This is a genomic window from Bradyrhizobium sp. Leo78, assembly GCF_059512425.1.
Genome location: NZ_JCAMOT010000022.1, coordinates 56,859 through 114,529, shown reverse-complemented (window position 1 = coordinate 114,529; position 57,671 = coordinate 56,859). Strand labels below are relative to the sequence as shown.

The following is a 57,671-nucleotide window of genomic DNA, read 5'->3' as shown; positions in this document are numbered from 1 at the left end:
CGCGGACACGCTGAAGGCATCGTGTCAGATCCGGCCGGAGGACGCGCTGACGCCGCCGGCACGCCTCATAGCCGTCGGCCAGCGGCTCGACACGATGCTGCAAGCGGTAAAGACCGTGCACAAGGCGATGGATGACTTCTATGGATCGCTGACCGACGAGCAGAAAGCGGCCTTCGACGCGATTGGTCCGCAGCAGGCTGGCGGGCGCCGACACGTCCGCGGGCGGGCGTCGGCAGACGACGCGCGGTGGGGTCGCATAGGATAAGTCTCCGCGCCTCGCGGACGTAGCCTTCGTCCGCGTCACGCCGAGGGTTTATGGGTACGCGGCTCAGCGAGACGGATGCGATAGCTCAGCGATCGGCTCGCACCGGGCGCGATCTGCATCAGGCCGGGCTTGCCTGTGAACTCACCATCAAAATCCACCGGGCTGGCATAGCCGTGCCACGGCTCGATGCACAGGAATGGCACGCCGCCGGGCTTTGACCAGATGCCGAGTTCGCGGAAGCCGTCCCACGCAACTTCGATCGACGGCCCACGATCGGCGGCATAGCGCACCGAGGTGCTGGCGAGCTGGTCGAGGATCACAGCGTCATCGTCGAACAGCCGCTCGGAGAGTGCGAGCGTTCCGCCTTTGACCGGGGATGGCTGCGCGTCCGGCCGCATCAGACCGCCCTCGAGCCGGCGGATCGGCGCGGGCTCGTCATCCGGGAAGGTCAGCGTGTAGGCTTGCTTCGCAAGGCCCGGAAGCAGCGGCCAGCCGAACGCGGGGTGTCCGCCGAGCGACGCCGGCAGCGTCTCGTTGCCGGGGTTGGCGATCTCGAACGTCACCTCCAGATCGGCGCCCCGTGCCGCGTACGTCACCTCCAGGCGGAAGGCGAAGGGATAGCTGGCGCGGGTCGCATCATTGTCCACGAGCACCAGCTTGCAGGACGCGTCCTCGCGCGAGACCCATTCAAACCGCTGATCGCGCGCAAAACCGTGCTGCGTCATGGGGTAGGTCTTTCCCTTGTGGCGCAGCTCGTCGTTCTTCAGCCGCCCGACAATGGGAAACAACAGCGGCGCATGTCGCGGCCATTCCGGCCCAGCCTGCCACAACAGCTCGAGCCCGTCCGCACTCTTCAGCGAACACAGCTCGGCGCCAGCGGCCTTGATCGTCGCGGTAATCGCGTCGCTAGCGATGATGTGGGTGTCCGTGCTCATGTCTGACCTCGCGGGAAAGCGCGCCAATCCCTGTATATTTTTTGGGCTGACGATGTCGAGACTTTCATCTTGCCGCGACAATCGCGGTTATGTGAGCCTCCCCGGAAAGCCGCTGTTCGGAAGCGAATTTGCGGCTGTTCCGATGCGAGCAGAGCTCGTTCCAAGAAAGTCAGGTCATGTTCAAACGGCTGTTGTTTGCCTTCCTCCTTACCACCGCTAGCGTCGGTACCGCGATGGCGCAGGAATCGCCAAGGATGGGAGGCGTGATCAACACCGTGATCCAGCCTGAACCGCCCGGCCTGATGCTGGCGATGATCCAGAACGGCCCGACCCAGATGGTGTCAGGCAATATCTTCGAGGGGTTATTGCGCTACAGCCCGAAGCTGGAGCCGCTGCCCGGCCTCGCGGAAAGCTGGACGGTCAGCCCGGACGCCAAGGTCTACACCTTCAAGCTCAAGCCTGATGTGACCTGGCATGACGGCAAGCCGTTCACCTCGGCCGACGTGCTGTTCTCGATCGACATGTTGAAACAGACCCATGCGCGCGCCCGCAACAATTTGTTGCAGGTGGAGAAGGTCGAGGCGCCCGATGACCTCACCGTGGTGTTCACGCTCAAGGAACCGTTCGGACCGTTCCTCGGCATTTTCGAGGTCGGCTCGATGCCGATGATCCCGAAGCATCTCTATGCGGGCACCGACTTCAAGACCAACGCTTACAACAATGCGCCTGTTGGCACCGGTCCCTTCATGTTCAAGGAATGGAAGAAGGGCTCGTTCATTCACCTCGTGAAGAACCCAAACTACCACGAGAAGGGCAAGCCGTATCTCGATGAGATCTATTGGCAAATCATTCCCGACGCCGCGGCGCGTTCGGTGGCGTATGAGACCGGAAAGGTCGACGTGTTGCCCGGCGGCTCCGTGGAGAATTTCGACGTGCCACGCCTGTCGAAGCTGAAGAACACATGCGTGACCGGCGCCGGCTGGGAGTTCTTCAGCCCGCTCGCCTGGCTGTGGCTCAACAACCGCCAGGGTCCGACCGCGAACAAGAAGGTGCGTCAGGCGATCCTGTATGCGATCGACCGCAACTTCGCCAAGGACGTGATCTGGAATGGGCTCGGCAAGGTCGCAACCGGCCCGTCATCCTCGGCCGTCAAGTTCTACACCGACGACGTGCCGAAATATGACTTCAACCCCGCCAAGGCCAAGGCGCTGCTCAAGGAAGCCGGCTACAATGGCGAGAAGGTCCGCCTGCTGCCGCTTGCCTATGGCGAGACCTGGCAGCGCTGGGGCGAAGCCGTGAAGCAGAACCTGCAGGACGTCGGCATGAACATCGAGATGATCGCAACCGACGTGCCCGGCGGCAACCAGAAGATCAGCGATTGGGATTACGATATCGCCTTCACCTACCTCTATCAGTACGGCGATCCAGCGCTGGGCGTCGGCCGCAACTACGTCTCCAGTGCCATCGCCAAGGGCCAGATGTTCAACAATGTCGAGGGATATTCGAACCCCGAGATCGACAGGCTGTTCGCTGAAGGTGCGGTCGCAACACCCGACTCCAAGCGCAAGGAAATCTACGAGAAAGCGCAGAAGATCCTGGTTGAGGATGTGCCGGTTGCCTGGATGCTGGAATTGCAGTTTCCGACCATCACGCGCTGCAAGGTGAAGAACCTCATCACGACAGCGATCGGCGTCAATGACGGCTTTCGCGACGCCTGGATCGAGAAATAACGATCTCGAATGAGATCATGTCAAATTGCGTCCGCGATGGACACTGTGCTCCCTGTCCCGCTTACGGAGGAAGGCTAGCTGGGTCGGGGTATCTTCGCAATCCACACTGTCCGATCGTGGGGAAAGAGCCAACCCGAAATAGCCTATGGTGACGCCGCTAATGGCCTGAATTTACTTCCGCTTTCGGCGGCATAGCGGACATGGCCGGGCTGGCCGCCATTTCGCGCGAATGTGAAGGCTTTCGGATGCCGGCCGCCGAATACGCGGCGCCGTCTATCAAGCGGCCGGCGTCCGAAAGCCTTCACAAAGGAGGAAACCGCGCTGGGGGGACGTAGGACGATGCCGCGTGATCGAGCTAAGTCGTGTCAAACAACCTTCAGACGATCAATAGGGTCGTCTATGGGGATTTAATGTTTGGCGGCACTCGTACTTTCAAGGACTTGGCCGTAGTAAAAATACCACACCACACAATCTAAACGTGAGTTCTTCGATATTCGAATCTCATGAGGCAAACTGATCTCTATCAATCTGGAAAGCCTCCGGAGCCACTGAGCCGAAACTGTTTTGAGTTGCTCGTCAAGAGCATCACGCCATTTGTAACTCTGCTTGCGTCGAGATTCCTGGACTGGGTCCAACGAGCGCGATGGTGCACACAATCACGGTCGAGAATGCCGGGTTCGAGTTGGCTCTTGTGCAATGGGGGTGCTTCGCCACGAACTTCCAGATCAGCAGACCCTCGATCATCCGATCATTGCCAACGGGCTAATTGCACCGCTCGTCACGATGACCTGTCGCCTATTGTTTCGCCGTGTCGCCAGCCGCGGCGTTCTACCGCGCGAGCGGTTTAGTCCTTTGACCCGGACCGGACAGCGGGCGCAAGTGAATGGCGTATGTTCATGCCCCTCGGCCTCTTCCCGAAGCTCCAATCGAGGGGCTAAAGTGCCTTTACTTGGAAGCGGGTATGCGACGGTGTGAGTTTTTGACGCCTGCGGTCGTCAAAGGGTCTGGCGCGTGACCGACGGGCGCGCACCAAGGGCGATGCGAATGGAGGAAACGATTGCTGCGAATGCTCCACCTCGCGAAATGCGCCCCTGCGTTTTTGACGTGTGGTGCCTTGTTGGTGATTCTGCCTCTGGGGATGACTACCGCTTGCGCGCAGTTGCGAGGCCATGGCGGGCCGGTGCGGGCATTGGCGATTTCGTCTGACGGACAAACCGCGATCTCAGGAAGCTTTGATTCAACCGCAATCCGCTGGTCGCTGACTCGCAACGCGGCCGAACAGGTGCTGCGGTTCCATGCCGGCGCCGTCAATGCAGTCGTGCTGCTGGGGGACGGGCGCACCGCGACCGCAGGCGCCGACGGGCGCATTGCAATCTGGAGTCCCGGCAAGGCGGAGCCCGATTCCGTCTTGGAAGGCCATACGGCGCCGATCGCCGCCCTCGCGCTGTCGCCCGACGGCACAACACTGGCTTCCGCGTCGTGGGATCATACGGTTCGGTTGTGGCCGCTCGCGGGCGGTGCGGCGCGTGTGCTCGAAGGGCAAACTCAGAACGTCAATGGCGTTGCATTCGCTCCGGACGGTCGCACGGTGGTCAGCGTGAGCTACGATCAGAGCGTGCGCATCTGGCCGTCAGCCGGCGACACGCCGACCGTTGTTGCAATGCCGAGCCCGCTCAACGCTGTGGCAATCGACAGCAATGGCGAAATCGCGACCGGCGGCGCCGATGGTAAGCTATATTTTCTGACAGGAGCCGGTGCAGCTGCGGGTGAGATCGCAGCCGGCCCGAGACCAGTGACCTCGATTGCGATCTCGCCGGACGGCGCGCTGGTAGCTGCCGCGAGCGTTGGCGGATCGGTCGCAGTGATCGATCGCAAGACGCGCACTCTGGCGCGCAAACTGGCCGGTCCCGAGCTGCCGGTCTGGTCGGTCGCGTTTATGCCGGACAGCCGCACCCTGCTCACCGGTGGCGCCGACAACATCATCCGCCGCTGGAACGTGGTGACGGGAGATCCTATCGATCCACTTCTCCTGGAGACGACGGGAGATCCGCTGGCCGCCTATGCCGGCGACCATGGTGCGGAGGTGTTTCGTGCCTGTGTGGCCTGCCATACCCTTGGCGCCGAGCAAGCCAACAGGGCGGGCCCAACCCTGTCCGGCATTTTCGGCCGACGGATCGCAACCGTGCCGGGCTATAATTTTTCCGAAGCACTCAAGCGCCTCGATATTGTCTGGACGCCGGAGACGGTTTCCAGATTGTTCGAGGTCGGACCTTCGGCCTACACCCCGGGCACCAAGATGCCCGAGCAGCGCATTGGCTCGGCACAGGACCGCGCCGCACTGGTGCAATTTCTCGAGCGCGCGACAAAGAGATAGATGCTTGATAGGATACGTGGAGATTACAGTACGATGAACGCCTGCAAATCATCGCTCTGCCGGATTTTCCGCTGTTCAGCCCCATCGCGGTCGGCGACGCCATATTCCAATGGTGAGTTGGCAGCCTTCGAGAATCATAACCGACACGAGCAGCGCAAACGCGGCGATGACTAAACACCACCCTGCCATCGCACACACCTGCGAACCGCGTCCTTGCCACGCATACGCCGTTGACTCGGGTCCTGCCCGGTAGGTGTGAAAGAGCTGTTCGAGTGTTGTCTCAGCTTCGGGAGCGCTGGTCGATTCTCGGATGAAAGATCAATGGCGGTTGGTCCGTAGAGAGGCGGCTCCAAATAACCGCCTCTCTCCCTACGTCTATAAACAGCGCTCAACGCGCACGGCGACCGCCGCACCTCAACAACCCTTACCTCACCCCAAGATGCTGTCATCCCAGCTTGAGGTGAGGGCAAGACGAAGATGGACGACGAGAGCCCAGACGCTATTGATTCACGATGGTCCCGGTCGCGTTGAAGTCCTTCTTCTTATCGTACCCGGAGTCGCGTAGATTTCGGAAATACAGGTCGCGGTCTCCGCTGCTCATACCGCCCTGCCAGCCGGCCGGAGCCGGACCCGCAAATGCGTTCGAGTACATCGGACGGGCATAGGCACCGTAAGCGCCGCCTCCATAGTAGCCTGTCCCTGCGTAGTAAGGGCCGCCTCCCCATCCCCAGGCGGGTGAGGTGGCACCGACCGCCGCAGCCGTTCCGATTGCCGCGGCGGTTCCGACCGCCGCGGCGCCGGCCATACCGGCACCGTATGCGGCCCGCCGCGTTTGCCGACGCGCAACACCCGCAGCGCTCACAGGCGTCAACGGGCGACCGACCCGCGCCTGGGCGCTCTCAACCGACAGCGTCACGCCGCGCTGTTCAGACCAGTTGAATGAAAGCAGCGCCGCACAGGCGAAGGCCGGGATCGCAATGGCAACTTTTGTCACAGTGGTCTGCGTCATATTGCTTCCTCCATTTTTTCTGCCCCATTTTTTCGACGTCTTGTGGTTGGCACGCATTGGGCGGGTCAGAGAGATTGCCCGCACAGAGTTGAAGCAATGAAGGTTCAACTGGAAAAGGTTGTACTCGACGGGATGAGCCGGCATCGGCGTAAATCTCTGCATGTTGGTACGGCAACAGCAGACTACTTGCAGGACCGCCATCATATACTTCTGCGCTTCAGAATCCGGCGAAAAAACTGACAGTGAGACTGTCATACTTCGAGCCTTGTTGAAGTTTCGAGGTACTTCTTCGGACCGCAAGCCATCTCAGAACTTTGCCGAAAGACATCCTGAAGTTTGAAGATACCCAAAGACACGTCGTCGTTCCGGATGTTTGTGTCGTCTCGCGCCAATGTGATGCAGGCGGCTAACGCACCGCGCGACACTGTTCGCGGGTGCGACGCATTGCTGCTTGAGCTGGCGCAATGTCTATTTGACAGCCTGCCGTCAAAACCATTTGATCGAGGCAGGAACCGCCGGACGAGGATTCGCGGGTCCTCATCCGGGACGTGAGCCACTTATGAAGCGATCGAAAAGGTCCGCGAAGGAGCGTATTTTCCGCCCCAAGCGGACCCGTGCACGGCTGAGCGGAGAGATGCCCTGCGCCACTGTGTTTCGTCTCGTGGGCTCCGCCTGCCTCGAAGACGTCAAGGCTCATCATCGCGGCGCCCGTAACGGCGACACCGTCGCCGTGCATCAGACGCGTGTGGCGCTGACCCGTTTTCGCGCGGCGATCGCTTTCTTTGAGCCCATGGTGCAGGATTCCGAATGGCCGCGCCTGAAGTCCGAATTGAAATGGCTTAACGGATATCTTGGCGCCACGCGCGACCTTGATGTCGCGATCGGGAACGCTCCCCGCGAACGGCTGTTCAGGACAGCCCGGGCCGAGAGCCAGCGGCAGTTGAGACGGGCGCTGACATCAGATCGCTATCGCCGCTGGTTCAAGGATATGGTCGATTGGGTCAACCATGGCCCATGGTCTCATATGAGCGAGCACCGCCTGGTGCGGCTCCGCGCATTGCGGGCCTCCGAGTACCACGCGCGCCGGCTCGCCGGCTGGCATGAAAAGCTCGTCAAGAAGAGCCGCGGCCTGCAGGGAATGAGCGGGCGCAAGCAGCACCGCGTTCGCCTGGCCAGCAAACGGCTGCGCTATGCGATCGAGTTCTCCGAAGACGTGCTGGCAAAGAAGGACTTCGCCCCATGGCGCGCGATCGTGAAGCAGCTACGCAAGGCTCAGCAGATTCTCGGCGAACTGCACGACGCCGAGGCTGCGCGGGCGCTTGTGGCAGGCCTGCAACAGCGCGTCGGGACGCGCCCTGCGGGCCGCCAGCGGAAACCGCTCGAGTTGCTGGACAAGAAGGAAAAACAGCGGCTGTTGCGGCGCGCTGCGGTCGCATACCGGAGGATTGCAGCCTAAAGTTTCGGCTCCGATTGAATCAAAACCGAAGCTCTAGATTCTAGTTTTGACGCGTTTTCTTCACGCGAACCGGTATCCACGTCGCTCGAAAACGCTCTGGACGGGATTCTGCGGTCAACCCCGTATTTGTCCGGGCAGGATTGTTGATCGAGCGCATTTTCTTGCCCTGCTCGATTCGGCTAGTTTGCATTCAAGAAACTCGCATTTCTCCTGGTTGACACCATGCCCGACGGTTCTTCGACGGCCCATCTCTATCGCCCCAAGCTCATGACCGCCCTGGGCGAGGGCTACAGCCTCGACAAACTCCGCCAGGATGCCGTTGCGGGCCTCACCGTGGCCGTGGTCGCGCTGCCGCTCTCGATGGCGATCGCGGTGGCCTCCGGCGTGACCCCGGAACGGGGGCTTTTCACCGCCATCGTCGGCGGTTTTCTGGTCTCGGCGCTCGGCGGAAGCCGATTTCAGATCGGCGGACCGGCAGGCGCCTTCATCGTGCTGGTGGCGGCGACCGTCGCTCAGCTCGGCGTCAACGGCCTGTTGCTGACCGTGCTGGTGTCCGGCGTGATGCTGACCCTGGTCGGCGCGACCGGTCTCGGCTCGCTGATCCGTTACATGCCGCATCCCGTGACCGTCGGCTTCACCTGCGGAATCGCGGTGACCATTTTTGCGAGCCAGATCACGGACCTGTTCGGCCTGACGCTTGCCGGTCCCGAGCCGGGGTCCCTGCTCGCAAAGCTGATTGTGCTTGGCCGTGCGCTTCCGACCCTGAATTGGGCCGCACTCGGCATTGGTGCCGGGACGGCGGCGATCATCTTCGCGGTGCGGCAGTGGCGGCCGACCTGGCCGGGAATGCTGATCGCCATTGCGATCGCCTCGGTCGTGGCGCTGGTGCTGCAACTGCCGGTCGAGACCATCGGCACCCGTTTCGGTGAAATCCCGCATAGCCTGCCGGCGCCGCAGGTGCCTGATATCTCCTACGACCTTCTGCTGAAGGTTTTGCCGGCGGCGTTCTCGTTCACGCTGCTCGGCGGCGTCGAGAGCCTGCTGTCGGCAAAAGTCGCCGACAGCATGACCGGCCGCAGGCACCGTTCCAACATGGAGCTGGTCGCACAAGGCATTGCCAACATCGCCTCCGCCTTGTTCGGCGGCATCAGCGTCACCGGCACCATCGCGCGCACGGCAACCAATATCCGCGCCGGCGGCCGCAGCCCGCTCTCAGGCATGCTGCATTCCGTCTATCTGCTGCTGTTCATGCTCGTGGCGGCCCCCCTGGCGCGCTACATCCCGCTCGCGGCCCTTGCCGGCGTGCTGGTCGTGGTGTGCTGGTACATGGCGGAGAAGGAGGAGTTCGTCCGCCTGGTGAAGGACTGGCGCAGCGGCGTGGTGCTGGTGCCGACCTTCGCACTGACGATATTCAAGGATCTCACCTTCGGCATCGTCGCTGGATGTATCCTCGCCGTGCTGTTCGCACGGCTCGGAAATCCGCAGAAGCCTGAGGACGCGTAGAGCGCGGCTCCGAGCTCCCCGTCATTGCGAGCGAACGAAGCAATCCACCTCTCCGCTTGTTGCGGCATGGATTGCTTCGTCGCATCGCTCCTCGCAATGACGGGCAATCAGCCCAAGCGCATGCCAAAAAGATGATCGGCGGTGGGACTTCGCATCGACCGGACGTCCGCCTATATCAAACCCTCTTGTATTATGCCCGTCATTCAAAGCCAGGGGAACATATCATGGCCAGCCCATCCATTCTCGAACCGACGGCGCCGCAGGGCAGCGTGCTGATCGCGGGCGTCGGCGCGTCCCAGGGGGTGGGCGCGGCGATCGCTCGCCGGTTCGCGGCGGGCGGGTACCCGGTCGCAATTGCAGGCCGCAATGCCGAAAAGCTCGCGGCAACCGCCGCGGAGCTTGCTGCCGCCGGCGCCAAGATCGCCCATGTCGTCGGCGATGTCTCCAAGCCCGCCGATGTCGCCCGCTTCGTGGCGGCGGCGCAAAAGCTCGCGCCACTTGCGATGGCGGTGCACAATGCCGGCTCGAACCGGTGGGCGCCCTTCCTGAAGATAAGCGAAGAGCAGTTCGAGTCACATTGGCGCGAGCATGCGCTCGGCGGTTTTCACCTGGCGCAGGCGGCAATCCCCGCGCTGCTATCGCGTGGCGGCGGCACGCTGGTGTTTACGGGAGCGAGCGGCTCGCTTCGCGGCAAGGCCCATTTCGCCCCCTTTGCCGCCGCCAAGGCCGCGCTGCGCGCGATGGCGCAGAGCATCGCGCGGGAATTCGGATCCCAGGGCATCCATGTCGGCCATGTCGTGATCGACGGCGGCATCGCGGGCGATCGGCTCATGAGCCTGCGACCGCAATTGAAGGAGGAGCGCGGGCCGGACGGCCTGCTCAACATCGCCGCGATCGCCGAGGCCTATTGGGTGCTGCACCATCAGCACCGCAGCGCCTGGACCCTTGAGCTCGACCTGCGGCCCTGGGCGGAGTCGTTTTAGCGGCGTTTGCGCGCGTAGCCCCGGGTGGAGCGCAAGCGTAACCCGGGGCCGCTCTACGATGCCGATGCAGGCGTCCCGAGTTACGCGTTCGCTCCACCCGGGCTACGCGCACAAGACCTCTACGTCATGCTTCCCGGCATGAAGCAGCGGATCGTGATTCCCGTGGTGCCCTTCATCGGCCAGACCATGGTCCGGCCAGCGCGGTTCGGCTCGGTGATCACGGCCTCATCCGGCACCATGATCCATTGTCCCTCCAGACGGACCCGGTAATGCCCATCCTTGGACTCCCAATCCGGATCGGCCACCGCGACGCCGTCGGCGTCCGAGCAGCAAGGCCCGAGTTTGCTCTTCAGGCTATCGAACCAGGGTTTGAGTGGCGAGTTGGAATAGCGCCCGTCATCGCGGGCCATCGAGGCTCCCGCTGGAACGACGAGGAGAATTGTCAGGATTGACGTCCGAACCAAATTTTTGCGAGCCATGTCCGTGCCGTGACAAGATGCCCGTCCCCAGCTTTGACAAACTGGGAACTCGGCACAAAGTTCCATTTATGGACCCGATTGGGACAGCTCTCCACAGGACAGGCGTGTCAGCGCTGGACGGCACAGCCTTCGAGGAACAAAGTCGCGCAGGCCTCAGCGCGGCGCTCGAGTTCGGCACGGTCGGGCGGTGCTTCACGGCCGAACAATACAGCACGCTGCGGCGCGAAGACGACCATGCCAAGCAGCATGCCGGCCGCCGCCTCCGGATCGATCTCCCGAAGCGCGATCAGGCCGCGCTCCTGTTGCGTCCGCAACCAGTTTGCCAGCGTGGTCACCGTTCGCCGCATCGCACTCTTGTAGAAGCTCTCCGCGATATCAGGGAATTTATCGCTGTCGGCGAGGATCAGGCGCTGCAGCGCGATCACCTCGCCATCCAGGATCAGTTCGGCGCAGGCAAGACAAGCCTCGCGTAACGCACCTTTGATGTTGCTGCCGTCGCAGGCGCGCAGCCGCACGCCCGAAATGAACCGGTCCATCCGGTCCGCGACCATCCCCTCGAACAGGGCCTGCTTGCCGGAAATGAGCCGGTAGAGCGTCTTCGTCGAAACGCCGGCGCGGCGCGCCACGTCATCCATGCTGGTCGCCGCGAAGCCGCTGGCGGCGAATTCCCGCCGCGCGGCATCAAAGATCACCATCCGCGTCTCGTCATCGGAACGCAGCGGCGGCCTGCCCCGGCTGCGACGCTCGGGTGCCGCAGCGCCTTTGTCCGCTCTGCCCTGTCTTGTCGTGACCGTCATGCCATTGAGCCATGCTTTAAGATGACGCCTGTCATTCCATTGACAGACCCAATATGGCGCCTATTTTGGAAAATATCAAGTTTCCTAATTGCCTCATGCCCGTGACCTGGAAATTATCCAGTCTTGGCAAGGGGATAGAAAGTCAGGAGGGCCGTCATGAACCAGCATTCCCCGACGCTAGAGGTCGAACGCCCGCTCTCGGCCGCCGAAGTGCAGCGGCTCGCGCCGACGCCGGAGCCGGTCGTACCCGCCCCGGTTGCCTCGGCATCGATCAAGGGCAGGCTGCGGCGGATCGCTTTCGCGGGCATCGCCGTCGCCGCGCTGTCGGGCGCCGCCTGGTACGGCTGGGACTACTGGACCGTCGGCCGCTTCCTCGTCTCCACCGATGACGCCTATGTCAAAGCCGACAACACCACGATCGCGCCGAAGGTGTCGGGCTATCTCAGCGCGGTGCTGGTCGGCGACAATGAGCGCGTGAAGGCCGGCCAGGTGCTGGCGCGGATCGACGAGCGTGATTTCAAGGTGGCGCTGAACCAGGCCAAAGCCGATGTCGAAGCCGCCCGGGCCGCCGTTGCCAGCAAGCATGCGCAGCTCGACGTCCAGCAGGCGGTGATCGAGGCCGCGAAGGCGACGCTCGACGTCGACACCGCGACGCAGACCTTCGCCGCGCAGGAGAACAAGCGCTACACCGACCTCGCCACCACCGGCTATGGCAGCGTGCAGAACGCGCAACAGGCGCAATCGCGCCACGCCAGCGCGCAAGCCGCCGTCCAGCGCGACATCGCCAACCTCGCTTCGGCGCGAAAGCAGGTCGAACTGCTGAAGGCGGAGATCACGCAGGCGGTGGCGGCGACCGCGCGCGCCGAGGCCATCGAAGAACAGGCCGAGCTGAACCTCGGCTACACCACGATCACAGCGCCGATCGACGGCGTGGTCGGCAACCGCACGCTGCGCGTCGGTCAGTTCGTGCAGGCCGGCACGCAATTGATGTCGCTGGTGCCGGCGACCGGCGCCTATGTGGTGGCGAACTTCAAGGAGACCCAGCTCACCGACGTCCGCAAGGGACAGAAGGCGGACATTTCCGTCGACATGTTCCCGGGCCAGGTCGTGCACGGCCACGTCGATTCACTCGCGCCGGCCAGCGGCCAGGAGTTCGCATTACTGCCGCCGGACAACGCCACCGGCAATTTCACCAAGGTGGTGCAGCGCATCCCCGTGAAAATCCTGCTCGACTCCACGCCCGTCGAATTGCGCCCCGGCATGTCGGTGATCCCGACGATCGATACACAGTCGCACAGCGACGCCTTGCAGCAGCCAGTCGCAACGCCGAAGCCAACGACTTCGATTGCCCAGAGGTGACGTCATGTCGGACCTCACATTATCGACCACAGCCCCCCTGCCGCGTGCGGCTGTCGACCCGAACCGGGCCAGCGCCACGGTGTGGATCTCCATACTCGCGGCGATGATCGGCGCCTTCATGGCGATCCTCAACATCCAGATCACCAACGCCTCGCTGCTCAACATCGAGGGCGGCATCGGCACCGGCGTCGACAACGGTTCCTGGATCTCGACGTCATACCTGATCGGCGAGATCGTGGTGATTCCGCTCACCGACTATCTCAGCCGCGTGTTCTCGTTCCGCAACATCATGATCGGCCACGCCACGCTGTTTGCCATCTTCTCCGTCGCCTGCGCCTTCACCCATGACCTGCCATCGATGATCGCGATGCGCGCGCTGCAAGGCTTTTTCGGCGGCGTCCTGATCCCGATGGCGTTCACGCTGGTGTTCACCAAGCTGCCCAAGGCGCAGCAGCCGATCGGCCTTGCGATGTTCTCGATCGCCGTGACCTTTGCGCCGGCAATCGGCCCGACCATCGGCGGCTATCTCACCGAGAACTACGGCTGGCAGACCATCTTCTTCGTCAACGTGGTACCGACGGCGGTCATGGTGACCATGCTCTATTTGACGCTGGAGCGGCAGCCGATGCAGCTCGGCCTCTTGCGCGAGGGCGACTGGCTCGGGATCGCGACCATGGCGATCGGCCTCTCGGCGCTGCAGACCGTGCTGGAGGAAGGCAACAAGGACGATTGGTTCGGCTCGCCCTTCATCGTGAAGCTTGCCATTGTCGCCGCGGTCAGCCTGTCGCTGTTCGTGATCATCGAACTCGTCGTGGAGAAGCCGCTGATCCGGCTGCGGCTGCTCGCCCAGCGCAGTTTCGGCTTCGGCACGATTTCGGCCGTGTTCGTCGGCTTTGCGCTGTTCGGCTCGGTCTATCTCTTGCCGGCCTATCTCGGCCAGGTGCAACTCTACAACGCCGAGCAGATCGGCCAGGTGCTGGCGTGGACCGGCCTGCCGCAGCTCATCCTGATCCCGCTGGTGCCAAAACTGATGCAGCGCTTCGATGCCCGCTATATCGCGGCCGTAGGAATGGCGCTGTTCGCGGCAAGCTGCTTTATGAACACGCAGATGTCGCTCAACTATGCCGGCGACCAGCTCTTCGTCCCCAACATCATCCGCGCTATCGGCCAGGCCTTGATGCTGGCCCCGCTCAGCGCCGTGAGCCTCGGCAGCGTCGCGCCGCAGGATGCAGCGGCCGCTTCCGGCATCTCCAACATGATGCGCAACCTCGGCGGCGCGATCGGCACCGCACTGCTTGCGACCATCGCCACCAAGCGCGAGCAGTTCCATTCCAACATCATCGGTCAGTCGGTCGACCTCGCCCGCGAGGAGGTGCGTCAGCGCCTCGCCGAGATGACGAACTACTTCATGGCCCACGGCATGGCCGATCCGGCAGCCGCAAGGCACCAGGCGATCATCGCGCTCGGCAACGCCGTGAAACGCCAGGCGCTGGTGATGGGATACAGCGATACATTCGCCGTGCTGGGCTTCGTGCTCGTGCTCGCCGCCATCGCGATTCTCTTGACCGGCAAGCCGAAGGGCGGCGGCGCCGCCGGCGGCGCGCATTGAAGATTGCCGTACTCCTCTCTCCCGCGAGCGGGAGAGGTGACCTCGCGGCCTACACCGCGATCGGCACGAAGTGGTTGATCGCGACCAGGATCATCAGCGCCACCACGCCGATGCAAAGGCTCCGGCCGATCAGTTGGTTCTCGACCGGGAGCAGTGGCTCGCCACACATGCTACGAACCCGGCAGCCTTGTCTTGCGGTCATGATCCGTCCTTTCATGTGCGGTCAGAATGCCGTTCGATTGTCGGGGCGTCGCCGCCGCTCGATCAGCGCCCGTGCTGCGCGTTCCGCGGCGCGGGCCGAGCCGAAATGGCCGCCCTCGAGACTGTCGAACGCGCGTTCGGAAGAGAAGAAGCGGAAGCCGCGCTCGTCACCCACGACGATGCCGGCGGTCTGGTTGGAAACTTCGATGACATAGGCTTTGGACATGCGTGCTCGTTCGCCGCTGCTGCGGCGCTCCCGTCTGATTCATGGTTGAGGTCGGTAACTAGGCGGGAATCAGCAACAGGCTCCGGTCGCCGCCGAGACACAGCGACGGGTCATGCGCTTGCGCATATCGCCCACCACTTTCCGGTCTCTTGCTCTCATGCGGTAACCCCGAAGCAGCACAATCTGCTGCATCGAATATCCCGGGAAAGCCCGTTTTGGTCAATGAAATGGCTATCCAAATTTTTGAAGCACGGCGCGGGGCGCCTTCTACGCCGATCATCAAAAATGGACGGAATGATCCCGCGCCGCTCGCGCGCCTATCCAGCGAACACGATATCCGCCACGACGGGGAGATGATCCGAGTAGCGCCTCGCTTCGCGATCGGTCCAGGCTTTGAGGATGTCGCCGTCACGATCGACATAGATGCGGTCGAGACGAAGAAGCGGCAAGCGGGAGGGAAAGGTCCGCAGCCGTGTCCGCACCGGACAAGATCGGACCAGCACGCGCCGCACCGATTTCACCCAGAACCAATCGTTGAAATCGCCGAGCACGATGGTCCGCGGCGCCTTGGCGAGATCGGCCAGCGCCAGCGCCTGGGCATGCCTCTCATGGATGCTCAATCCAAGATGCGTCGCAACGACCGACACGTGACCGAGGGGTGTATCGACCGTTGCGGAGATCGCGCGGCGCGGCTCGCGTTCCTGATAGGATACGTCGGTGATGATGGGAGAGCCAATGAAAGGATAGCGGCTCAGGAGGACCTGACCATAATCGCCATCCTCGGTGACGATCGAGCGCGCTTCCACGCGATGCACGCCGATGACGCCGACGAGCCGCAGGAACGGATCCTCCGTCGCACCACGCGAATCGATCTCCTGCAGCGCCACGATATCGGGCGACCATTTTCGTAAGATAGAACAGACGCCATCGAGGTCGAACCTGCTGTTCAGGTTGAACGTGCCGTGCACGTTCCACGTCATCACCCGGATCACGTCGGTCATCTGCGCCGCCCGGCAAACCATGTCACGACGAATTGCGCTGCCAGGCAGAGCGGCAGCCAAATTGCGATGATCAATCCAAGCTGCAGCGCGCCCCACCAGGAGGCGTGCCTCGCAAAGTCCGCAATCTGCGCACCAAGCGCGGCCATCGCGATGATCCCGGGCGCCATGCCGAGCGCGGTTCCGATCAGGAAATCGGTCAGCCTGAGACGGCTGGCGCCGGCCAGCACATTGATCACTGAAAATGGCGCCACCGGCACCATGCGAATCATCGCGATCGCGAGCACGCCTTTGCCGATGATGCGTTCCTGGACCCGTAGGGCGCGACGTCCGAGCATCGATTGCAGGCGCTCCTGGCCAAGAACGCGCCCGATGAAGAACAGCAATGTGGCGCTCGACAGCACGCCGATGGCAGCCGCGACAAACCCTTTGACGGGCCCAAGCGCGGCGGCGGTCGCCGCGATCAGGACGACGACAGGGAAGATTACGAGGCCGCCGACCAGAAACGCAAGAACGGCAGCCGGCGGACCTAGCGGTGATTGCGCATATTTTCCGATCAAGCCCGCCACGTAACCGACATCCGTATAGCTGCTCAGGAACGAGTAACGCCAGGCCAGCGTCAGCAGCACGAGCGACGCGATGATTCCCAGGACGACCGCCATCGTCCTTGCCGTCCACGTCCGATCCGCCGCGCGCTGCAGATCGAGCGGCTCCTTCGGATCGGCGATCGGCTGCAGGATCTCGGTGAACGGACCAAACCGGGCCTCCTCCAGATCCACGGGAAGCAGCACCTTCTCGGCGCGCGATGCGGCATGCGCGTCAAGGAATTCAAGCAGACATTCCTCATTGGCCGCGATCGCGCTTTCGCTTAACCCGCAGTGATGCGCGAGCAGCCGATGGCGGACATTGCGGATGAACCGGCGATGTCCGTCATCGGTGGCCTCGAAGCACAGGTCGCATTCGGTATCCGCCCCCATCGAGCGATTGTTGATATTGGACGAGCCGATCCGCAGGAATTCATCGTCGATCGTCATGAGCTTGCTGTGGACCATGACGGGAACAGCATCGTCACCGTCTCTTGTCAGCGGATAGAGCATGCGAATGCGCGAGGCGACCTCGGCGCGATGGAACGGACCGACAAAGTCGCCGCGACCGCTTTGCATGGTCCGCGACTCCAGCCATGATGCGTGCCGCTTCGGGGTGACGATCAGGACGCGCAGCTCCGGTACCTCGCGCATCCGCCTTGCGAGCGCCTCGGCGATCTCGGCTGAGCTGGTGAACTGGTTCTCGATGTAGATCAGCTTTTTTGCCGTGGCGATCGACGCGTAAAACAGCCGCTCGACCTCGTGCACCGGGGGCTCAAAGCGCGTTCCGAGTTCCGTTCGCGCGATGCCGAGCGGAATGTTTTCGGCTTGCGAAGCGACCGAGTCTGGCCATCGCTCTGCATGGTAGATCGCGATCGGCATCGTGCCGCAGCCCGCCGCGTTCCAGCGCCGGATTGCGAGTTCGCCAAGCGCTCTCGCCGCGGCGCCATCCACCATGCACTGCACGTCGTGGAACGGCGGATAGGCAACACCGACCGGATCCTTGCGGAAGGAATGATGTAGCGCATGTTCGGATGTGTCCCAGCGCCGGATCGTGAGGTCGAGCCCGCCGACGAAGGCGAGCGAATTGTCGATCACGACGAATTTCTGGTGCTGCGCCGAGCCGAGCGGCAGGCTGGAATCCAGGCAGATGTGGACGCGGTTGGTGGGGCTGGCCAATTTCCTGGCCGAATGGCGCTCCCGCTCACGCGCATAGAGTGCCGCGAAATCCCAGACCAGGATGTTGATGTCGAGATTGTCCTTCTGCTCGACCAGGGCCTTGAGGAACGGACCAAGCGTATCTGGCAAGCCGTCGTCGGCCACGCCCGATGGCCCGACAAGCGGAGTCTCGGAGTGGATGTCCCACCCGATGATGAAGACCTGCCTCTCGGCGAGCAGCAGCGCCTCCCGCAAGGCACCAAAATATTCCGCGGCGTCGTTCAGGACGGCGACGCGACCGGCGTCGCATTTTCTCCAGATGGTGTCGCCCGGAACGAGTACGGATGAGCTGCGGGGCAGCAATATTGTCTCGGCCGATTGCACCTTCTCCATCCGAACGTTCATCTGCTCCCACCGCTGGGTTGAAACGCCTCAGCGGAAGTCAGGTTCCTGCCCGGGTGATGACCCATTGGGGTGGCGAGCGCCGATGGTCGGGCATAATGCGGGAAACCAAGCGTTTCGCGGCCTGGCCTTGCCAGTCGCTGGCCAGTCATTATGTCGCAGTTAAGTCTACCAACGCCTGCCCGTCCGGGCCGGCCCTCCCCTTTTCTAAAGATTGGAAGCTCGCGGCGCGCTGCGCCAAGCCGTGCCAAACCGGAATATGACAATGACCACATCGCTGGAATTTGGGCTCGATACCTTTGGCGACGTCACCCGTGATGCCGCCGGCGCACCGCTGCCGCATGCGCAGGTGATCCGCAATGTCATTGACGAAGCTGTTCTTGCCGACGAGATCGGGATCGATTTCATCGGCCTTGGCGAGCACCATCGCGCTGATTTCGCGATCTCCGCGCCCGAAGTGGTGCTGGCGGCGATCGCAGCACGCACCAGGCGAATCCGGCTCGGCTCCGCCGTGACGGTGCTGAGCTCGGATGATCCGATCCGCGTGTTCCAGCGCTTTTCGACCGTCGATGCGGCCTCGAACGGCCGCGCCGAGGTGATCCTCGGCCGCGGCTCGTTCACCGAATCCTTTCCCCTGTTCGGCTTCGACCTCAACCAGTACGAGGCGCTGTTCGAGGAGAAGCTCGACCTGTTCGTCGAATTGTTGAAGCAGGAGCCGGTGACCTGGCAGGGCAAGCTGCGCGCCCCGCTGAACAACCAGCTCGTATTTCCACAGGTCGAGCACGGGCGGCTGAAAACCTGGATCGGCGTCGGCGGCAGCCCGGAGTCGGTGGTGCGCGCCGCACGCTATGACCTGCCGCTGATGCTCGCGATCATCGGCGGCGACCCCAAGCGTTTCGCGCCCTATGTCGAACTCTACCACCGCGCCTTCAAGCAGCTCGGCCGCCCGGTCAAGCCTATCGGGGTGCATTCGCCGGGCTATGTCGCCGACAGCGATGAGCAGGCGCGCGAAGAGCTGTTCGCCGACTACAAGGCCATGCGCGACCGGATCGGCAGGGAGCGCGGCTGGCCGCCAATGGGCCGCGACGAGTTCGTGCGCGAGGCCGACCACGGATCGCTCTATGTGGGCTCGCCCGAGACGGTCGCACGAAAGATCGCCGCTACCGTCAAGGCGCTCGGCATCGCGCGCTTCCAGCTCAAATACTCAGCTGGCCCATTGCCGCATGAAAAGCTCATGCGCAGCATCGAGCTCTACGGTCGCAAGGTGGTGCCGCTGGTCCGCGATATGCTGGCGTAGGGCCAGAGCATTTTCGAGCGAAGCGGACACCGGTTCGCGTGAAGAAAACGCGTCAAACAAGAATCTAACGCTTCGGTTCTGATTCCGTCAGAACCGAAGCGCTAAGACTTGGCATAAGGCTGCCGCCGCGGGCCGATCGGACGCCGTAGCCGCGACGACAACGATGGCGAGCTCGTGCCCGCGTCGGCAGGTTCGGGACGCGACGCACGCAATGAGCGGACTTGCGGTTTTGCTTCCGGCTCCCTGCGTGCTGCGCAATTGCTGAGCGCAGCCGCGACTTCCGACGTGACAAGCGGCCAATGCACGACGTCGCTGATGCCGGCGGCCACCAAAGTGTCGGCGCCGATCTCCTCGGTCGATCTCGCGGCCAACACGATCGCAAGCTGTGGCGCCGCTGCATGCAGCGCCGCCGCCGCTTCCAGCGACGCCGCCGTCGATCCGAAATAGCCGACGATCGCCGCATCGAACCGGTCGGGCTTGGCGCTGCATGCGGCGCACGCCGCCGCAGCGGTGCCGAATCCAACCGGCTCGTAGCCGATCGCCGCCAGCGTTTCCTCGTCCCGCAGCAATCGCGCCTGATCGCTGGTGACCATCATCACGGTCTCGCCTTTTCCCACCGGCAGCATCGCCGGCTTGATGTCCGAGATCGGCGCGGCCATCGCCACGCAAGGCAGCCAAACCTCGAAGCGGCTGCCCTTGCCGGGAACGCTCTGCACGTTCATCGCCCCGCCATGCTCATGTACGATCTCGCGCACCGTCGCCAGTCCCAATCCGTTTCCGGAGGAACGGGTGGTGAAGAACGGCTCGAAGATCCGCGCCAGTGTCGCATCGTCCATGCCGCGGCCGGTATCGGTGACCACGATACAGACATAGCGGCCCGGCTGAAGCGTGTCGTGACTGAGCGAACGGATTTCGGTGATTTCGCGGATGTCCATCGCTATTTCGACACGGCCGTGATCGCCGATCGCCTGCGCGGCATTGTTGCAGAGGTTGAGGATCACCTGCTGCAACTGCGCGGGCTCGCCCGACACGATAGCGGTCGCCAGCGGCTCGCGGATCGCGAGATCGACGTTGCCGGGCAGCGAAACGTTCAGCAGCGAAACCGCTTCCGTCACGAGGCTATGCGCACTGAGCGGCCTGCGCCGCGCGTCGCGGTGCCGTCCGAACAGGAGGATCTGCTCGACCAGGTCGCGCGCCCGCTCTGCCCCGCGGCGGATCGCACGGAGATTCTGCGCGAAGCGGTTGTTCTGCCCGAGCTGTTCCTCGATCACTTCGGAGTGGCCGAGGATCCCGCCGAGGATATTGTTGAAGTTATGGGCGATGCCGCTTGTGAACGTGCCGATCCGCTCCATGCGGCGCGCCTGCTGCAGGCGCTCCTCGAGGCGCCATCGTTCCCGTTCCATCGCGTGCCGCCCAACGGCGTACATGATGATATCGAGCGCCATACGCAAAAGACTGAGTTCGACGGTATCCGTCACCCGGCAGGGGCGGCCAATCGTGTCAAAACCCAGCGCAACGCTGGTGCCCTCCTGGTCGACGCCGGTCACGCAGGCCCACGCACCGAGGCCAACATCCATCAAGGCCCTTCTGTCTGCGCCGACCGGCAACGAATTGACGTTCGGGACGTGGACCACACCGTCCACGGTGGGCGCGAATCGAGCCGCAAGTGCCGGCGCGCCTTCCGGCCAGCCGGAAGGAAAGTCCCTGCCCGCCCTCGACCACCCGTACAGCCGAGGGGTAGTCCCGGACCACACAACATAGGTACGGTCGCAGCCGGTGCACAGCATCAAATCGGCAAGGGCCCGTTCGATCTCGCCATCCAGGTTCTCGGGCAGCACGTCGATGAAGCGCATCGAAATGCCCGCGATCACATGCTCAAACGTCGCGCGGCGTTCAAGCGCCCTCGCATGCGAACGCACGCGAAGACCGAGGTGCACCAGGAACGCGACAAGGACCAGCGATGTCACGTAGAGCAGCCAGCGAAACTCCCGTGCCGTGGTTCTCGACTCGTTTTGCCGCACAAGGAGCAGACTGCGGAGCTGATCCTGCTCAAGCCTCGGCTGGATCGCCCGCATCTCCTTCAGCACGCCATCGACCGCGGGCAGCAAGCTCTGGAGCAGCCGTCCATGCGCCAGCAATGGTCCGATGACGTCGCCGTCGAACGGGCGTGCCTGATTGGCGAGGCTGTCCAGCCGATCCTTGACCTCACGCACCGCACTGTCCGACGTGTCGAGGGTGAGCTGCAGCATCGCCGCCGCGGCGGCGCTGATCGAAGGCCCGAGATCGCCCGCCGTCGCGTGAAGGCTGAAGCGCTCGAAGAACGTCAGCGAATTGTGCAGGAGTGCATTGTCGCTCTTGAATCGGTCAACGAGCTCCTCCTGTCGCGCAAGCGACGCCTCAAGGCGGCCCACCGCTTCGCTCGTTTCGGCGTCGATGGCCGCCGACTGTCGCAAGCGGTCGAGCGATTTGTGCATCGCATTGATCTCACGGACCAGCGGATCGTAGTTGCGCAGGGTGCCGGCGCGCGCGGTGAAAACGTCGCGATAGAGCGAGCTGTCCAGCATTGCAAAACGCTCAAGCTCGGCGAGCGCGCGATCGAACTGCTCGGCCTCCGGATTGATCGCGCGCAGCGACAGCCAGGTCAGCAGCAGGACGAGCGCGAATACGATCGCCAGGGCCCGAAGCGGCGTCATGGCGGCGATCCCTTGACGGGTATGCCACGGTAGTTTCCGGTCAGCGTCTGCAGGAACGCGACGAGCGCGGTTACCTGGTCATCCGTCAAGCTGCGGTCGAGCTGCGCCGCCGCCATCTTGCGCACCGCCTCCTCGAGCGTGGCCGCACTGCCGTCATGAAAATAGGGCGCCGTCGTCGCCACATTGCGCAGGCTCGGCACGCGGACGACATCAGGCTTCGCGTGGACCAGCGGACGGAATATCCCCTGGCGCTGGAACAGATTGCCACCGATATTCACTCCCTGGTGGCAGGAAATGCAGCCAAACGACTTGAATATTTCGTAACCGCCAAGCTCCGCGGCTGACAATGCGGACGTATCTCCGGCGAGCCACCGATCAAAGCGGCTTCCCGGCGTAATCAGCGATTTCTCAAAGGTCGCCAATGCGTCGAGGACGCACGCGCGGTCCGGCGCGCGGCCGTAGGCGGCGCGAAATTGCCGCACCATTTCGGGATCGGCATTCAGCCTGGCGACGATGTCCTCCATGCTGGTCGCCATATTGGCCGGATTCTCCAGGGACGATTTGGCCTGCGATTCGAGCGTGCGGTAATTGCCTTCCCAGTTCAGGCGGAAGCTGAGCGCCGCGTTGAAGATCGTCAATGTATCAAATGGAGCATCTGAACCGTCATGTCTCACCATCGCGGAATCGCGGCTGGCGCCATTGGTAGTGATGTCATGACAAGAGGAGCACGCCAGCTTCCCATCATTCGACAGGCGGGTGTCCGCAAACAACCGCTCTCCGAGCGCAAGCTTGAGCGGATCGGTCGCGGTAGGCTCTGGAATGGGCGTGATCGGCTCCTGATCGGCGATGGGAATTGGGCGCGAAGCGGGAGCGGTCGGGATGGTTTGCGTGGCTGCACCGGTGGCGATCAAGAGGAGCGCTGCGCAAGCCCATGGCGGCCAGCGGCGCGCACGCAGCATTTCCGGGAGAGCGGAGGCCTGCGCAACCGCAAGATTCGTTCGGCTTCGCCGATATCCGACCAGCGACCATAACCGCATCATTGCCGACGATTCCCGCGGCTTTCCAGGTATGCGATGTTGCTATTCTCGGCATCGCCGCGGCTTTCGAGGCTTCGCAATTCGATGATGGCAGGCGGATGGTGGCCGCGCAGCTCGTCGGGGTCCAGCGCGTAAGGATACATGCCTTGCGCGTAAGCGGCGCACCCCTCCAACACCTGGGCGACCGTCCAGGACATCAGCGAGAGAATGACGCTGTGGAATGCAACGTCGCTGCAGACGGCGAACGTCCCGACGGCTTTCAGCATCAGCCTTGAGGGCCACCACAAGGCACCATTCACGGACGGCCGCTCGCTGGCGGGACTTGCGTGCGTCGTCACCGCGCGCATCGGGTACCGGCGCACGACGCTCGTGCGACGGTCGGTCCGCCATCGGCTGGCGGGCAGCTTCTTCCTGTCCAACTTCATTGACATCTCCCGAGGATTGTTCACCCTCGAGAGATTGCCGTTTGCATGTTGCGACAGCATTCCAGCCCCGGAATTAAGGGCTACCATTGTAATGGAACCCGCTGCGCCCGCGGCCCCGACTGCGAGATGCGTCGAAGCAGAACTTGCGACCATCCGCCGCACGGCGCGATTGGCCATCGTCAGAGCCGCTCGACCGAAAGCGCGAACACATAGCCGACGCCGCGTTCGGTCAGGATGACCTTCGGCGTGCTCGGATCGCCTTCCAGCTTTCGGCGCAGACGCAAGACCTGCACGTCGATACTGCGGTCGAAGACATCCTCGTGCACGCGGGTGGCCTGCAAAAGCTGCTCGCGCGAGAGCGGTCGTTGCGGCGCGTCGAGGAAGGCAACCAGCAGCGCGTATTCGCCCTTCGTCAGCGCGACCTGCGTGCCGCTCGGATCGGAAAGACGCCGGCTGCGCCGATCGAGTTGCCAGCCGCCGAATCGATAACGGCCTTTCTCCGGATCGCGCGGCGCGGTCTGTCCGGTCTCGCGCCGGCGCAGCACCGCGCGGATCCGTGCCAGCAGCTCCCTCAGGCCAAATGGCTTCGTGATGTAATCGTCGGCGCCGAGCTCCAAACCGACCACGCGATCGATCTCGTCGCGGCGATGGCCGGTCGTGATGATCACGGGCACGTCGGAGTGTGAACGGATTTCGCGCAATAGATCGAGACCGTCTTCCTGGCCAAGCCGCAGGTCGAGGATGACGAGATTAGGTTCGCGCGTAACCAAGAGGCCCGTGACCTCGTCCCGCCCCGACGCGGACAGCGCACGAATGTCGTGCTCCTCGAGATAGTTCATCACGAGGTGCCGCATGGTGCGATCGTCCTCGACCACGAGGCAGGTCGGCTGGCCGCGCTCCGCACTCGGGTTCTGATCGGACCGCACGTTCGGATCGGATCCGTTTCCACCGGCTCCGTTTGCTTCACTACGTTCGGGCCGACCATTACGGTTAGCCGCGGCAATTGCGGCATTCAAATTCATTTGCGTCTCTCCCGACGCCCCCTGGCGGCGGGGTATAGAGCACAGCATTCCGCGCTACAGCACACATTTCAGCGAGCGCATCCGGCATCAATTATCGTTGAACCCGTCGGTATCGACGCCGGTCCTTCACAATGCTGTGGCCGCGCTGAACCAGAGCATGATTCGCGCGAGTGAGTGGGCACTCAACGAAACGACGCTCTTCGGCTGTTCTATCTTACATTCTTAGAATCGTTCAAATCAGCCGACCCTTGATTGGGCTTCCCTTCGCTGCCGTTGAGCGAAGCTCTGCTGTTCTGAGGCTCAGCTTTCTGCTCGTCCGATAGCTCGAACGGCGTCCGAGTGGCTGCGGCGTTCGCCAACGTGCGCTTTTGCAAAAATGCCTCTGCACAAAAATCATCGCTCCGATTTTCGAATGACCGTATTGACTGGATTGCTATCGACGGCTGCGGCGCTAGCGTCCGTCAGCTCTTCGTGAAGACCTCGCCGATTGCTTATTCGTTACTTCTCACGGTCCATACCAATGTATGACACCATCGTGAGACAAAGCGGTCCATATTGTTAGCCATCCGATAGTCGACGCCAGTCGAGCTTGAGATTTCAGGAGGCCAGATATGTCGTGCCATCCCGCCCAGCTTCTTAGAGAACGATCCGTATCGATATCCGCTGCCGAACTTTTGGATAACCGTTCTGCAGTCCAGCAATCGCCAGAGCACGCAGCACGGCCGGATACCCCGGTCATTGGCATCGATCTCAAGCATCTCGGCGTTTCTGTACGCGTCGTGCCGAATGCAGGTGCGCCTGAGACCGAGCGCGCCCTTCAAATCGCAGGCGTGGGAAGGAATGTCGAGGCGTCACTGAGCTTCGATAGTCTCGTGAGCAAGGCAATCCGGGAGATGCCGAAAGCGCGAATGGACCAGGATCCGGTGGTGCGCCGGCTCTCCGAGGCGCTTGCCGCCGCGGAGCGAGATCAGTCGGAGTTCGGCGGGATCTACGCGGACGCGATCAGGCTCGTCACGGTGGCGAGGATGATCAGCGCCGATACGAAACCGGCTTCGCCTGTGCAGGCCAACCGGGACGACGGACTATCAAAGTGGCGCCTCAAGCGCGTCGTGGAGTACGTGGCCGCGCATCTCGATGAGAAAGTGACGCTGGCGGACATGGCCGGAGCAGCCCGGCTGAGCCGGATGCATTTTGCCGCGCTGTTCTTCCGCGCAACCGGATTGACGCCGCATCAATATCTGCTGAAGCAGCGTGTCTCCGCTGCGCAGGACATGCTGCGAACGACCGACAAATCGATCGTCGACATCGCGCTGAGCGTCGGCTTCAGCACCCAAGCGCACTTCACCACCGTCTTCAAGCGCATCGTAGGACAAACGCCCTTGAAGTGGAGGGAAGGCAGGCCGGCGGAGCCGCTGCTGCCGTCATACAGGCGAATTGGCGCTGACGAGCGAACCGTCGAGGGACCACGGCCGCTCTGACGAGCCGGCGCCTCGACATAAACCTTGGTGTTAACCGTGCACGCCGCGAGAACTGCGCGACTTAACCAACCAGTATAATCGACGATATCCCGCACCCTTCGTAAAACACAACATCGAAGCATTGCAGTGACCCGGCGATCGGGATTGTGGAAGCCATGAACCGTCGACTGAAAAATTTCATTCTCAGACGCCTCGCGGTTCTCCTGGTGTCGTGGCTGCCCGCGTCGTCTCATTCGTTTGGAATCGAGAGCAGGGCTGACGCTGCGCTACGCCACGTTCACCAAGCTCCCCTGAATTCGCTGGTAAAACAAAGCATGTTGCTTTCTCTGGATACGAAGTGCTGCTCGAAGGCAGTCTTGCAGCGGCAATACGATCGCATTGTAAGACTGGACGCAAATCAGGCTCGCATCACTGTCTAGAGCCGTGAAAGACGGCTCGCGCACCGAAGGCCGCTGACGCGGCCCTCAGTTGTCCCGGGCGGGCTGCTGACTGGCCAACGGCTGCCGAACGCCAAGCACATCGGCCATTCGCACGAGCTCGGCGAGCGATTTGGCCTGCATCTTCCGCATCATGTTGCCGCGGTGAATCTTCACCGTGATCTCGCTCAGCGACAGGCGCCAGGCAACCTGCTTGTTCATCAGTCCTGCCGTGACAAGGCCCATGACTTCCCGTTCCCGGGGCGTCAGCGAATCGTAGCGCAGCCGGATGTCTTCGTCCCGCCGCGCTTCTGCGCGGCGCCGCTGATCGCGGGAGACGGCCTCTTCGACGGCCGCAAGAAGTGCTTCCTCTTCGAACGGCTTGGGAAGGAAATTGACGGCGCCGGCCTTCATGGCGCGGACGGTCATCGGGATGTCCCCGTAGCCGCTGATCAGGATCACCGGAATCGAGGCGTCGCTCTCAACCAGCTCCTCCTGGAATTCGAGCCCGTCGGCTTCCCCCAACCGGATATCCAGGATCAGGCAGGACGCGGAGTTGATGGCATCGGATGCCAGGAACTCGCCGGGCCCCGCGAACGTCTCGACGGAGTAGCCGACGGCACGCAGCAGGCTGCTGAGCGAATTGCGCACGTCGGTGTCGTCGTCGACGATGCAGATGAGGGCGGTGCTGATCGAGCTCTGTGATGCGCTCATGCTGTCCAGGGCCAAGTCATTGGAGTATCGGGGGAGGTCCCTGGGAAGAGTCGCCCAGGATTGCCTCCACGTCGTGGAGCAGAATCTCGGGATCGACGGGCTTGTCAACAAAAGCCGCGGCTCCAAGACTTTTTGCCTCGGCGCGCGCTTCCGGCGTCGAATAGGCCGTCATGACGATCACGGGGACGCCGACACCCCGGCGCCGCAGTTCCCTGTGCAGGCCGAGGCCATCCATGCCCGGCATGTGCAAGTCAGTGATGACGCAGTCGACATTCGCGACGGAGGCCGACGCCAGGAAGTTCTCGGCCGCGCCAAAACTCTCTACGCGCAGGCCTACCGAGCGAAAAAAGCTCGATATGCTTTCCCGCACGTCGTCGTCATCGTCAACGATGCAGATGGTGGATCCTTGTGGCACTAGACAGCTCCTCCCGGGCAATTTGCCCGGTGTTTCCGTCGGTATGGCCGGTTTCTGTCCATTTTCCCATCATATCAAGATATTAGGTTTCGACCATCGCGCCTCCGCCGGGATGTTCAATGGCAGCGTGAACCCCACGGTTGCCCCCCATCCGTCATTGTTGGACGCCGAAACGCGGCCTCCCTGCCCTTCGATGATCGTCCTGCAAATCGACAGCCCAAGGCCCATTCCATCGGATTTGGTGGTGAAAAACGGCTCAAAGATGCGCTCGGGGTTGCCCTCGATCCCGATGCCGCTGTCCTCGACAGCCACTTTGATGAAATTCTCGGCGGTGCCGTCGATCCTGACGCGGATCTCGTGCGGGCGGTCGGCGATTCCCCTGGTCGCATGGAGCGCGTTCATCAACAGGTTGACGATCACCTGCTGCACCTGCACCCGGTCACAGATAATCGGGCCTGGGATATTGGCTTCCTCAACCCGGATAGTCGCCGCCGCAGCGCGCGCTTCCCGCGCCAGCAGGGAAACCGCATCCTGCACCAGGGCGCCCATATCGACGGAGCTGACCTGCGGCGCGGTCTTCTTGGCGAGCCCGCGCACCCTTCCGACCACCTCTGCGGCCCGGTTGCCGTTCGAGACGATCTTCTCCAGGCAGTCGGCCACCTCCGTGAGGTCGGGATCTGGCCGGGTAAGCCAACGCTTGCCCGATTTGCCGTAGTTGATGATGGCCGCGAGGGGTTGGTTGACCTCATGCACGATCGAACCGGCAAGCTGGCCCAGCAGAGCCACGCGCCCGGCGTGAGCGAGTTCGACGGAGGTCTGCTCGATCTTCGCCCGCGCCTCGTTTCGCTCGGTGACATCGAAGGCCATGAGCAGCACCCTTGACCAATCCTGTCCGTCCGGCAGGACGGACACCCGCAGCACCGCATCGATGATGCGCCCATGCAAAGTCGCGCACCGCGTCTCGATCTCCGCGAGCGAAGAACCAGCCACTAACGAGGCAAAGATGTGCGCCAGGGCCGGGTCGGAATCCGGCGATTGTCCGAGCAGTGCATTGCCGTCGGTCAGATCGGCGACCGTATCGGCTTCGAACATTGCAAGCGCGGCGCTGTTGGCGTTGTAGATCCCGATCTCGTTGGCGGCCGCGCGCAAGATCTGCGGATTCGACAATAGCCACGCTTCGCAGTCTTGGCTTGGTCTTCTGCTGTCCAGAATCAGCCGCATGGCCTTGCTCAGGTCGCATTCCAGGGCGGCAAACCCCGCCGAGTTGAAGATGGTGCTGTAGCGCTGCTCGGAGCTCCGTCTTTCCGCCAGGGCACGGCGGCTCTCGGTCAGATCGGCACTGGTTTCGATGATGCCGACGGGCCGGCCGTCCGGATCTCGTCGCTCGAGCCAGCGGCTCGCCAGAATGACCCGCGTGCCATCTCGCCGCGTTCGGATGATTTCGCCCGACCAGGTTCCATTCTGCTCGAGAGAGGCGCTTATTTCCTCTGCCGAAACGATCGACTCGAGCAGGTCGCTGCAACGCCTGCCCAGCGCCTCGCCGCGCGTCCAGCCATAGAGCCTCTCGGCGCCTTCATTCCAGTAGCGGATGATGTCCGATCGGTCGCGGACAACGACGGTGTCGTGCGAGAGTTCGAGGATTCTCGCTTGCTCAGCGAGAGTGGTTCTCGCGGACCTGTCCCTGAGCGACAGCAATACTGTGATCGCGATCGCGACAAGACTTACGATGTAGCGCAGCAGGGCGCCTCCCAGGGGATCGTCCGCATGCCCGATCAGGAACGCGATCGTCGTGAGCACGGCCGTGATACAGCCGCTGCCGATCACGAACCTGCGGCCGAGCGGCGCCAGCGTCAGCACCACGCCCGTGTACAGGACCGCGACGGCGCCATCGATCGGGCTTAACGCATCCGCCAGGAAAATCAGCGCCGACGCAACGATGGCCGCCGCGAGCGCGAATTGACCTCTCCGGCGGCTGATCGCCTTGAAACTACCCTGCTTTGGACCAGTGTTGGCCGCCATGTCATCCTCATCAAACCCCGTTCCCGGGCCGACTTTTATCGCGTCTGCTCGCAAGAATGATCATACCTAGGTTTGAATTCTCCTTCCCATGTTTTGTCTGTAGCTGGGAGCTTGAGCCGCATCCGCGGGCACCGTGCGAATTTGAAACGCTTATGCGAACCTCGGAAGACAGGATTTCAATTGGCCGCGCAACCTTCGGTGCACGCTTCGCCCGAAGCCGCACCATGCCGCGAACGAGTTTCTGCCAAAGATCAATCCAGCATTGACGCGTAGTTCGTGACCGAGGGCGATACGCGCGTTGGGAAAGCCGATTCATCATGTTGAAATCAGCAATCGTTGGAGTCGTGGATTTCTGTGCGCAGCGGCGCTGGTGGGTTCTCATTATCGGAATCCTGCTCGCGGTCGCAGCGCTCGCCTATGACGTCACGCGCTTCTCGATCACGACGGACACCGACAAGCTGATCTCGAACAACCTTGCATGGCGTCAGCGCCAGGCGGCGTTTTCCGAGGCATTTCCGGACAAGGGAATCCTGGTCGTGGTCTCCGCACCGACGCCGGAAAATGCCGAAGCGGCGACAAGCGCGCTGACGCAGGAACTCGCCAAACACCCAGATCTGTTCCGCGCGGTTGTCCAGCCGGACGGAGGCGAGTTCTTCCAGCGCAACGGCCTCCTGTTCGAACCGCTGCCCAGCGTCAAGAAGTCCATCACGGGATTGTCGAGCGCCGATTTTCTGATCGGCTCGCTGGCGGCCGATCCGACCCTGCGCGGCGTGGCGAAGGCGCTCGGCTATGCGCTCGATGGTGTCGAGGGCGGAGACATCAAGCTCGACCAGCTCGTGTGGCCGCTCTCGCTTGCCGACAAGACCCTGAATGACGTGCTTGCCGGCAAGCCGGCGACATTTTCATGGCAGGCGCTGGTGCAGGGCTCGCAGCCGCAGACGGACCGATTGCGCCACTTCATAGAAGTCGAGCCGGTCCTGGATTTCTCCGCGTTGCAGCCGGGCCGCAAGGCGACGGACGGCGTCCGTCGAGCCGCCACCGATCTGAAATTGGGCGAGACGTTCGGCGCCACCGTACAGCTCACCGGCACAGTGCCCATGAACGACGATCAGTTCTCGGTGATCCGGCAAAGCGCGCTGCGCGACACGTTGACGGCCTTGTTCGGAACGCTGATCATATTGTGGCTGGCGCTGCGTTCGTGGAAGATCGTCACGGCGGTGTTTTTCAGCGTGATCGTCGGCCTCACTGTGACCGCTGCCCTTGGCATCGTCATGGTCGGGGCCTTCAACCTGATCTCGATTGCATTCTTCGTCCTGTTTATCGGGCTGGGCGTTGACTTCGGCATCCAGTTCAGCGTCCGTTACCGCTCCGAACGGCACGAGTGCAGCGATTTGCGGGAAGCGCTGCGACGGGCCGCGCGCAAGGTGGGAGCGCCGCTCTCGCTGGCTGCCGGCGCCACCGCCGTGGCCTTCTTCTCATTCCTGCCGACCAGCTATCGGGGCCTTTTCGAACTGGGGCTCATTGCCGGATGCGGCATGTTGATTGCCTTCTTCTGCAGCATCACCCTTGTCCCGGCGATGTTGACGCTGCTGAAGCCGCCGGGAGAACTGGCGCCGGTCGGTTTCAGCAGCCTCGCACCACTAGATGATTTCCTGCAGCGGCATCGCATCGCGGTGATCGCCGGCACCATCCTCGTCGTCCTCGCCGGAACGCCGCTGCTCTCTCGCCTTCCGTTCGACTTCAACCCGATCAACCTGCAGAACCCGCACGCCGCGTCCGTCGTGACCTATCGCGAGTTGCAGGGCAATCCACTGACCAGCGGCGACGATGCCGAAGTGCTAGCATCATCGCTGAGCGAAGCCGGCAGCATCGCAAAGCGGCTGGCGGCCCTGCCCGAGGTCTCGCGCACACTCACGCTCAACAGCTTTGTTCCCGATGACCAGGACCAGAAGATCGCCGTCATCAAGGCCGCTGCGCCGCGCCTCCATGGCGCGCTCAATCCGCCGCGCGATCCGGCGCCGACGGACAAGGACACCGTGGATGCCATTCGCGCGACCGCGCAGCATCTTACGAAAGTCGCGGGCACCGCGACCGGCCCGGGCGCTGAGGCCGCGCGACGCGTTTCCGATTTGCTGACGCGCCTCGCGCAAGCCGACGCCGCGACGCGCGCAAGCGCCGAAGCTGCCTTCGTTCAGCCGCTGAACCACAATCTCAACCAGTTACGGAACAGCCTCGATCCGCAACCGGTGACCATCGAGAATCTTCCCGCCGATCTTGTTCGCGACTGGCTGTTGCCGGACGGCAGGGCCCGCGTTGAGGCGCTGCCAAAGGGCAACGCCCAGGATAGCAGCGTCATGCGGCGGTTCGCGACTGCGGTCATCGCCGCGGAGCCGTCGGCCACCGGCCCCGCAATCAGCCTCTATCAATCGGGCCGAACGGTCATCGGCGCCTTCATCGAAGCGGGTGCGCTCGCGCTTGGCGCCATCGCGATCCTGCTCCTGATCGCGTTGCGCCGCGTCACGGACATGCTGTTGACACTGATACCTTTGCTGCTGGCCGGCGCGGTCACGCTGGAGATATGCACGCTGACCGGCACAGCGATGAACTTTGCAAACATCATCGCCCTGCCGTTGCTGCTGGGCGTCGGCGTCGCGTTCAAGATCTACTACATCATGGCCTGGCGTGAAGGGCAGACGGGCTTGCTGCAATCCAGCCTGACCCGCGCGGTGATCTTCAGCGCCATGACCACCGGGGTGGCGTTCGGAAGCATGTGGGCATCGAGCTATCCGGGCATGTCGAGCATGGGCAAGATGATGGCGCTCGCGCTGCTCTGCACAATGGCCGCTGCCGTGCTGTTCCAGCCGGTTTTGATGGGACCGCCGCGCCAGGTCAGAGCGGCTTCGGCGCAGCGGTCGGCCGATCCATTGCCTCGCCCGGCGGAATAAATCTTCCCCTGGTCTGATCCAGGCATCAGTTGCGACGGTTTTTCCGAAAGCTCGGCTGCATGATAGCGAACCGGTTCACATTCAACGTCGGCTCTGTCATGCTATGTTCATATATCGCAGCCGGACGGAGGACCGGGCGACTGCTGCTTGAAGGGGCGAAGCTGCATCTGGCCATCGTGACCGAGCGAAAATGGTGACGTGCTCGCTTGCAACATTGCTGGAGGTTGACCATGCATTCCGTTTCAGCCGAATGGCAATCCGCTTCGACAGCCCCCTCTGACGAGGATCTGGAAATCTGTACATTGAATTATGATGGCATGGTCCATGCGCTTCCCTTTCCTTGCCGCAGGGACGGAACCAACTGGGTCGATCGTTCGGGCGGAATGCACGCCGACATTCATCCGACCCAATGGCGCAAATGGATTGAGCCGAACTAGCCCCCGGTGAGGGCGACGCGGACTGGCCCTGCGCTACCGAAGTTGCGTGCTGACGCAGCCTGATCTGCAGCCGAGCGAAGTCGGCCTGGGAACATCGACCACAAGTTTGTCTCGCATGTTCCCGCTACCTAAGACATAGTGAGCCTCCCGTACGCTGCGGAAATCAAGGCTCATGAACCGAAGTCCGGTGCTCATAGACTTGGCCCTCCAAGGCGGAGGCTCGCATGGTGCATTCACCTGGGGCGTCCTCGACCGGCTGCTTGAAGAGCCATGGTTTCAGATTGCGGGCATATCCGGGACATCTGCCGGGGCGATGAACGCTGCCGTGCTGGCGGACGGCTGGACGGAGGGCGGCGCTGCCGGGGCACGTGAGGCCCTGGACAAATATTGGCGGAGCGTCTCGCGCGCCGCTGCATTCAGCCCGCTGCAACGCTCGCCGCTCGACCATCTCATGGGACGATGGTCGCTCGACACCTCTCCCGCCTATCTCTTCACCGATTTGATGTCGCGGATGCTGTCGCCCTACGACCTCAATCCGCTCGGCTTCAATCCATTGCGAGAGATACTGGCCGGCGCCATCGATTTCGATCGTCTTGCCCGCGCGCCGATCAAGCTCTTCGTCACCGCCACGCGGGTGCGAACCGGTCGCGGACGGATCTTCCGCAACGCAGAGATCAACGCGGATGTCCTGCTGGCGTCGGCCTGCCTGCCGACGATGTTCCGCGCCATCGAGATCGATGGCGAGCCCTATTGGGACGGCGGTTACGCGGGCAACCCGACGATCACGCCGCTGGTTCGCGAGACCGATGCGCACGACACCATCATTGTGCAGATCAACCCGACCGAGCGGCCGGAGCAGCCACGCACCGCCGCCGAAATCCTCAACCGCCTCAACGAGATTTCATTCAATTCGCCGCTTGCGAAGGAACTGCGGATGATCGCGCTGCTCCGCCAGGTAGCCGACCCCGGCACTGGCGAGGGCGCCCGTTGGGCGCGGATGAAGACGCACCGGATCAAGAGCGACATGCTCGCGACGTTCGGCGCGTCATCCAAGCTCAACGCCGAATGGGCGTTCGTATCCAAGCTGCGCGAGGAAGGGCGGCGAGCCGCCAACGAGTTCCTCGACATGCACGGCGCCGATCTCGGCATGCGTTCGACCGCCGATCTCGATATCCTGCTGGCGGAGTGCTGAGGTCATGGGGCTTCTCGGCATTTTGGTCGGGCTTGGTCTGCTGATCTGGCTTGCTTTTCGCGGCTGGACTGTCCTGCTGCTGGCGCCGATCGCCGCACTGATCGCCGCAGCCTTCGATCGTCAACCGCTGCTCGCCAACTGGACGCAGACGTTCATGAGTAGCGCGGCGGAATTTCTCGCACAATTCTTCCCGATCTTTCTGCTTGGCGCCGTCTTCGGGAAGCTGATGGACGACAGCGGTGCGGTGGTCGCGGTCGCGAACTTCATTACCCGCAGTCTGGGCGAGCGCCGGGTGATCCTTGCCGTGGTGCTCGCAGGTGCGTTGGTCACTTACGGCGGCGTCAGCCTGTTCGTCGCGTTCTTCGTGATCGTTCCGATGGCTCAGTCGCTGTTTCGCAAGGCGGCGATTCCGCATCGCCTCGTGCCTGCGGCGGTCATTCTCGGCACCTCGACTTTCACCATGTCGGCGATGCCTGGCACACCGTCGATTCAAAACGCCATCCCCATGCCCTTCTTCGGTACGACGCCCTTCGCGGCGCCTGGCCTCGGCCTTATCGCGTCGATGATCATGCTGGGCATCGGGCTATGGTGGCTGCATCGCGCCGAGAAAACGGCGCGATGCACGAATGAGGGCTATGGCGACGCGCCATCGTCAACTCCCGAATCTGCGGCCGATGATGAACGATTGCGCGGGCGGGCTGCAACCGCGCGGGAATTCGATCCCGCGGAGATCCACCACGGACACCACAGCGAAGTGGCGGCCCCGGTTCTCAACGCCATTCTTCCCTTGATCGTCGTTGTCGTTATCAATCTCGTGATGTCGCTCGTTGTCCTGCCGCGGCTCGACTTCTCATTCCTGGCCGAGCAGCGCTGGGGGAACACGTCGCTATCAGCCGTTGCCGGTGTCTGGTCGGTCATCGTTGCCTTGGCGGCAGCAATCGCGGCAGTCATCCTCTGCAACTGGACGCGACTGCCTGCACTGCGGCAAACCATGGATGCCGGGGCCAATGCGTCCGTCCTGCCCGCCTTGAGTGTCGCCAGCCTCGTCGGCTTCGGCGCCGTTGTTGCGTCCCTCCCCGCCTTCGACATGGTGCGGGACTGGGTGCTCGGCATCGAAGGCGGGCCGCTGGTCTCGCTTGCCGTCGCCACAAATCTGCTTGCGGCGTTGACAGGGTCGGCTTCCGGCGGCTTGACGATCGCGCTCGATGCGCTGGGTCAGACCTACATGGAAATTGCCGCGCAGGCCGGGATTGATCCCGGCATCTTGCATCGCGTGGCAGTGATCGGCGCGGGGACCCTGGACATTCTGCCTCACAATGGCGCCGTCGTGAGCCTGCTCGCGATCTGCGGCCTGACGCATCGTGAAAGCTACTTTGACATTGTGGTGGTCGGGATCGTGAACTCCGTCATCGCTCTTGCCGCGGTGATCGCGATCGGCACCATGTTCGGGTCGTTTTGACGCCGCCAAGCGACAACGCGCTGGCCGATGCTTACGACCAGGGCCTGCACTCATTTGTGGACGCCCCGCATCCGGCCTCCGATGCAGCGAGGGAGCTGGCGATATCCAGACCGATTGTGATAGCCTCTGACACGGATGCCTCCCAGTGGTGCTCAACACCTCCACTTTGGCACATCGATGCCGTCGGGCGGGGCGTCCCCCCCCCATCATAAATCGGGAAGCTACGGATCAGGGCACGTTTCGAGCCACTCCCGCTCGACGTCGTGCCTCCAACGGGCGCCCCACGCATGCAAATGCAGATAACATGCGGTCGATGTTTATTGTAGCGTTCCGAGATAACCGATGATTGCAGCGCGTTCGGCATCATTGACGCCCGTGTAATCCATCGAGGTCCCCGGGCAGGCCTCGCGGGGCCGCTTGAGGAACTCGTCCAATCGCGCTTCAGTCCATACTCCCCCCAGTTGGCGCAAGGCGGGCGAGTAATCCGGGTAGTTCCTGATCGAGGCGACCCGCCGACCAACCACGCCGAACAGATTCGGGCCGATCCGATTGCCGCTGATTGGCGCTGACTGGTGGCAGCCGCTGCACTTCTCCGCAAACAGTGTCTCTCCGATGCTACCTTCTTTCGGGCGCACCGAGACCAAGGTTGCGGCGTCTGTCCACAGGATGACGCGACCGTCATGCCCCTCGATGAGGTCGCGGATTCCACTGCCGATGACGATCGACTCGAGATAAGCGACATGGCCGTCGCGCACCCGCGCGCGAAATAGCGTACCGGCCTTGAGCGAGCCGATCAACAGATCGCCGCGCCATTGCGGAAACAGCCCGCCCTCGACAGCCAACAGGTTTGAAGTCGCGATCGAAGGGACCCAGGCAAATACCGGCGTCTGATAGCGCTGCTGCGCGTCAGGCTTGTTCAGAGGCCAGGAAAATGAACCATAATCCGTCCCGTCGGTCGCGTACGGCCAGCCGTAGTTTTTGCCGCGCTCCAATCGGTTGAGTTCGTCGCCGCCTTGCGGGCCGTGCTCGGTGGACCATATGGTTCCCGACCGATCAACGAAGAGGCCCTCCGGATTCCGGTGACCGAGCGTGAAGACCGCTGCGCGGCCATCGGCAATGTTGATGGCGATGGTCTTACCGTACGAGGTCGCAGAATTCTGCGCCTGTGCTTCAACCGAGGCGACACCGTCGAACCCGAAATCGCCGACGGCAAGCAGCAGCGTCTGTGTATCGAGCAGCGCCATCCGGCCGCCCCCGAAATAGCCGACAAACGCGATGCCGTGACGCCGGCCCTCTCCGCGGACCGGCAGACACGGCGTAGTCTCGTAAAGCATCTTCCATTCCGGACCCGCCGCGCCGCGTAGAATGGTGGTACGATCTGAGTGCAGCATCGAGACCCGCTCGACCCAGCACTGCTGAGCTGCCTTCCAGTACGGATGTGAGACGAACACTCGCACGTCGGGGCCGGTCTCCTGCACCAGCAGAGCATAGGTCCGAAACCATTCGGTATTGAGAACCTCGCCTGCGGCCTCGACCCGCTGGCCTTCCTGCGGCAGCCATTCGTCTCGGGGAGCAGCCCAGGGGCGCCCGGCTGCCGCGGCAAACTCATCGCCGTTGATGGGAACGCGATAGGGCAGTGGGATGATCTTCAGACGGTCTGTCTCTGCCTCCCAGCCGAAGACGTAGAGATGACCATCCCCACTCAACTGCAGGTAACGATCGCCGATGCGCGCCAGTCCTCCGCCGCGCACCACGGATTTCGGAAAAACTCCCGAATAAGTTTCGACGTTGAGATTATAGTACTCGGTCCTGATCACGGCTGCAGTTTGCCGCAGCGACACCTGCGCTGTCAGACTCGGTGCGACCAGGCCAACCACGATCGTGGCGAGCAGCGCGCCTAGCGCGATAGCTCGATGCAGCAGCGAGGTTCCGACTAGATACGGCGCCGGAACAAGCACCACGGCGGATAAGAACGTGGCAACCGTGATGGTACGCGGAAAATTACTCTTGGTGACAATGAAACCTAGGAAGACCACGCCGAAAATGGCGATCGTCGATACGACTATCAACCACAGGGTCTGCCAACGTCCGGCGGACAGGAGCAGCGCGGCAATGCTGGCGCTGGCGACAAACGCAGTCGCAAGACACGCGAAGGGCAGCCACAGAGAACGCGGCAATTGCCATACTGGCAAGCCGAATCTCCACGCTGCTAAAAGCAATAGCAGACCGACAGACGTGGCGTACCACGCTGTGAGATAGCGCCATGACGGCGCTGCGCTCGCTTTCACTCTACCCTCTGGACCGCGCCCCCCGTCGCACCAGTAGGCTAGCTTAGCTTGCGCGCATGCGAGTATTAAATCGACCGCCTTGGTTAACAACCAAACTTCAGATGGATCGTGAGGTGGTAGTGATACAAGGAACTACTGCTTTCCAGACTTCTGCGCCGTCATGGGTACACCCTAAGCGGCCAAAGCGAGATACCCGCTCACGGTCAGAACCGATGCCGCAGTGGAGGCAAGGATGACGTTGGACGTGATATCAGCCTCGCGCTGGTAGAACTCCGCCAGCATGAACGGGCCCGTCCCGGTCGGAAGAGCGGCCAGCAGAACCGCAACGTGAGTGAGCAACGGTGACAGGCCGAACACGGCGGTCGCCATGATCCATGTGACGGCCGGCTGCAGGACAAGCTTGAAGCTCACGAGGAGAGCTGCCGATCCGATATCCTGCTCTGAGGTCTCGCGCTTGGCTGCAAGGAACAGTCCGAGCGCAACAAGCGCGCACGGCGAAGCCGCGCCACCCAATAGTTTCAGGAAGCTTTCGGCCGGCGCAGGGACACTGAGACCGGCGAGCGGAACGATCGCGCCGAGAGCAGGTGCGACCAGCAAGGGATTGCGAAGCAGCGAGCCGCCCACCTTGATGAGAAGGTGCTTGCGTCGCTTTTCGGTTTGCAGGCCAGTCTCGATCAGCACGATGGCAATGGCAAAGAGGATGCAGACCGTGATGATCGTGGCAATGAGGGTCGGGGCCAACGCGCCGCGGCCAAGCGCCACCAGCGCCAGCGGAAAACCGACAAAGCCAACATTCGCGTAGCCCGCATTCAGGCCGTCGATGGCGGCGTCGGCCAGGTGCCGCGGGTGGCGTAGACGAACGGCAATCGTGAGGCAGAAGACCAGCGCCGCGCCGATGCCGAATGCCGCGATAAAGCCCGGCTGCCAGACATCGGCCCATTGGGCGTGCGCGATGACGTCGAAAAGCAGGGCCGGGAGCGCGAGGTGCACGACGAAGCGGTTCAACTCCGTAGACGCGTGGGGGCCGAGGACGCCGAGCCGGCGAGCGAGCCAGCCCGCGAAGATCAGTGCGAAAATGGGGAGGACAGTGGTGAGGGTCGAGAGCATTGGAGAGCCTGACTTTGAAATTGCCGGTTAGCTCTATCCAGCCGTTCTGATATCATCCAATACCAATTCACGCCCCTATCCATACCTTTTCGGTATCATGATCGACATCAGGCAGATGCGCTATTTCGTGGCCTTGGCCGAGACGCTCCACTTCGGGCGCGCGGCCGAGCGCCTTCACATCAGCCAACCGCCGCTGAGCCGGCAGATCGCAGCCCTGGAAAAGGAGCTCGGCGTCCGCCTGTTCGAGCGTCACTCAAGGCGTGCGACGCTGACCCATGCCGGTCGGCGCTTTTTGGAAGATGCACGCGCGGTCCTGATCAGCTTCGATCAGGCCTGTCGCAACGCGCGCCTGGCCGAGCGCGGCGAGCTGGGCGAGCTTTCCATCGGCTTCATGATGCACGCGGCCTACACCGTCCTGCCGGGGTTGGCCCGGCGTTACATGGCCAATCATCCCGGGGTGCGCGTCGAATTGCGAGAGATCGTTCCCGCCACTTTGGCTGATGCTGTGCTGGCCGGGCAGTTCGATGCCGCCATCATGTTCAACCCTGGCCCCATTCGAGGCCTCGAGACGCAGACGATTTATCGCGAGCGGCTGTGCCTAGCCATGCACGCCAGCCATCCTCTCGCCAACCATGCAGTGATCCGCGCCAAGCAACTCAATGGCGAGCCCCTGATCGCTGTCCCCACCGATGTCGCACCGAAGCTGCGCGAGGCCATTGTCGCCTATTGTCGTTCCGGCGGGTTTGAGCCCACGTTCAGATTAGAGGTCGCACTTCAGCAGACGATCGTGAATCTCGTAGCGGAGAACCTTGGCATTGCTCTGGTGCCGCAATCCATGGGGCAACTGGGCATTGCGAATTTGGTCCACCGTAAGCTTGAAAAAGCGCCGACCATCGAGCACGTGGTCGCCTGGCGGCCAAGCAATCTCAATCCGGCGCTCCAGCCATTCCTTGCGGAAGCGCGGGCCGTTGCCCCGTAACAGGTGAGTGCGTTGCTGCCCTTCCCCTGCTTCGATTGGCTACAATTCAATTTGTATTTGTCTGAAAGCGCGGCGTTCTGCCTGCCAACCAGACGAAATCGCTTGCCGCGTCAGCAGCGCGTTGCACCCGGGCAACAGTCCCAGGAAAAAGTGTCAACCGGCACTTTTCGCCATTGTGCGTCCACAACTCGATCCGAAAGATCAGCGCTGTCGCATGCTTGGCTGTGTAACTCGGCTCAAGTGGAGCCCTTTGGAGGCTACGGGACATGAACCCGCGGCAATTTGCGACGGTGGCGCCGGCGCTGTGCGGAACGATCGTTCTCGCAGGTTGGGTCGTTGCATCGCTCGGCGGCTTAGGTTCCGCCAGCATCGAGCACTCCGGCGCGCTGCCGATCGAAGACCACCCCGCACCCTCTCTTTCCACCAACGCCGAGCCCGCGGATGCACCACAGGCAGCCGCGGCGGGAAGCGCCACTATCGTCGCGTCCGCCGATGTGGCAGCCGCCGTCGAGTCGGTGAAGGGCATCGTTGCCGATGCGCCGGCGGCCTCGGTTGCGGCGGAACCGATCGTCGAAGCCGCGCTGCCGGATTCGTCGCCGACGCTGCCGGCCGAAACACCACCCATGCAGGTGGCGACAGCGAACACGCCTGACCCGGTCCTGAACGACGACGGCACGGAGGCGGCAAACCGCATCGAAATTCTCGACGAATGCCTGGTCGTGGACATCTGCATCGACCGATACCTGTGGGCGCTCTACCAACGCACGCCCAAGGAAGACACCAACAAGGTGTCCGAGCAGAGGAAAGTGACAATCAGGAAGAGAGGCAAGACGAGGACCGTCACCAGAACCTTTACAAGGCTCGTCGATGCCGACTTTACCTGGAAGGATCCGAAGGCAGCGGAAAGAGCCGGCATGCCGATGATGGACTACGTGATCGGAGGCATGGATCGGGGCTTCAAGCTGAAGCTGTTTCATGCGCTTCACGCGGCGGAGCAAGCCGGACTGTCGCCGGGCATCACCAGCGCGTTCCGCGATGACTACCGTCAAGCAATCGCAAGCGGCCTGAAGGCGGCAAGCAACAGGTCATATCATGGCGGAAGCTTGCGCGGCGGCTATGGCCACGGGCTCGCGGCCGACATCGTGAGCGTGAAAGGCACGACACGGGGGCAGCGGTGGATTGCCAGTGAAGCCCTCTGGAAATGGGTCGATGCACACGGGAAGGAGTTCGGCATCGGGCGACCGTATCTCGATCGAGATCCGCCGCATGTGGCACCGATCGACGGCAGAGAATATGCCTCTCACCACGGCGGAACGAAGGTTCGCCACGCGGAGGCGAACACGAAAAAGCACACCAAACTGGTTATGCGCGCCGATCGCGGCGCGGCGAAACGCACAAAAAACGCAAGAGCGTCGAAGGGGCGAACGATCTAACCGTATTTCAAGCACGCGCTCCAACGACGCAAGCAAGCTCTGCCAAATTCCTTAATTGCGCCGCGCGAATGTCCCAAGAACCATACGAGTTTGGATCGGGGCGACTGGCGCCGCAGATGGTGTGCGCATGATTTCGCGTTTTGTGAGACGGCAGCGCAAACAGACGCGGCGGCAGCCAGCATATCTTATCATCGCCGCTTTCGCCGCACTTATCGCGGCTGGAGACCCTGCGGACGCCAGGGGGGCTCGGAGCGAGCGCTCGGTCGAATCCGTCCAGTCGCGCATCGCCGGCGAACCGATGATGGCCGTCGTTTCGCTCCAGGACCAGCGGATCACCGTTTACGACGCCAATGGCTGGATCCTGCGCGCGCCGGTGTCGAGCGGCCAGAAAGGACGCGAAACGCCAGCCGGGATCTTCAGCATTATCCAGAAGGAAGCCGAGCACTACTCGAACCTGTATGACGATGCGTACATGCCCCACATGCAGCGCATCACCTGGTCGGGCATAGCACTCCATGGCGGCCCCCTGCCCGGCTATGCCGCATCCCATGGCTGCGTGCGGATGCCTTTCGATTTCGCGGCGCGCCTGTTCGAGGACACGCGGATCGGCTTGCGGGTGATCGTGGCACCAACCGATGTGGCGCCGATCGAGATTGCCCATCCGGCTCTGCTACAGCCGAAGCCGGGCGCCATCGCTTCGGCCGCTGCCCGTCGGGCAGAAGCCGATGAGGCGGCCGCAAAGGCGGATCAGGCAAGGCGCGCCGCCGCGAAGGCTTACCGGGAATCCACACAGGCATCGATGCCGGTGCGCGTTGCGGACAATCTGAAGCGCAGGGCCGAGACGCAACTGGCCGCCGCCGAGGCCGCGCTTGGCTCCGCCGCCTCGCCCGAGGCAAAAGAACAGGCCGAGCGCACCAAAGCGCAGGCGGTCACCCGAGTAGCCGAGTTGCAGGAACAATGGACCGCGGCAAAGGCGGAGCTGCAACCGAAGCTCGATGCCGTCGCCGCCGCGCGCGAGGCCGCGCTCGCCGCGGAGAATGCGCGGATTGCGGCAGTCGACGCCGCACGCCAGGCGGCGCGCGAACTCGAGCCGGTATCAGTGCTGATCAGCCGCAAAACCCAGCGGCTGTATGTCCGGCGGGCATTTGAGCCTATCCTGGACAGCCCGGTCACCATCCAGGACCCCGATCGCCCGATCGGCACACATGTCTTCACCGCCATGGAGCCGACCGATGGCGGAAACGGCATTCGATGGAGCGTTGTTTCACTGGAAAGCAGCCATCCGCACAGCGGCGCGGCAGAATCTCACGATCCGGCGCGCGGCCACAGAGCTCGGGAGGTCGAGCCAAAGAAGACGGAGCCGGCCAGCGCAATGGCTGCGCTCGACCGGATCGTCATTCCGCAGGACGTGATGGATCGCATCGCCGGGATAACGCCGCGCTCGTCGTTGATCATCACCGACGAGGGGTTGAGCTCTGAAACCAGCAAAGGAACGGAATTCGTGGTCCTCATGAGCGGCGAGCCGCAGGGAGGAATCAAGATGCGACGACGCGCTCCGGCGAGCGAGTATCCCTATGCCCGCGCACGCGACCGTCAGCTTTTCTGGGGCCGGCCGTTCGCAGGACCGTCTTCCACGTGGTGAGGCCGTGATTTTCGCACTGGTAACGACCCAAATGCGCAGTGCCAAACCGGACGTATCGCGGCGAAATCTGATGATGCGACGGCAAGCGGCGTCGCACTGGTGTTCTTGATATCCGGAGCGTATAGTTGCGGGAGACTTGGCGGTAGTGCGGAATGTCAGTTTTCTCAGGCAGATTAAGTCTCGCGGTCACTTTAGCAGCGCTCTGTCTGGGCGGGCAAACGGCCCACGGCCAAGTTGTTCCCATGACATATTGGACTCCAGGCTGGCCCATCGGCTTTGACAATGTGACGGTCGACCAGAGTTCGAACACATACGGCAACTTTCCGAGCTTTGACGCCAGTGACGCTCGCGGCGGCCGCTTTTCCTATACGCGCTACAATTTCCCGAACGGCTGGTTCGTCGGCAGCGAACGCAGTGCCATGAGCTTGAGCGGCATCAACCAGTATGCAGCCTTTGGCAATTTCGGCTCGCTCTATACTGAGGGCGTGCAGTTCGGCTACAGCTTCAAGAACGCGGGCGGGCTGCCGCTCACGGTCTATGCCGGTTTCGACACCTTGAAATATAATACAGGCATCGGTAGCCCCTTCGCTCCCTTCGACTCCGTGTCCGGCACCCTGCCCGGCTATAGCGCGCATGCGGGCATCGAAATCCAGCCGGCGTCGAATCTCAGCCTGTCATTTGGCGTCGGCTACACCCAACAGTCGGGGCGCATCGACAGCGACATCAATTCGTCCTTGCTACCGGGCGCTTCTCCGTTTGCCTTCGGCGCTCGCCGCTAACGCACGCGAATGATGCTTGAGCTGGCGGCTCAAATCGCGCATCAATGCCCTTATTGCGCACCATAAAAAACAAAAGGGAGGCAATCATGAGGACGCTCACAGCCGTGCTGTGCGCCCTGGCGCTGTTCGCAACCGGCGCGCAGGCGCAAACCGTCAAGGATTTCCTGGCGCAGGTCACCAAGAAATGGACCACGCCGTTCGAGCCGTTTCAACTGATCGGCAACATCTACTACGTCGGCACCGACGGCATCGCCGTCTACGTGATCAAGACGTCTGAGGGCCTGATCCTCATGGACACCGCGCTTCCGCAGTCCACCGGCATGATCAAGGACAACATCGCCAAACTCGGCTTCAAGCTCGGCGACATCAAGTACATCCTGAACACGCATGCACATTTCGATCACACCGGCGGCTTTGCCGAAATCAAGCAGGAGACCGGCGCGCAACTCGTTGCCGGCGAACGCGACAAGCCTTTGCTGGAAGGCGGATATTATCCCGGCGATGAGAAGAATGCCGATCTCGGCTTCCCGCCCGTGAGGGTGGACCGCGCCGTCAAGGAAGGCGACAAGGTCACGCTCGGGGACACCACGCTGACGGCGCATGCGACGCCCGGCCACTCACCCGGCTGCACGAGCTGGGAGATGACCGTCAAGGAGGGCGGTCACGATCGCGATGTGCTGTTCTTCTGCAGCGGAACAGTCGCGCTCAACAGGCTGGTCGGCAACCCGACCTATCCCGGCATCGCCGACGACTATCGATCGACATTCGGCAAGGCCAAGGCGATGAAGATCGACGTGCTGCTCGGCCCGCATCCGGAAGTGTACGGCATGCAGCAGAAGCGCGCGCAAATGAAGGACGGCACCCCCAACCCGTTCGTCAAGCCCGGCGAGCTCGCAGCCTACGCGGCCGGTCTCGAACAGGATTTCGACAAGCAGCTCGCCAAGCAGACGGCCGCGCTCCAGAAGAGCAACTAGAGCGCAATGTCTTTTGGTTGAAACGCCGCTTCGCCGCAAGTTCACCTCTCCCGTAGGGAGAGGTCGTGCCGAAGGCGCGGGTGAGGGGTTACGGTGCCTCGATAGAGCAAATCCCCTCACCCGGCGTTACACGCCGACCTCTCCCTACGGGAGAGGTGAAGAGACGCAGCGCCCATCGCGGACACGACTCGACCTCATCTTATCAGACTCTAGACGCGGCAGTTATAGCGCCGTGCCGCCGCCAAACTTGGACGGATCGTTGTAGCTCGGCGTGTCGTCGTAGTGCATCAGCGGCCGAGGTGCTGCGAACTCCCAGCGCGGAACCGCGTAGACCGGGCCGGGTGGAATGATGACATGCTCCGGCCTGAAGTGATGGAGGGAGGCCGCACTGGCAGATGCAGACAGGGTGATCAACAGGCCTAAGGCCAAGAAAGTACGCATCGCGTTTACTCCGATGAACTTGTCGCCCGCTCTCATCCCATGAAGTGCGCTGGGGCCGCCATCGTACCAAGGTATGGCGGCATCACGATCGGTCACATCAGCGATATCGGCGGGCATGCCTTCTGGTGCCCGGCGCGGTCTGGCTCATCAAAGCCTCGACGGCTCACGCATCGGCCATCTTCTTGAAGGCCTCACGGTCAAGAACCTTGACGTGGTGTCGGCCTCGCGTGGTTATGATCTTCTTCACGACGAGCGCCCGGAATGCGCGGCTGAGCGCCGGAAGGGTAATGCCGAGATAATCGGCGATGCTCGAACGATCCATCGGCAGATATATTTCCGAGATCGGCTCGTTCCGCGCAATCTGCAGGTGCTCCTGGAGCTCAAGGAACATGGCGAGCCTTTTGACCGCTCTTTTCTGGACAAGGAGAACCGCATGATGCTGCGCCTGACGCAATTCGTCGCAGAGCTTCACAATGATTTGCACGTCGAGATTGGCGCTGCTGCTCAGAATCCGCTGCACCGACTGCAGCGGCATCTTGTAGGCGATGACGGGTGTCGTGGCCCTCGCCGTGTTGGTGTACCGCGCCTCCTCGGTCAAACCGAAGAGATCGCCGGGATAGAGAAAGGACATGACGGGCGGTCCGTCGGCAAGCATCCGATACGCGGTGACGACTCCGCTTATGATGTTGAACACCGCATCGGCGCGGTCGCCTTGATTGTAGATCCGCTCGCCTTTCTCGAAGCGAACGATTGCAGCGATCTTTGCAAGCTGTGCGCGCTCGTCGTTGCTCAACAATTGATGCCGGACACGCTTTTTCGGATGACCAGGCGTCCAGGGATCGGTCGCATGAATCGCGGGTCCCGCCATGCGAATTGCGTTCGTCGGCATATGTTGTCCACCTCTTGCCATTGCCGATGAGTAGCCGATCTGCCGCGTTTCCTTTTTGATCGCCGTCAAAGAGTACCTACGTTTGCCTGCGTTGGCCCGACCGGAACTTGCCGCCAACATGCGCGCCGCACAAATTTGATCCTGATCAAACTTTCGCCCACCAAGGAGGCTGCCTTTTTTCAGTCGGTACGCGATAACTTTGGCGGTGATGGCGGAATGGGGAAAGCGGTCGATGTCGTCGGATTCAAGTGATCCCCGCCTGACCTATGCGCAAAATATCGAAAGATACCGCCGGCTCCTGAAGACCCAGTTGAGCGATGCCGAGCGGGAATTCATCGAGCGACGGATTTCCGAAGCGCATCGCGCTTACGAGACACCAACCGACAGGTTCGTCGTTCGCGCCAATATCGATCACTTCCTGAAGGCCCTGTGGGACGGCAACCTGACGCCTGAAAAACGCTCCACCATTACCAAATTGCTGATCGAGGAGCAGAACAAGCTGAGCCATGACCTGGAGCAGCTTCGGTTCGCGGAGGATCGAGTACTGGCCGGCCGCAAACGTCTCGAGCATCTCAGAAGCAAATTGAACGACCCACGATCCGATCCGGCCATCGATCGCAGGCAACCCGCCTGCTTGCGACAATGGAAGAAATCCAGCGGATGCTGGAGGAGTTCTGCGAACAATTGCGCCGCAAGGTCATTGGCAGGGACGGCATCTAACGGCCTCGCGCCTCAATAAGGCTGATCGCGGATGTGTAGCATGTATAACACGCGGGAGATCATCAGCTCCCCTACCAGAAAAATGCCGACACAGATGATGATGTCGAGCCATGTCAGCGCTAGCGCATTCTGACAAACCACCAGCGGCAGAAGCGATTCCGGAATCTGGTCCAGCCCAACCGCCTGGGCGCTGGACGGCAAATTGAGACGACGCTTGATGAAGCTGGAGATGATATCGCCGAGCATGGCAAGGCATCCCACCAGAGCGCCTGTGGCGACGCTCACGCCAAGCACTGGCGCGGCCGCCGCAGTGGCGGCCACGGAAAGGACGACACCTCTGATCGTCTTTGACTGACCCAGCAACGGGCGGCCATCGACGAAATGCACCTCCGCATCCAAAGGAAACGCCAAACGGGAGCCGAATATCTTCTTGGCGATAACCGGCGTGCCGTTAGCGAAGGTCAAGAGCACGAGCGATTGCAGGATTGGCCAAAGGTCCATCTGAATATCCTGCGCCGGCGCACGGCAGGTCCGGTGCAAAAGGATAGACGCACCGCACCTGCCAATTCAACCTTCAGCGTTTCCACGATTTCTCGCAATCGCCTTGCGACAGGCATAGGAGCGACGGAGGACACACTGATGGCCCCTGGCGCGCCCACGGTTCGTCGCCGAGTTTGACCCGCATCAATGGTGTACCATCACAGAACGGTTAGCTTGGCGGTCTCAGCGAGGAGTCTGCCATGAACGAAATTCCCCAAATTACCATTTCCTCCGCGAAGGTCGCAGCGATCCTCGCGAAGGCACGGCAGTTCGACGTCAAGGATGCGGTGACCGACCCGGAGCCCGCCTCCAACGCGAGTGACGATGCCATGCTTTCGGTCCTTGAGGATCATCGCGACGATCCCGTCAGCGGCGAACTGACGGCGATCATCCGCGGCCTGAACGAGGACGAACAGGTCGACCTGGTGACGCTTACATGGCTCGGCCGCGGCGACGGCGAACTCGAAGAGTGGGACGACCTTCGCGCGGAGGCCGCGCACGCGCACAACAAGCGCACGGCGGAATATCTCTTGGGAATGCCATTACTCGGTGACTATCTGGAAGAGGCCCTATCGCAATTCGGGCATTCCGCGGAGGAGTTTGAGCAGCCGCTCTAGAGCATTTTCGGTTCTGATAGAATCAGAACTGAAGCTCTAGATTCTTGTTTTGATGCGTTTTCTTCACGCGAACCGGTGTCCACCCTCGGATCAAGTCCGAGGGCATGCTTCGCCTCGAAAACGCTCTAGCAAGGTCCGGAGAGATGCCTCAGGCACCGAAGCGCGCGACCGCATTGGATGCGCTGCCCGTCACTGATGGCGTCCAGTCGCGGCAGCCTTGCGGGGCGTTGCATTGCCGTGTCGGTTGTGATTGGAGCCATGCCGGCCGTTCGGCAACTCGATGGGCGTGTGCCGCTGCTCCTTGGCGTCGAATACCGTCACATGAAGCTTCGGATGTCGCTTCTTGATTTCGATCGCGGCCTTCTCGGCGGCCTCGTAGCTTTCGTGCTCGGACTTCAGTTGCCGATCGACGGCAACATGAAAAGGCTTGGTGAGCGATGGCTTGACGGATTTTCGACCCGAACCTGCAACATTGTTGGCGACCGGCGTCATTACCGGCCCGATTCGAGTCGAAAAACCGGCTTTCCGTGAGGAACCGCGTTGCTTGTTCCTGGGCATTGGTCGACCTTCTCGAGAACATGCCCACGTCTACGAGCGGAAACCTTCATTCAGCGCATTTCCACTATCGGGACGTTGAGCTTGGTCAATAACAACGCAAATCAGTTCCGGCGGTGCCTATCGATCTGTCCTTGTCAGGCGGGCGGAACGTTTCGTTCCAAATCCTCCAGCCAAGCCGCAGCGCTGGCGTCCGAGGGCGCGCGCCAATCGCCGCGGGGCGAAAGTGACCCTCCGGCCGAAACCTTGGGGCCGTTTGGCATCGCGGAACGCTTGAACTGGCTGAACGCGAAAAATCGCCGCAGGAAGACCTCCAGCCAGCGCCTGATATCGGCAAGCGGATAGGCTTTGCGCCGGTCAGTGGGAAACGCGGCTGGCCATTCGCCCTTGGCAACGTCGTTCCAGGCATGCCAGGCGAGGAATGCGATCTTCGACGGCCGGAAGCCGAACCGAAGCGTATAGAACAGATTGAAGTCCTGCAGCTCATACGGCCCCACGGCCGCTTCCGTGCTCTGCGGGGTTTCGCCGGCCTGAACAGGTACCAGCTCGGGCGAGATCTCCGAGGCGAGAATGGCGCGCAACGTTTTTGCGACTTCATCGTCGAACTGTTCGGTCGCGATGACCCAGCGGATCAAGTGCTGGATCAACGTCTTCGGCACGCCGGCGTTGACGTTATAATGCGCCATCTGGTCGCCGACACCATAGGTGCACCATCCGAGCGCCAGCTCGGAGAGATCGCCGGTGCCGATCACGATCCCTCCGCGATAATTGGCGAGGCGGAAGAGATAGTCGGTGCGCAGCCCCGCCTGCACATTCTCGAAGGTGATGTCATAGATCGGCTCGCCCCGCCCTGCGGGATGATCGATGTCGCGGAGCATCTGCGTGGCGGCTGGGCGGATATCGAGCTCGCCGGCGCTCACCTGCAGCGCCTGCATCAAGGCCAGAGCATTGGCCTTGCTTTCGCTGCCGGTCGCAAAGCCCGGCAGCGTGTAGGCAAGAATGTTCGATCTCGGCAATCCGAGAAGATCGATCGCCTTGGCGGCAACGATCAGGGCGTGCGTGGAATCGAGCCCGCCGGACACGCCGATCACGACGCGCTTGGTGCCGATGGCCCGCAGCCGCTGCACCAGGCCCGCAACCTGGATATTGTAGGCCTCGTAGCAATCCTGATTGAGGCGGCTCTGATCGCTGGGCACGAACGGGAAGCGCTCGACCTTCCTCGCAAATCCGATGTCCGTCATCGGAGGCCGCAGCGCGTAACCGATCCTCCGATAGGAGCCGGCACTCTTCTGCCTTCGATTGTCGTCGAAGGTGCTCATCAGCGAGCGCTCCTGACGCAGCAGATCCAGATCGATGTCGGCGATCGTGATCTGTCCGTCCTGCCGGAAACGCTCACCCTCCGCCAGCAGCACGCCATTTTCGAAAATGGAGGTCTGGCCATCCCAGGCCAGATCGGTGGTCGATTCCCCGATTCCCGCCGCGGCATAGACATAGGCGGCAAGGCAGCGTGCGGAGCAGGATCGCGATAAGAGATCACGCGACAGCGCCCGGCCGATCGTGATCGGACTGCCGGAGAGATTGGCGAGCACGGTCGCTCCGGCCAAGGCAAGTTCCGATCCCGGCGTCACCGGGATCCACATATCCTCGCAGATCTCGACACCGATGGTCAGTCCGGGAACATCGTCGGCCTCAAAGAGCAAGTCGACGCCGAAGGGAGCGCGAACATCGCCAATTGTGATCTCCAACCCGGTCAATCCCGCGCCGGAGGCAAAGTGACGGGTTTCGTAGAACTCCCGATAGGTCGGCAGGTACGTCTTGGGAACGACGCCGAGAATGCGACCACGGTGAATGACAACAGCGCAATTGTAGATCCGCGCCCCATGACGCAGCGGTGCGCCGACGATCAGAAGGGTCATCAGCTCGGCCGATGCCGCCCGGACGCTCGCCAGCCCTCGCTCCACCGCATCCAGGAGCGGATCCTGCATGATCAGATCTTCGATCGCGTAGCCGCAGAGACACAGTTCGGGAAATACCGCTGCTGCCACCGACTGCTTGTGGCAGGCGCGGGCCGCCTCGATGATCGCGGTCGCGTTAGCGGCCGGATCGGCGACACGGGACACCGTGACGCAGGCAGCGGCCCGGGCGAAGCCGTGGCGGTAGATCGAATGGAAACTCATATTGCTCGGCTCCGTCCCGCGAGACCCAGTTTGCAAGACAACTCCCCGGCCGATGCTGCGGCGTCAAGTCATCTTAGTTAGGTCTAGTCTATTCGAACACGGCGCCTTGCCAAGCAACCGATGGCCGCGAAACGTTAACCGACGTTTGGGTCAAGCCTCCCGATAATCGAGCAGGATCAGCCCGACCAGGATGAATGCCACGGGCCAGATCCAAGAGGCGATGCGGCTTGCCTTGCCGTCGAGACGGAGCTCCAGCCAGCGCGCCCATCCGGCGAGGATTCCGCATAGCGCCAGCGGCGTGTGGCTCATCTCGATCAGGAGCTGGTCCTTGATGTTAGCGATGGCATGGGAATGGGTGAGCAGCAGTGCGCCGCCGATCGCGGTGGTCAGAGGAAACACCAGCGCCGCCTTGCTGTTCCTGAGCCCGCCGACCTGCACGCGCCACTCGAACAGACCAAACACGACGATCAGCAACACGAAGATGCGATGCTGTGCGATCTCGGGATCACGCAGCGATTCGAAAAAGCCGAACTGTCCGAGCGGCCACGCCGCCTCGTCGGCACGGAAGAACAGAAACGTTGCCATCGCCAGAAAAAGCAGCGGCCAGTGCCTTGCCCACCGGCCCCAACGAAAATGCTGGATCAGGGCGAGAAGGCCGATGAGGACGACGAAAATCCCCGCCCAATGGTGGTTGAATTCCGACCAGGCGACATCCGCGGCATTGCGGGGCAGGATCGTGCCTTCGCCTGGGACATAGGCCAGCGGTGCCGTTGTCCGCTGCGCATCAGCCGCAGCAATTTTCGCCTGCAATTCCGCGACGGTGAGCTTGTCGTAATCAGGGCTTGACAGGCGGATCGGGAATTGCGGCGTGAACCGCTCGACGATCTCGGACCAGCTCACCCGGTCCTGCGCCAGATCGATGCCCGGCGGCAGCGACGTCAGGGAGGCGGCGGCAAAGAGCACAGCCGCACCGATGCCGATTTCCACTTCGGCGAACCGCTTCAGTCGGAGGATCGGTGTTGACGCATCGCGGCGCAGCCGGTCGACGGTGAAGAAGTTGAAGGCGCCCAGGGCGAGCAGCATCAGCAGCAGACAGACCTTCGCGCTTGTCATGACGCCATAGGCGGTGCCGTAGATCGCCTCGAAGGAGCCGATATAGCCGATCGACATCACGGTGCCGCCGACGAGGATGGCGCCCACTGATGCCATCGACATCACCGAATAGCGCCGCCCGATCAGCTTCCAGCCAACGGGATCTTGACAGAGGTTGAGCGCAATCAGGAAGCAAGGCAGGCCTCCGATCCAGACCGCGGCACCGAGCATGTGCAGCCCGCCCGCGACGAGGTAGGGCCATCGCAGTTCGAGACGACTCGCCGCGTGAGTGACCGAAAGCTGCGCGATCAAGATCACGGCGGCGAGGCCGACAAGAAAGAGAAGTCGTGACGTTGTCCACGACCTCCTTGCGAGGAGAGCAATGAGGAAGGCGCAAGCGGCGATCACGAGGTCCGCTCGTACGAAACCGGCCCCGGCCGCCTCCGCCCACGACAGCTCGAGCGTGCCGACAAGCGCGAGCGCGTTAAGTACGAGCGAGCAAAGCGTGAAGATGCCCAGGAGGAAGGAGCTGATAACAAGAAATGTCCGGCAGTGGCTGCCAATCTCGGCGCTCTCGACGGAAAGCCAGGGCTGGAGCGGTTGCAGCAGCACAAGCAGGAAGGCAAGCGTGCCGAGCGTGAAAGTCTGGCTCGTGAGAATCAGACCCCGCAGAACGACGGACAGGTAGCCGAATATGTCGAGAAAGAGCGACACGGCTATCGCACGGTGAACCGAATATCGCCGCGCGTGATGTGCCCGTCGACGCTCAGCACCTGCCAGCGCAGACGCCAAGCACCAGGGCTGAGACCTTTTGCCTCCGCATCCAGCGCGTCGGATGGCGAATCGGCCGCCGGTGCGAGCCGCTGCTCTGTCCCACCAGCGCCGATCAGCATCACTTTCGAACGATCGCGATCAATCCGACTATTGAACTGCAGATGAACAGGCACATTGCCAGCAGGCACAACCGCGTCAGCCGCGGGCGACGACTTGATCACGATGGCGTGCGCGATGGCCTCCTGGAGAGAAAGCAAAACAAGGAGCAGCACCGAAAACGGCAATGGAATTCCGAGTCTCACGCGCGGCGGCTATTGTTGAGGAGAATGCAGGTAATCATTCAGCGGTTCTCGTGACCTGGTCACTGACGTGACTGTACGAACCAGCTCAATATCGCAGTTGACCATGTGCTGGCTGAATTCGGCTTCAACTATCCACTGGTTATGGGTAAAGACCGCGTGAGCCTAGCAAGGAGCGCCAAGCCGATTGGACGGGAAGCTCCGCTCATCATCCCAGATCCCCAAAAATGATACGGCATAGTTTTGTTATGTCAAGCGCATTCCACCCCGGCATCTGCGGCCTTGAAGACGGCTAGCGCGACGCCGCTGCGCGCAGGATGTATCGCGCACCTTAAGCGGCGGTGCGTCTCGGTTACCGATGTAGCCGCTCAGTCTGCAGCACGTCATGATCCGGTAGCAGAGTTGGCTAAAATTTCGAAAGTACAGCGATCGACGAGCGGCGCACCGCAAAGCGGGGCCGAGCGTTCATGAAGAGCTCTCGTTGAGATCGAACAAGAGCCGGGTGCACGAATGACGTCTTCGGATATAGCGTACTACCTGTTCGCCATCTTCAGCGCTTTGCGGCTCATTTCCTATCTGCCGCAGATCTACAAAATCGCGCAAGATACCAATGGTGCCTCAGCCATTTCCTATTCGACGTGGTTTCTCTGGATTGCAGCGAACGGATCAACGGCCGTCTACTCCTTCTCCAATCTCGGAGACATCACCATGGCCTTGACCAATGGCTTCAACGCGCTGTGCTGTGCGATCGTCGTCGCGCTGACGGCGTTCAAGCATCGCCAGTTTCAATCGCAGATCAGGTAGGGCCACACACATTGTTGCGCATCGCCGCCCCTACGCCATTCTCTCGCTCGTACCTCGCAAGAAGGCAACGATAACTTTGCCCTGGCTTTGATGCTCCGCGCCTTCAGATCACCGGCTGCTTGTCCTTGCGAATTGCCTCGAGAGCCGAACGATCGATCTTGAGGTGCGCTTCGACCAACTCATGCGGCGTCAGGGCCATCCACTGAGCCAGAGATACATCCATGAATCTCGGCGACCTAAACAGCTCGAGGAACTGCAGGGGCTCACCGCCGGTGTTCTCGACGAAGTGGCTCATCGACTTGGGCACATATCCGACATCGCCGGCCTGATAATCGAAGGTGCGCGCATTGCCCTCGGCAGCGAAGACCGTCATCCGCGCTTTACCGGAGATGTAGAACTGCCACTCGTCCGCGTTGGGATGCCAGTGAATCTCCCTCATGTGACCTGGGTCGACTTCTACATGCGCCGCGGCAACATCTGTGGAGATCGGGAAGTTGCGCGTGTCAGCGATCCGCACTCGCCCTCCGGGGGAGATCGTGGGCTGCTGCTCCATTAACCTGAACGCCATGTCCTGCGGAACACCTCCGAGGGAATCTTCGATACGGTCGGCGTCGATTGGCGGAGGTGGATCGGACTGGAAGATGAACAGTTCCTCTGTCGGAATCTGATCCAGTTGCTTTGCGTCCAGCTTCAGGTTCTTCGCAAGCACGCCCCGGTCCGTATGAGCAAACAGATCAGTAATCGCGAAAGTGCTGTCTTCGGAGAAGCTTCCGTCAGGAAAGGCCAGCAGGAATTCACAGCCATCTTCCGGCAAGCCCTGAATGGAGTGGGGAATGCCTGACGGAAAATACCAGAGATCTCCCGCCTTCACATCGGAGATGAAGTTATGCCCGTCATTATCGACAGCGGTAATCCTGGCTCGGCCGGCGAGCATGAATGCCCATTCTGCCGGCTTGTGCCAGTGCAGCTCGCGCACCGCGCCCGACTTCAAACGCATGTTAACACCGGCCATGGTGGTCGCTACCGGCAACTCCCTTACCGTTACCTCGCGAGACCAGCCGCCTTCTCGAATTTTCATGTGTGCGTCTGCGAAGGAGAAGCGCAGATTTGGTATCGAGCCGTGATCGGTGGACGGCGGGCGGAGAATATCGGGGTTTTGCTGCTCCCGCTCGACATTCCGGGGGCCAATGATTGGCGCTCCTTTAGCGCCAATGAGCGGTTCGTTGCTATTCTTTGCTGCGGCCGCGGCGGTCGCGCCACAGGCGGCGGCCGCCGCAATCAGCGTTCGTCGATCCAAAATGTCCATGATAGCTCCCTTCGCGTAGCTGGGTTGGGAACTGGCAAGCGTACGAACTCGCCTATCCTCAATTAGCAACCGAAGCGCTCGCAGAAGGTTGCGGTGACATTCACGCGAGGAGAAGGGCATGCCGCAGCGGAAAGGCATTCACCGCCGTGGCTTCGTCACCGCCGCCGGCGCCGGAGCGCGGTCGTTTGCAGCGGCGGCGGAATTGCTACAACGACCGCGCGATCAAGAGCTTCATGATCTCGTTGGTGCCGCCGTAGATCTTCTGGATCCGCGAATCCACGAACATGCGGGAGATCGGGTATTCCTGCATGTAGCCGTAGCCGCCGTGCAGTTGCAGACATTCGTCGGCGGTTTCGACCTGCTTTTGCGAGCACCACCACTTGGCCATCGAAGCGGTGACGCTATCGAGGTCCTTGGTGATCAGGCGCTCGATACACCAGTCGACGAAAATGCGCGCGATCATCGCCTCCGTCTTGCGCTCGGCGAGCTTGAAGGGGTGTTCTGGAAATCCAGGAGCGACTTGCCGAACGCAGTCCGCTGCTTGGTATAATCCGAGGTCAGCTTGACCGCACGCTCCATCGAGGCGACGGCCCCGACTGCGAGCGCCAGCCGCTCCTGCGGCAATTGCTGCATCAGTTGCACAAAGCCTTGACCTTCCTCGGGCCCGAGGAGGTTTTCCGGCGGCACGGTGACATTGTCGAAGAACAGTTCCGACGTATCGGAGGCGTGTAGCCCGATCTTGTCGAGGTTGCGTCCGCGCCGGTAGCCAGCCGCACCCGCGGTCTCGACCACGATCAACGAAATGCCCTTGGCGCGGATTGATCGACCATAGTCGGTATCAATTTCTCTGATAGAGCGTGACGACGCAGGCGCCGCCGAGGCCGAGATTATGCTGCAGCGCTAGCTTTGCGCCCTCGACTTGCGTCGGGCCGGCCATGCCGCGTAGCTGCCGCGTCAGCTCGTAGCACTGTGCAAGACCCGTAGCGCCGAGTGGATGGCCCTTGGACAACAGCCCGCCGGAGGGATTGGTCACGATCCGGCCGCCATAGGTGTTGTCGCCGTCGTCGATGAACTTCGCCGCCTCGCCCTCGCCGCAGAGCCCTAACGCCTCATAGGTGATCAGCTCATTGTGGGCAAAGCAGTCGTGCAGTTCGACCACGTCGAGATCTTCAGGCCCGATGCCCGCGCTATCGTAGACGCGCTTTGCTGCCGCGCACGCCATGTCGTAGCCGACCAGGCGCATCATGTCGCCGGCGCCGAAGGTCGAGGGCGTGTCGGTTGTCATGGCCTGTGCGGCGATCCGCACCGTCCTGGCAATGCCGTGCTTGTCGGCGAACCGATCCGACACCAGCACCGCCGCCGCGCCACCGCAGGTCGGGGGACAGGCCATCAAGCGCGTCATCACCCCAGGCCAGATCACCTGATCGTTCATCACGGCATCAGCGGTGACCTCCTTGCGGAAGATCGCTAGCGGGTTGTTCGCCGCATGGCGGCTCGCTTTCGCGCGCACCTTGGCAAAAGCGTCGAGCGGCGTGCCGTATTTCTGCATGTAGGCAAGGCCCGCCCCGCCGAAATAGCGCAGCGCGAGCGGAATGCCGGGCGCGTCGATCAACCGGTCCGCCGCCGCGTCGAATTCCTCGAACGCGCTCGGGCGGTCGGTGTAGACGCTGCCGAGCGCGCCGGGCTTCATCTGCTCGAAGCCAACCGCCAGCACGCAATCCGCTGCGCCGCTTTCGATCATCTGCCGCGCCATGAACAGCGCGGTCGAGCCGGTCGAGCAGTTGTTGTTGATGTTGAAGATCGGAATGCCGGTCATTCCGACCTGATAGAGCGCGCGCTGCCCGCAGGTGGAATCACCATAGACGTAGCCGACATAGGCCTGCTGGATCGCGCTGTAGTCGAGCCCCGCATCGGCCCGCCAGCTTCGTCGCCTCCGCACCCATCGCATGATAGGGCGCACTGGCGCCCGGCTTGGCGAAGGGGATCATGCCGACACCGGCGACAATTACCTCGGACCTCGCTTTCCTCCGAATAAATTACCCATTGGACTTTTTCTTACCCATGGGTAAGATTACAGCCTGCCGTCACCTGGAGTCAACGCGTCCGAGCATGGATTCAGGATCCCCCGCCCTGCCGTCTTCCCCCTGGCTGCCATTCGAAAGCCGGCGCCGCGTCCGCGACGAGAAGCGCGAGGCGGTGCTACGCACGGCGGTGCAGCTTTTCCTGGAGCAGGGCTATCACCGCGCGACATTGAATGACGTCGCCGAGCGGCTGAACATCACCAAGCCCGCGCTCTACAATTACTTCCGCGGCAAGCACGAGATCCTGTTCGAATGCTGGTCGATGGGCGCAGATCTCGTCGACAGCGTCATCACCGAGATCAATGCCGGCGGTGGTTCAGGCCTCACCAAGCTGCGCAAGCTGGTGCATGCCTATGCGGAATTGATGGCGACCGATTTCGGCGCGAGCCTGGTGCGCTTCGACCTGCGCGATCTTGCCGAGAAGGACGCCGGTATCGCGCGGGCCGCCAAGAAACGCATCGATGCGACGTTCCGCAAGCATATTTCGAGCGGCATCGCCGACGGCTCGATCAAGCGCTGCGATCCGAAGCTTGCCGCATTCGCAATCGCGGGCGCGC

General features: G+C 62.3%; 46 protein-coding genes and 4 pseudogenes (2 of these 50 cut by a window edge). 22 read left to right on the top strand and 28 right to left on the bottom strand.

Annotated features, from left to right (window positions below; genetic code table 11):
• Positions 1 to 265, top strand: partial view of a Spy/CpxP family protein refolding chaperone gene (locus AC5ZG1_RS25800; protein ID WP_496134432.1) — the final stretch only. 1,376 nt of this gene lie to the left of the window's left edge; the window shows 265 of its 1,641 coding nt (coding positions 1,377-1,641); its start codon lies beyond the left edge, outside the window; it ends in the stop codon at positions 263 to 265.
• Between the two features lie 35 nt (positions 266 to 300).
• On the opposite strand, the gene AC5ZG1_RS25795 is transcribed toward AC5ZG1_RS25800, so the two are convergent.
• A complete protein-coding gene (locus AC5ZG1_RS25795) occupies positions 301 to 1,200 on the bottom strand; it encodes an aldose 1-epimerase family protein (protein WP_496134431.1) in 900 nt (299 codons plus the stop codon).
• A gap of 176 nt (positions 1,201 to 1,376) precedes the next feature.
• Between AC5ZG1_RS25795 and AC5ZG1_RS25790 the strand changes: the two genes are divergently transcribed.
• A complete protein-coding gene (locus tag AC5ZG1_RS25790; RefSeq protein ID WP_496134430.1) occupies positions 1,377 to 2,930 on the top strand; it encodes an ABC transporter substrate-binding protein in 1,554 nt (517 codons plus the stop codon).
• 1,138 nt (positions 2,931 to 4,068) lie between these two features.
• Positions 4,069 to 5,304 carry a c-type cytochrome gene (locus AC5ZG1_RS25785; RefSeq protein ID WP_496134429.1) on the top strand — a complete coding sequence of 412 codons (1,236 nt, stop codon included), beginning with the start codon at positions 4,069 to 4,071 and terminating at the stop codon, positions 5,302 to 5,304.
• 819 nt (positions 5,305 to 6,123) lie between these two features.
• Here AC5ZG1_RS25785 and AC5ZG1_RS25780 read toward each other — a convergent pair.
• Positions 6,124 to 6,313, bottom strand: a pseudogene (locus tag AC5ZG1_RS25780) (hypothetical protein); the annotation flags it as partial.
• A gap of 634 nt (positions 6,314 to 6,947) precedes the next feature.
• On the opposite strand from AC5ZG1_RS25780, the gene AC5ZG1_RS25775 reads away from it, so the two are divergent.
• The 3 genes and pseudogenes from AC5ZG1_RS25775 (at position 6,948) to AC5ZG1_RS25765 (ending at position 10,255) form a co-directional block, all read left to right on the top strand.
• Complete coding sequence (locus tag AC5ZG1_RS25775) at positions 6,948 to 7,769, top strand: CHAD domain-containing protein (RefSeq protein ID WP_496134428.1); 822 nt, start codon at positions 6,948 to 6,950, stop codon at positions 7,767 to 7,769.
• A gap of 222 nt (positions 7,770 to 7,991) precedes the next feature.
• Positions 7,992 to 9,233, top strand: a pseudogene (locus AC5ZG1_RS25770) (SulP family inorganic anion transporter); the annotation flags it as partial.
• Between the two features lie 263 nt (positions 9,234 to 9,496).
• On the top strand, positions 9,497 to 10,255 hold the full coding sequence (locus AC5ZG1_RS25765) for an SDR family NAD(P)-dependent oxidoreductase (protein WP_496134427.1): 759 nt from the start codon (positions 9,497 to 9,499) through the stop codon (positions 10,253 to 10,255).
• A gap of 119 nt (positions 10,256 to 10,374) precedes the next feature.
• Here the strand turns inward: AC5ZG1_RS25765 and AC5ZG1_RS25760 are convergent, their stop codons facing one another.
• Positions 10,375 to 10,734, bottom strand: a complete 360-nt coding sequence (locus tag AC5ZG1_RS25760; protein ID WP_028165689.1) for a hypothetical protein — start codon at positions 10,732 to 10,734, stop codon at positions 10,375 to 10,377.
• A 107-nt stretch (positions 10,735 to 10,841) separates the two neighbouring features.
• A complete protein-coding gene (locus tag AC5ZG1_RS25755) occupies positions 10,842 to 11,429 on the bottom strand; it encodes a TetR/AcrR family transcriptional regulator (RefSeq protein WP_496134426.1) in 588 nt (195 codons plus the stop codon).
• A 258-nt stretch (positions 11,430 to 11,687) separates the two neighbouring features.
• On the opposite strand from AC5ZG1_RS25755, the gene AC5ZG1_RS25750 reads away from it, so the two are divergent.
• Together AC5ZG1_RS25750 and AC5ZG1_RS25745 are read left to right on the top strand one after the other, a co-directional pair.
• Positions 11,688 to 12,890 carry an HlyD family secretion protein gene (locus tag AC5ZG1_RS25750; RefSeq protein ID WP_496134425.1) on the top strand — a complete coding sequence of 401 codons (1,203 nt, stop codon included), beginning with the start codon at positions 11,688 to 11,690 and terminating at the stop codon, positions 12,888 to 12,890.
• A 4-nt stretch (positions 12,891 to 12,894) separates the two neighbouring features.
• Positions 12,895 to 14,499 (top strand): DHA2 family efflux MFS transporter permease subunit, encoded by a 1,605-nt coding sequence (locus tag AC5ZG1_RS25745; protein ID WP_496134424.1) that lies wholly within the window; start codon positions 12,895 to 12,897, stop codon positions 14,497 to 14,499.
• A 49-nt stretch (positions 14,500 to 14,548) separates the two neighbouring features.
• On the opposite strand, the gene AC5ZG1_RS25740 is transcribed toward AC5ZG1_RS25745, so the two are convergent.
• The 4 genes from AC5ZG1_RS25740 to AC5ZG1_RS25725 all read right to left on the bottom strand — a co-directional run bounded on the left by AC5ZG1_RS25740 (position 14,549) and on the right by AC5ZG1_RS25725 (position 18,071).
• Positions 14,549 to 14,701 carry a hypothetical protein gene (locus AC5ZG1_RS25740; protein ID WP_496134423.1) on the bottom strand — a complete coding sequence of 51 codons (153 nt, stop codon included), beginning with the start codon at positions 14,699 to 14,701 and terminating at the stop codon, positions 14,549 to 14,551.
• 21 nt (positions 14,702 to 14,722) lie between these two features.
• Positions 14,723 to 14,926 carry a hypothetical protein gene (locus AC5ZG1_RS25735; protein ID WP_130225046.1) on the bottom strand — a complete coding sequence of 68 codons (204 nt, stop codon included), beginning with the start codon at positions 14,924 to 14,926 and terminating at the stop codon, positions 14,723 to 14,725.
• Positions 14,927 to 15,243: 317 nt separating this feature from the next.
• Positions 15,244 to 15,927 (bottom strand): endonuclease/exonuclease/phosphatase family protein, encoded by a 684-nt coding sequence (locus tag AC5ZG1_RS25730; RefSeq protein ID WP_028165693.1) that lies wholly within the window; start codon positions 15,925 to 15,927, stop codon positions 15,244 to 15,246.
• Positions 15,924 to 18,071, bottom strand: coding sequence for a VTT domain-containing protein (locus AC5ZG1_RS25725; protein ID WP_496134422.1), 2,148 nt, complete (start codon positions 18,069 to 18,071; stop codon positions 15,924 to 15,926). The genes AC5ZG1_RS25730 and AC5ZG1_RS25725 overlap by 4 nt, the downstream gene beginning before the upstream one ends.
• A 262-nt stretch (positions 18,072 to 18,333) precedes the next feature.
• Here AC5ZG1_RS25725 and AC5ZG1_RS25720 point away from each other — a divergent pair, with 262 nt between their 5' ends.
• A complete protein-coding gene (locus AC5ZG1_RS25720; RefSeq protein WP_496134421.1) occupies positions 18,334 to 19,365 on the top strand; it encodes an LLM class flavin-dependent oxidoreductase in 1,032 nt (343 codons plus the stop codon).
• A 101-nt stretch (positions 19,366 to 19,466) separates the two neighbouring features.
• Here the strand turns inward: AC5ZG1_RS25720 and AC5ZG1_RS25715 are convergent, their stop codons facing one another.
• The 4 genes from AC5ZG1_RS25715 to AC5ZG1_RS25700 form a co-directional block, all read right to left on the bottom strand.
• Complete coding sequence (locus AC5ZG1_RS25715) at positions 19,467 to 22,058, bottom strand: two-component system VirA-like sensor kinase (RefSeq protein WP_496134420.1); 2,592 nt, start codon at positions 22,056 to 22,058, stop codon at positions 19,467 to 19,469.
• Positions 22,055 to 23,098, bottom strand: coding sequence for a cytochrome-c peroxidase (locus AC5ZG1_RS25710; protein WP_496134419.1), 1,044 nt, complete (start codon positions 23,096 to 23,098; stop codon positions 22,055 to 22,057). The genes AC5ZG1_RS25715 and AC5ZG1_RS25710 overlap by 4 nt, the downstream gene beginning before the upstream one ends.
• The gene (locus tag AC5ZG1_RS25705; RefSeq protein WP_496134418.1) at positions 23,095 to 23,520 is read right to left on the bottom strand and encodes a hypothetical protein; all 426 of its coding nucleotides are present in this window, start codon (positions 23,518 to 23,520) and stop codon (positions 23,095 to 23,097) included. Before AC5ZG1_RS25705 ends, AC5ZG1_RS25710 begins: the two co-directional genes overlap by 4 nt.
• Before the next feature lie 179 nt (positions 23,521 to 23,699).
• Positions 23,700 to 24,446 carry a response regulator gene (locus tag AC5ZG1_RS25700; RefSeq protein WP_282531312.1) on the bottom strand — a complete coding sequence of 249 codons (747 nt, stop codon included), beginning with the start codon at positions 24,444 to 24,446 and terminating at the stop codon, positions 23,700 to 23,702.
• Between the two features lie 968 nt (positions 24,447 to 25,414).
• Between AC5ZG1_RS25700 and AC5ZG1_RS25695 the strand changes: the two genes are divergently transcribed.
• Positions 25,415 to 26,020 carry a helix-turn-helix domain-containing protein gene (locus tag AC5ZG1_RS25695; RefSeq protein ID WP_496134417.1) on the top strand — a complete coding sequence of 202 codons (606 nt, stop codon included), beginning with the start codon at positions 25,415 to 25,417 and terminating at the stop codon, positions 26,018 to 26,020.
• A 464-nt stretch (positions 26,021 to 26,484) separates the two neighbouring features.
• Here AC5ZG1_RS25695 and AC5ZG1_RS25690 read toward each other — a convergent pair whose 3' ends face one another.
• The 3 genes from AC5ZG1_RS25690 to AC5ZG1_RS25680 all read right to left on the bottom strand — a co-directional run bounded on the left by AC5ZG1_RS25690 (position 26,485) and on the right by AC5ZG1_RS25680 (position 29,584).
• The gene (locus tag AC5ZG1_RS25690) at positions 26,485 to 27,150 is read right to left on the bottom strand and encodes a response regulator transcription factor (protein ID WP_496134462.1); all 666 of its coding nucleotides are present in this window, start codon (positions 27,148 to 27,150) and stop codon (positions 26,485 to 26,487) included.
• 16 nt (positions 27,151 to 27,166) lie between these two features.
• Positions 27,167 to 27,565: a response regulator transcription factor gene (locus tag AC5ZG1_RS25685; RefSeq protein WP_456643936.1), complete on the bottom strand. Its 399-nt coding sequence runs from the start codon at positions 27,563 to 27,565 to the stop codon at positions 27,167 to 27,169.
• Positions 27,566 to 27,634: 69 nt separating this feature from the next.
• Entirely contained in the window at positions 27,635 to 29,584 is a 1,950-nt protein-coding gene (locus AC5ZG1_RS25680) for a PAS domain-containing sensor histidine kinase (RefSeq protein ID WP_496134416.1), read from the bottom strand.
• 317 nt (positions 29,585 to 29,901) lie between these two features.
• Here AC5ZG1_RS25680 and hpnN point away from each other — a divergent pair, with 317 nt between their 5' ends.
• The 4 genes from hpnN to AC5ZG1_RS25660 all read left to right on the top strand — a co-directional run bounded on the left by hpnN (position 29,902) and on the right by AC5ZG1_RS25660 (position 35,617).
• Positions 29,902 to 32,529, top strand: a complete 2,628-nt coding sequence (gene hpnN / locus AC5ZG1_RS25675) for a hopanoid transporter HpnN (protein ID WP_496134415.1) — start codon at positions 29,902 to 29,904, stop codon at positions 32,527 to 32,529.
• Between the two features lie 230 nt (positions 32,530 to 32,759).
• On the top strand, positions 32,760 to 32,966 hold the full coding sequence (locus AC5ZG1_RS25670) for a hypothetical protein (RefSeq protein ID WP_208824778.1): 207 nt from the start codon (positions 32,760 to 32,762) through the stop codon (positions 32,964 to 32,966).
• A 172-nt stretch (positions 32,967 to 33,138) separates the two neighbouring features.
• Positions 33,139 to 34,158: a patatin-like phospholipase family protein gene (locus AC5ZG1_RS25665; RefSeq protein ID WP_496134414.1), complete on the top strand. Its 1,020-nt coding sequence runs from the start codon at positions 33,139 to 33,141 to the stop codon at positions 34,156 to 34,158.
• A gap of 4 nt (positions 34,159 to 34,162) precedes the next feature.
• Positions 34,163 to 35,617 (top strand): GntP family permease, encoded by a 1,455-nt coding sequence (locus AC5ZG1_RS25660; protein WP_496134413.1) that lies wholly within the window; start codon positions 34,163 to 34,165, stop codon positions 35,615 to 35,617.
• 317 nt (positions 35,618 to 35,934) lie between these two features.
• Here AC5ZG1_RS25660 and AC5ZG1_RS25655 read toward each other — a convergent pair whose 3' ends face one another.
• Both AC5ZG1_RS25655 and AC5ZG1_RS25650 read right to left on the bottom strand, forming a co-directional pair.
• Positions 35,935 to 37,995 (bottom strand): PQQ-dependent sugar dehydrogenase, encoded by a 2,061-nt coding sequence (locus AC5ZG1_RS25655; RefSeq protein ID WP_496134412.1) that lies wholly within the window; start codon positions 37,993 to 37,995, stop codon positions 35,935 to 35,937.
• Between the two features lie 81 nt (positions 37,996 to 38,076).
• On the bottom strand, positions 38,077 to 39,012 hold the full coding sequence (locus AC5ZG1_RS25650) for an AEC family transporter (protein ID WP_496134411.1): 936 nt from the start codon (positions 39,010 to 39,012) through the stop codon (positions 38,077 to 38,079).
• Between the two features lie 97 nt (positions 39,013 to 39,109).
• Here AC5ZG1_RS25650 and AC5ZG1_RS25645 point away from each other — a divergent pair, with 97 nt between their 5' ends.
• The 5 genes from AC5ZG1_RS25645 to blaBJP all read left to right on the top strand — a co-directional run bounded on the left by AC5ZG1_RS25645 (position 39,110) and on the right by blaBJP (position 44,819).
• Positions 39,110 to 39,991, top strand: coding sequence for a LysR substrate-binding domain-containing protein (locus AC5ZG1_RS25645; protein WP_456643930.1), 882 nt, complete (start codon positions 39,110 to 39,112; stop codon positions 39,989 to 39,991).
• 266 nt (positions 39,992 to 40,257) lie between these two features.
• Positions 40,258 to 41,424: a peptidase M15 gene (locus tag AC5ZG1_RS25640; protein WP_496134410.1), complete on the top strand. Its 1,167-nt coding sequence runs from the start codon at positions 40,258 to 40,260 to the stop codon at positions 41,422 to 41,424.
• Positions 41,425 to 41,551: 127 nt separating this feature from the next.
• A complete protein-coding gene (locus AC5ZG1_RS25635) occupies positions 41,552 to 43,066 on the top strand; it encodes a L,D-transpeptidase family protein (protein WP_496134409.1) in 1,515 nt (504 codons plus the stop codon).
• Between the two features lie 242 nt (positions 43,067 to 43,308).
• Complete coding sequence (locus AC5ZG1_RS25630; protein WP_456643927.1) at positions 43,309 to 43,845, top strand: hypothetical protein; 537 nt, start codon at positions 43,309 to 43,311, stop codon at positions 43,843 to 43,845.
• Positions 43,846 to 43,931: 86 nt separating this feature from the next.
• Entirely contained in the window at positions 43,932 to 44,819 is an 888-nt protein-coding gene (gene blaBJP / locus AC5ZG1_RS25625; RefSeq protein ID WP_456643926.1) for a BJP family subclass B3 metallo-beta-lactamase, read from the top strand.
• 222 nt (positions 44,820 to 45,041) lie between these two features.
• On the opposite strand, the gene AC5ZG1_RS25620 is transcribed toward blaBJP, so the two are convergent.
• The 4 genes from AC5ZG1_RS25620 to AC5ZG1_RS25605 form a co-directional block, all read right to left on the bottom strand.
• Positions 45,042 to 45,260: a hypothetical protein gene (locus AC5ZG1_RS25620; protein WP_130225053.1), complete on the bottom strand. Its 219-nt coding sequence runs from the start codon at positions 45,258 to 45,260 to the stop codon at positions 45,042 to 45,044.
• Between the two features lie 163 nt (positions 45,261 to 45,423).
• On the bottom strand, positions 45,424 to 46,266 hold the full coding sequence (locus tag AC5ZG1_RS25615) for a Crp/Fnr family transcriptional regulator (protein ID WP_496134408.1): 843 nt from the start codon (positions 46,264 to 46,266) through the stop codon (positions 45,424 to 45,426).
• Positions 46,267 to 46,393: 127 nt separating this feature from the next.
• Positions 46,394 to 46,792 carry a hypothetical protein gene (locus AC5ZG1_RS25610; protein WP_496134407.1) on the bottom strand — a complete coding sequence of 133 codons (399 nt, stop codon included), beginning with the start codon at positions 46,790 to 46,792 and terminating at the stop codon, positions 46,394 to 46,396.
• Between the two features lie 89 nt (positions 46,793 to 46,881).
• On the bottom strand, positions 46,882 to 47,340 hold the full coding sequence (locus AC5ZG1_RS25605) for a CDP-archaeol synthase (protein ID WP_496134406.1): 459 nt from the start codon (positions 47,338 to 47,340) through the stop codon (positions 46,882 to 46,884).
• A gap of 269 nt (positions 47,341 to 47,609) precedes the next feature.
• Here AC5ZG1_RS25605 and AC5ZG1_RS25600 point away from each other — a divergent pair, with 269 nt between their 5' ends.
• Positions 47,610 to 48,026, top strand: a complete 417-nt coding sequence (locus tag AC5ZG1_RS25600; RefSeq protein ID WP_028165718.1) for a DUF3775 domain-containing protein — start codon at positions 47,610 to 47,612, stop codon at positions 48,024 to 48,026.
• A gap of 189 nt (positions 48,027 to 48,215) precedes the next feature.
• On the opposite strand, the gene AC5ZG1_RS25595 is transcribed toward AC5ZG1_RS25600, so the two are convergent.
• The 4 genes from AC5ZG1_RS25595 to AC5ZG1_RS25580 form a co-directional block, all read right to left on the bottom strand.
• Complete coding sequence (locus AC5ZG1_RS25595; RefSeq protein ID WP_456671281.1) at positions 48,216 to 48,518, bottom strand: hypothetical protein; 303 nt, start codon at positions 48,516 to 48,518, stop codon at positions 48,216 to 48,218.
• A gap of 200 nt (positions 48,519 to 48,718) precedes the next feature.
• Entirely contained in the window at positions 48,719 to 50,758 is a 2,040-nt protein-coding gene (locus AC5ZG1_RS25590; RefSeq protein WP_496134405.1) for an NAD(+) synthase, read from the bottom strand.
• Between the two features lie 150 nt (positions 50,759 to 50,908).
• Positions 50,909 to 52,564, bottom strand: coding sequence for a CopD family protein (locus tag AC5ZG1_RS25585; protein ID WP_496134404.1), 1,656 nt, complete (start codon positions 52,562 to 52,564; stop codon positions 50,909 to 50,911).
• A gap of 2 nt (positions 52,565 to 52,566) precedes the next feature.
• Complete coding sequence (locus AC5ZG1_RS25580) at positions 52,567 to 52,908, bottom strand: copper resistance CopC family protein (protein WP_456646410.1); 342 nt, start codon at positions 52,906 to 52,908, stop codon at positions 52,567 to 52,569.
• 525 nt (positions 52,909 to 53,433) lie between these two features.
• Between AC5ZG1_RS25580 and AC5ZG1_RS25575 the strand changes: the two genes are divergently transcribed.
• Positions 53,434 to 53,727 carry a hypothetical protein gene (locus AC5ZG1_RS25575; RefSeq protein ID WP_496134403.1) on the top strand — a complete coding sequence of 98 codons (294 nt, stop codon included), beginning with the start codon at positions 53,434 to 53,436 and terminating at the stop codon, positions 53,725 to 53,727.
• Between the two features lie 103 nt (positions 53,728 to 53,830).
• Here AC5ZG1_RS25575 and AC5ZG1_RS25570 read toward each other — a convergent pair whose 3' ends face one another.
• The 3 genes and pseudogenes from AC5ZG1_RS25570 to AC5ZG1_RS25560 all read right to left on the bottom strand — a co-directional run bounded on the left by AC5ZG1_RS25570 (position 53,831) and on the right by AC5ZG1_RS25560 (position 57,021).
• On the bottom strand, positions 53,831 to 55,033 hold the full coding sequence (locus AC5ZG1_RS25570) for an oxalate decarboxylase family bicupin (protein WP_456646412.1): 1,203 nt from the start codon (positions 55,031 to 55,033) through the stop codon (positions 53,831 to 53,833).
• A gap of 205 nt (positions 55,034 to 55,238) precedes the next feature.
• Positions 55,239 to 55,846: pseudogene (locus tag AC5ZG1_RS25565) on the bottom strand (acyl-CoA dehydrogenase family protein); the annotation flags it as partial.
• Positions 55,847 to 55,871: 25 nt separating this feature from the next.
• A pseudogene (locus tag AC5ZG1_RS25560) lies at positions 55,872 to 57,021 on the bottom strand (lipid-transfer protein).
• A gap of 121 nt (positions 57,022 to 57,142) precedes the next feature.
• Between AC5ZG1_RS25560 and AC5ZG1_RS25555 the strand changes: the two are divergent.
• On the top strand, positions 57,143 to 57,671 hold the 5' portion of the coding sequence (locus AC5ZG1_RS25555) for a TetR/AcrR family transcriptional regulator (protein WP_496134402.1). Its footprint extends 206 nt past the window's final position; the window shows 529 of its 735 coding nt (coding positions 1-529); the start codon lies at positions 57,143 to 57,145; the stop codon falls past the right edge of the window.

Bases quoted from the DNA above. Each gene is read 5' to 3' on its own strand.
- AC5ZG1_RS25750 (WP_496134425.1), top strand. From the start codon at position 11,688: ATGAACCAGCATTCCCCGACGCTAGAGGTCGAACGCCCGCTCTCGGCC.
- AC5ZG1_RS25630 (WP_456643927.1), top strand. From the start codon at position 43,309: ATGACATATTGGACTCCAGGCTGGCCCATCGGCTTTGACAATGTGACG.
- AC5ZG1_RS25760 (WP_028165689.1), bottom strand. From the start codon at position 10,734: ATGGCTCGCAAAAATTTGGTTCGGACGTCAATCCTGACAATTCTCCTC.
- AC5ZG1_RS25690 (WP_496134462.1), bottom strand. From the start codon at position 27,150: ATGAGCGCATCACAGAGCTCGATCAGCACCGCCCTCATCTGCATCGTC.
- AC5ZG1_RS25740 (WP_496134423.1), bottom strand. From the start codon at position 14,701: ATGACCGCAAGACAAGGCTGCCGGGTTCGTAGCATGTGTGGCGAGCCA.
- AC5ZG1_RS25755 (WP_496134426.1), bottom strand. From the start codon at position 11,429: ATGGTGATCTTTGATGCCGCGCGGCGGGAATTCGCCGCCAGCGGCTTC.
- AC5ZG1_RS25575 (WP_496134403.1), top strand. From the start codon at position 53,434: ATGACGTCTTCGGATATAGCGTACTACCTGTTCGCCATCTTCAGCGCT.
- AC5ZG1_RS25785 (WP_496134429.1), top strand. From the start codon at position 4,069: ATGACTACCGCTTGCGCGCAGTTGCGAGGCCATGGCGGGCCGGTGCGG.
- AC5ZG1_RS25735 (WP_130225046.1), bottom strand. From the start codon at position 14,926: ATGTCCAAAGCCTATGTCATCGAAGTTTCCAACCAGACCGCCGGCATC.
- AC5ZG1_RS25790 (WP_496134430.1), top strand. From the start codon at position 1,377: ATGTTCAAACGGCTGTTGTTTGCCTTCCTCCTTACCACCGCTAGCGTC.
- AC5ZG1_RS25795 (WP_496134431.1), bottom strand. From the start codon at position 1,200: ATGAGCACGGACACCCACATCATCGCTAGCGACGCGATTACCGCGACG.
- AC5ZG1_RS25775 (WP_496134428.1), top strand. From the start codon at position 6,948: ATGCCCTGCGCCACTGTGTTTCGTCTCGTGGGCTCCGCCTGCCTCGAA.
- AC5ZG1_RS25730 (WP_028165693.1), bottom strand. From the start codon at position 15,927: ATGACCGACGTGATCCGGGTGATGACGTGGAACGTGCACGGCACGTTC.
- AC5ZG1_RS25635 (WP_496134409.1), top strand. From the start codon at position 41,552: ATGATTTCGCGTTTTGTGAGACGGCAGCGCAAACAGACGCGGCGGCAG.
- AC5ZG1_RS25765 (WP_496134427.1), top strand. From the start codon at position 9,497: ATGGCCAGCCCATCCATTCTCGAACCGACGGCGCCGCAGGGCAGCGTG.
- AC5ZG1_RS25665 (WP_496134414.1), top strand. From the start codon at position 33,139: ATGAACCGAAGTCCGGTGCTCATAGACTTGGCCCTCCAAGGCGGAGGC.
- AC5ZG1_RS25670 (WP_208824778.1), top strand. From the start codon at position 32,760: ATGCATTCCGTTTCAGCCGAATGGCAATCCGCTTCGACAGCCCCCTCT.
- blaBJP (WP_456643926.1), top strand. From the start codon at position 43,932: ATGAGGACGCTCACAGCCGTGCTGTGCGCCCTGGCGCTGTTCGCAACC.
- AC5ZG1_RS25745 (WP_496134424.1), top strand. From the start codon at position 12,895: ATGTCGGACCTCACATTATCGACCACAGCCCCCCTGCCGCGTGCGGCT.
- AC5ZG1_RS25720 (WP_496134421.1), top strand. From the start codon at position 18,334: ATGACCACATCGCTGGAATTTGGGCTCGATACCTTTGGCGACGTCACC.
- AC5ZG1_RS25640 (WP_496134410.1), top strand. From the start codon at position 40,258: ATGAACCCGCGGCAATTTGCGACGGTGGCGCCGGCGCTGTGCGGAACG.
- AC5ZG1_RS25725 (WP_496134422.1), bottom strand. From the start codon at position 18,071: ATGAACGTTCGGATGGAGAAGGTGCAATCGGCCGAGACAATATTGCTG.
- AC5ZG1_RS25715 (WP_496134420.1), bottom strand. From the start codon at position 22,058: ATGACGCCGCTTCGGGCCCTGGCGATCGTATTCGCGCTCGTCCTGCTG.
- hpnN (WP_496134415.1), top strand. From the start codon at position 29,902: ATGTTGAAATCAGCAATCGTTGGAGTCGTGGATTTCTGTGCGCAGCGG.
- AC5ZG1_RS25595 (WP_456671281.1), bottom strand. From the start codon at position 48,518: ATGACGCCGGTCGCCAACAATGTTGCAGGTTCGGGTCGAAAATCCGTC.
- AC5ZG1_RS25645 (WP_456643930.1), top strand. From the start codon at position 39,110: ATGATCGACATCAGGCAGATGCGCTATTTCGTGGCCTTGGCCGAGACG.
- AC5ZG1_RS25705 (WP_496134418.1), bottom strand. From the start codon at position 23,520: ATGAAGTTGGACAGGAAGAAGCTGCCCGCCAGCCGATGGCGGACCGAC.
- AC5ZG1_RS25570 (WP_456646412.1), bottom strand. From the start codon at position 55,033: ATGGACATTTTGGATCGACGAACGCTGATTGCGGCGGCCGCCGCCTGT.
- AC5ZG1_RS25710 (WP_496134419.1), bottom strand. From the start codon at position 23,098: ATGATGCGGTTATGGTCGCTGGTCGGATATCGGCGAAGCCGAACGAAT.
- AC5ZG1_RS25660 (WP_496134413.1), top strand. From the start codon at position 34,163: ATGGGGCTTCTCGGCATTTTGGTCGGGCTTGGTCTGCTGATCTGGCTT.
- AC5ZG1_RS25620 (WP_130225053.1), bottom strand. From the start codon at position 45,260: ATGCGTACTTTCTTGGCCTTAGGCCTGTTGATCACCCTGTCTGCATCT.
- AC5ZG1_RS25600 (WP_028165718.1), top strand. From the start codon at position 47,610: ATGAACGAAATTCCCCAAATTACCATTTCCTCCGCGAAGGTCGCAGCG.
- AC5ZG1_RS25680 (WP_496134416.1), bottom strand. From the start codon at position 29,584: ATGGCGGCCAACACTGGTCCAAAGCAGGGTAGTTTCAAGGCGATCAGC.
- AC5ZG1_RS25590 (WP_496134405.1), bottom strand. From the start codon at position 50,758: ATGAGTTTCCATTCGATCTACCGCCACGGCTTCGCCCGGGCCGCTGCC.
- AC5ZG1_RS25650 (WP_496134411.1), bottom strand. From the start codon at position 39,012: ATGCTCTCGACCCTCACCACTGTCCTCCCCATTTTCGCACTGATCTTC.